This is a genomic window from Brachybacterium sp. YJGR34, assembly GCF_003347015.1.
GTDB lineage: Bacteria > Actinomycetota > Actinomycetes > Actinomycetales > Dermabacteraceae > Brachybacterium.
In genome coordinates, this window is record NZ_PNFB01000003.1 from 55921 (window position 1) to 110460 (window position 54540).

At 72.2% G+C, this 54540-nt stretch carries 53 protein-coding genes and 1 tRNA gene (2 of these 54 cut by a window edge); 27 read left to right on the forward strand and 27 right to left on the reverse strand.

The annotated features are described in order from the left end of the window. Positions 1 to 1375: the 5' portion of a murein biosynthesis integral membrane protein MurJ gene (murJ, locus tag CXH06_RS04110; RefSeq protein WP_114853888.1), read on the reverse strand. Its footprint begins 365 nt before the window's first position; the window shows 1375 of its 1740 coding nt (coding positions 1-1375); its start codon is at positions 1373 to 1375; its stop codon lies beyond the left edge, outside the window. Next, positions 1372 to 3747: a DUF6049 family protein gene (locus tag CXH06_RS04115; protein WP_157975599.1), complete on the reverse strand. Its 2376-nt coding sequence runs from the start codon at positions 3745 to 3747 to the stop codon at positions 1372 to 1374. The genes murJ and CXH06_RS04115 overlap by 4 nt, the downstream gene beginning before the upstream one ends. 183 nt (positions 3748 to 3930) lie before the next feature. On the opposite strand from CXH06_RS04115, the gene CXH06_RS04120 reads away from it, so the two are divergent. The 6 genes from CXH06_RS04120 to rplI all read left to right on the forward strand — a co-directional run bounded on the left by CXH06_RS04120 (position 3931) and on the right by rplI (position 10011). Continuing rightward, positions 3931 to 5346 carry a CCA tRNA nucleotidyltransferase gene (locus CXH06_RS04120; RefSeq protein WP_114854078.1) on the forward strand — a complete coding sequence of 472 codons (1416 nt, stop codon included), beginning with the start codon at positions 3931 to 3933 and terminating at the stop codon, positions 5344 to 5346. 185 nt (positions 5347 to 5531) lie between these two features. Continuing rightward, positions 5532 to 8123 (forward strand): transglycosylase domain-containing protein, encoded by a 2592-nt coding sequence (locus tag CXH06_RS04125; protein ID WP_114853890.1) that lies wholly within the window; start codon positions 5532 to 5534, stop codon positions 8121 to 8123. Positions 8124 to 8299: 176 nt separating this feature from the next. Further along, the gene (gene rpsF / locus CXH06_RS04130; RefSeq protein ID WP_114853891.1) at positions 8300 to 8593 is read left to right on the forward strand and encodes a 30S ribosomal protein S6; all 294 of its coding nucleotides are present in this window, start codon (positions 8300 to 8302) and stop codon (positions 8591 to 8593) included. Positions 8594 to 8649: 56 nt separating this feature from the next. After that, the gene (locus tag CXH06_RS04135; protein WP_114853892.1) at positions 8650 to 9201 is read left to right on the forward strand and encodes a single-stranded DNA-binding protein; all 552 of its coding nucleotides are present in this window, start codon (positions 8650 to 8652) and stop codon (positions 9199 to 9201) included. Positions 9202 to 9286: 85 nt separating this feature from the next. After that, positions 9287 to 9523 (forward strand): 30S ribosomal protein S18, encoded by a 237-nt coding sequence (gene rpsR / locus CXH06_RS04140; protein WP_114853893.1) that lies wholly within the window; start codon positions 9287 to 9289, stop codon positions 9521 to 9523. A 17-nt stretch (positions 9524 to 9540) separates the two neighbouring features. Further along, positions 9541 to 10011: a 50S ribosomal protein L9 gene (gene rplI, locus CXH06_RS04145; protein ID WP_114853894.1), complete on the forward strand. Its 471-nt coding sequence runs from the start codon at positions 9541 to 9543 to the stop codon at positions 10009 to 10011. A 59-nt stretch (positions 10012 to 10070) separates the two neighbouring features. Here the strand turns inward: rplI and CXH06_RS04150 are convergent, their stop codons facing one another. Both CXH06_RS04150 and CXH06_RS04155 read right to left on the reverse strand, forming a co-directional pair. After that, positions 10071 to 10394, reverse strand: a complete 324-nt coding sequence (locus tag CXH06_RS04150) for a hypothetical protein (RefSeq protein ID WP_232820192.1) — start codon at positions 10392 to 10394, stop codon at positions 10071 to 10073. Positions 10395 to 10441: 47 nt separating this feature from the next. Beyond that, positions 10442 to 11320, reverse strand: a complete 879-nt coding sequence (locus CXH06_RS04155) for a phytanoyl-CoA dioxygenase family protein (protein ID WP_114853895.1) — start codon at positions 11318 to 11320, stop codon at positions 10442 to 10444. A gap of 137 nt (positions 11321 to 11457) precedes the next feature. Between CXH06_RS04155 and CXH06_RS04160 the strand changes: the two genes are divergently transcribed. Next, the gene (locus tag CXH06_RS04160) at positions 11458 to 12258 is read left to right on the forward strand and encodes an AraC family transcriptional regulator (RefSeq protein ID WP_114853896.1); all 801 of its coding nucleotides are present in this window, start codon (positions 11458 to 11460) and stop codon (positions 12256 to 12258) included. Positions 12259 to 12283: 25 nt separating this feature from the next. Here the strand turns inward: CXH06_RS04160 and CXH06_RS04165 are convergent, their stop codons facing one another. Then, the gene (locus tag CXH06_RS04165) at positions 12284 to 13660 is read right to left on the reverse strand and encodes a PLP-dependent aminotransferase family protein (RefSeq protein WP_232820193.1); all 1377 of its coding nucleotides are present in this window, start codon (positions 13658 to 13660) and stop codon (positions 12284 to 12286) included. Positions 13661 to 13735: 75 nt separating this feature from the next. Here CXH06_RS04165 and CXH06_RS04170 point away from each other — a divergent pair, with 75 nt between their 5' ends. The 4 genes from CXH06_RS04170 to CXH06_RS04185 all read left to right on the forward strand — a co-directional run bounded on the left by CXH06_RS04170 (position 13736) and on the right by CXH06_RS04185 (position 16980). Further along, entirely contained in the window at positions 13736 to 14437 is a 702-nt protein-coding gene (locus tag CXH06_RS04170) for a YitT family protein (protein WP_114853898.1), read from the forward strand. A gap of 75 nt (positions 14438 to 14512) precedes the next feature. Next, positions 14513 to 15871 (forward strand): amino acid permease, encoded by a 1359-nt coding sequence (locus CXH06_RS04175; protein ID WP_114853899.1) that lies wholly within the window; start codon positions 14513 to 14515, stop codon positions 15869 to 15871. A gap of 118 nt (positions 15872 to 15989) precedes the next feature. After that, positions 15990 to 16073: transfer RNA gene (locus CXH06_RS04180), tRNA-Leu, on the forward strand. A 79-nt stretch (positions 16074 to 16152) separates the two neighbouring features. Beyond that, a complete protein-coding gene (locus CXH06_RS04185; RefSeq protein ID WP_114853900.1) occupies positions 16153 to 16980 on the forward strand; it encodes an alpha/beta hydrolase in 828 nt (275 codons plus the stop codon). Here CXH06_RS04185 and CXH06_RS04190 read toward each other — a convergent pair. The 5 genes from CXH06_RS04190 to CXH06_RS04210 all read right to left on the reverse strand — a co-directional run bounded on the left by CXH06_RS04190 (position 16973) and on the right by CXH06_RS04210 (position 22166). Continuing rightward, on the reverse strand, positions 16973 to 17521 hold the full coding sequence (locus CXH06_RS04190) for an NYN domain-containing protein (protein WP_114853901.1): 549 nt from the start codon (positions 17519 to 17521) through the stop codon (positions 16973 to 16975). The genes CXH06_RS04185 and CXH06_RS04190 overlap by 8 nt on opposite strands. Before the next feature lie 103 nt (positions 17522 to 17624). Continuing rightward, on the reverse strand, positions 17625 to 18851 hold the full coding sequence (fdhA, locus tag CXH06_RS04195; RefSeq protein ID WP_114853902.1) for a formaldehyde dehydrogenase, glutathione-independent: 1227 nt from the start codon (positions 18849 to 18851) through the stop codon (positions 17625 to 17627). A gap of 191 nt (positions 18852 to 19042) precedes the next feature. Then, entirely contained in the window at positions 19043 to 20104 is a 1062-nt protein-coding gene (locus CXH06_RS04200) for a Gfo/Idh/MocA family protein (protein ID WP_114853903.1), read from the reverse strand. 29 nt (positions 20105 to 20133) lie between these two features. After that, a complete protein-coding gene (locus CXH06_RS04205) occupies positions 20134 to 21033 on the reverse strand; it encodes a sugar phosphate isomerase/epimerase (RefSeq protein ID WP_114853904.1) in 900 nt (299 codons plus the stop codon). Beyond that, positions 21030 to 22166: an ROK family protein gene (locus CXH06_RS04210; protein ID WP_114853905.1), complete on the reverse strand. Its 1137-nt coding sequence runs from the start codon at positions 22164 to 22166 to the stop codon at positions 21030 to 21032. The genes CXH06_RS04205 and CXH06_RS04210 overlap by 4 nt, the downstream gene beginning before the upstream one ends. Positions 22167 to 22299: 133 nt before the next feature. Between CXH06_RS04210 and CXH06_RS04215 the strand changes: the two genes are divergently transcribed. Together CXH06_RS04215 and CXH06_RS04220 are read left to right on the forward strand one after the other, a co-directional pair. Next, positions 22300 to 23697 carry a YdiU family protein gene (locus tag CXH06_RS04215; protein WP_114853906.1) on the forward strand — a complete coding sequence of 466 codons (1398 nt, stop codon included), beginning with the start codon at positions 22300 to 22302 and terminating at the stop codon, positions 23695 to 23697. A 116-nt stretch (positions 23698 to 23813) separates the two neighbouring features. Beyond that, positions 23814 to 25127, forward strand: coding sequence for a mechanosensitive ion channel (locus CXH06_RS04220; RefSeq protein ID WP_114853907.1), 1314 nt, complete (start codon positions 23814 to 23816; stop codon positions 25125 to 25127). A 54-nt stretch (positions 25128 to 25181) separates the two neighbouring features. On the opposite strand, the gene CXH06_RS04225 is transcribed toward CXH06_RS04220, so the two are convergent. After that, positions 25182 to 26822, reverse strand: coding sequence for a DUF4091 domain-containing protein (locus CXH06_RS04225; protein WP_114853908.1), 1641 nt, complete (start codon positions 26820 to 26822; stop codon positions 25182 to 25184). 352 nt (positions 26823 to 27174) lie between these two features. On the opposite strand from CXH06_RS04225, the gene CXH06_RS04230 reads away from it, so the two are divergent. The 5 genes from CXH06_RS04230 (at position 27175) to CXH06_RS04250 (ending at position 32009) form a co-directional block, all read left to right on the forward strand. Continuing rightward, positions 27175 to 27843, forward strand: a complete 669-nt coding sequence (locus CXH06_RS04230) for an alpha/beta hydrolase (RefSeq protein ID WP_114853909.1) — start codon at positions 27175 to 27177, stop codon at positions 27841 to 27843. Positions 27844 to 28049: 206 nt separating this feature from the next. Next, positions 28050 to 29447, forward strand: a complete 1398-nt coding sequence (locus tag CXH06_RS04235) for a hemolysin family protein (protein WP_114853910.1) — start codon at positions 28050 to 28052, stop codon at positions 29445 to 29447. Next, the gene (locus tag CXH06_RS04240) at positions 29444 to 30484 is read left to right on the forward strand and encodes a hemolysin family protein (protein WP_114853911.1); all 1041 of its coding nucleotides are present in this window, start codon (positions 29444 to 29446) and stop codon (positions 30482 to 30484) included. The genes CXH06_RS04235 and CXH06_RS04240 overlap by 4 nt, the downstream gene beginning before the upstream one ends. Further along, a complete protein-coding gene (locus CXH06_RS04245) occupies positions 30481 to 31128 on the forward strand; it encodes a bifunctional 2-polyprenyl-6-hydroxyphenol methylase/3-demethylubiquinol 3-O-methyltransferase UbiG (RefSeq protein WP_114853912.1) in 648 nt (215 codons plus the stop codon). Before CXH06_RS04240 ends, CXH06_RS04245 begins: the two co-directional genes overlap by 4 nt. 53 nt (positions 31129 to 31181) lie before the next feature. Continuing rightward, positions 31182 to 32009: an SDR family oxidoreductase gene (locus CXH06_RS04250; RefSeq protein WP_114853913.1), complete on the forward strand. Its 828-nt coding sequence runs from the start codon at positions 31182 to 31184 to the stop codon at positions 32007 to 32009. Between the two features lie 24 nt (positions 32010 to 32033). Here CXH06_RS04250 and CXH06_RS04255 read toward each other — a convergent pair whose 3' ends face one another. From CXH06_RS04255 to CXH06_RS04265, 3 genes are all read right to left on the reverse strand, one after another. Next, positions 32034 to 32492: a hypothetical protein gene (locus tag CXH06_RS04255; RefSeq protein WP_114853914.1), complete on the reverse strand. Its 459-nt coding sequence runs from the start codon at positions 32490 to 32492 to the stop codon at positions 32034 to 32036. A 43-nt stretch (positions 32493 to 32535) separates the two neighbouring features. Then, a complete protein-coding gene (locus CXH06_RS04260; protein WP_114853915.1) occupies positions 32536 to 33945 on the reverse strand; it encodes a LarC family nickel insertion protein in 1410 nt (469 codons plus the stop codon). 61 nt (positions 33946 to 34006) lie between these two features. After that, positions 34007 to 34345 carry a hypothetical protein gene (locus CXH06_RS04265; protein WP_114853916.1) on the reverse strand — a complete coding sequence of 113 codons (339 nt, stop codon included), beginning with the start codon at positions 34343 to 34345 and terminating at the stop codon, positions 34007 to 34009. Positions 34346 to 34447: 102 nt separating this feature from the next. Between CXH06_RS04265 and pabB the strand changes: the two genes are divergently transcribed. The 3 genes from pabB to CXH06_RS04280 all read left to right on the forward strand — a co-directional run bounded on the left by pabB (position 34448) and on the right by CXH06_RS04280 (position 38681). Continuing rightward, positions 34448 to 36193 carry an aminodeoxychorismate synthase component I gene (gene pabB / locus CXH06_RS04270; protein WP_114853917.1) on the forward strand — a complete coding sequence of 582 codons (1746 nt, stop codon included), beginning with the start codon at positions 34448 to 34450 and terminating at the stop codon, positions 36191 to 36193. Positions 36194 to 36280: 87 nt separating this feature from the next. Beyond that, on the forward strand, positions 36281 to 36481 hold the full coding sequence (locus tag CXH06_RS04275) for a hypothetical protein (protein ID WP_114853918.1): 201 nt from the start codon (positions 36281 to 36283) through the stop codon (positions 36479 to 36481). A 175-nt stretch (positions 36482 to 36656) separates the two neighbouring features. Beyond that, positions 36657 to 38681 (forward strand): MDR family MFS transporter, encoded by a 2025-nt coding sequence (locus CXH06_RS04280; protein WP_114853919.1) that lies wholly within the window; start codon positions 36657 to 36659, stop codon positions 38679 to 38681. Between the two features lie 12 nt (positions 38682 to 38693). On the opposite strand, the gene CXH06_RS04285 is transcribed toward CXH06_RS04280, so the two are convergent. Continuing rightward, positions 38694 to 39356, reverse strand: a complete 663-nt coding sequence (locus CXH06_RS04285) for a carbonic anhydrase (RefSeq protein WP_114853920.1) — start codon at positions 39354 to 39356, stop codon at positions 38694 to 38696. 148 nt (positions 39357 to 39504) lie between these two features. Here CXH06_RS04285 and CXH06_RS04290 point away from each other — a divergent pair, with 148 nt between their 5' ends. Continuing rightward, on the forward strand, positions 39505 to 40731 hold the full coding sequence (locus CXH06_RS04290; protein WP_114853921.1) for an MFS transporter: 1227 nt from the start codon (positions 39505 to 39507) through the stop codon (positions 40729 to 40731). Positions 40732 to 40747: 16 nt separating this feature from the next. After that, entirely contained in the window at positions 40748 to 41620 is an 873-nt protein-coding gene (locus CXH06_RS04295; RefSeq protein WP_114853922.1) for a bifunctional NUDIX hydrolase family protein/GNAT family N-acetyltransferase, read from the forward strand. Between the two features lie 3 nt (positions 41621 to 41623). Here the strand turns inward: CXH06_RS04295 and CXH06_RS04300 are convergent, their stop codons facing one another. Both CXH06_RS04300 and CXH06_RS04305 read right to left on the reverse strand, forming a co-directional pair. Next, entirely contained in the window at positions 41624 to 42547 is a 924-nt protein-coding gene (locus CXH06_RS04300; RefSeq protein WP_232820195.1) for an aminoglycoside phosphotransferase family protein, read from the reverse strand. Beyond that, positions 42540 to 42962 (reverse strand): VOC family protein, encoded by a 423-nt coding sequence (locus CXH06_RS04305; RefSeq protein WP_114853924.1) that lies wholly within the window; start codon positions 42960 to 42962, stop codon positions 42540 to 42542. Before CXH06_RS04305 ends, CXH06_RS04300 begins: the two co-directional genes overlap by 8 nt. A 107-nt stretch (positions 42963 to 43069) precedes the next feature. Here CXH06_RS04305 and CXH06_RS04310 point away from each other — a divergent pair, with 107 nt between their 5' ends. Then, the gene (locus tag CXH06_RS04310) at positions 43070 to 44275 is read left to right on the forward strand and encodes a GrpB family protein (RefSeq protein WP_114853925.1); all 1206 of its coding nucleotides are present in this window, start codon (positions 43070 to 43072) and stop codon (positions 44273 to 44275) included. 45 nt (positions 44276 to 44320) lie between these two features. On the opposite strand, the gene CXH06_RS04315 is transcribed toward CXH06_RS04310, so the two are convergent. Genes CXH06_RS04315 through CXH06_RS04325 form a run of 3 tightly spaced genes read right to left on the reverse strand, consistent with a single transcriptional unit; the run spans position 44321 to position 46928 of the window. Further along, positions 44321 to 45115 (reverse strand): ABC transporter permease, encoded by a 795-nt coding sequence (locus tag CXH06_RS04315; RefSeq protein ID WP_114853926.1) that lies wholly within the window; start codon positions 45113 to 45115, stop codon positions 44321 to 44323. After that, positions 45112 to 45909 carry an ABC-2 family transporter protein gene (locus CXH06_RS04320; RefSeq protein ID WP_114853927.1) on the reverse strand — a complete coding sequence of 266 codons (798 nt, stop codon included), beginning with the start codon at positions 45907 to 45909 and terminating at the stop codon, positions 45112 to 45114. Before CXH06_RS04320 ends, CXH06_RS04315 begins: the two co-directional genes overlap by 4 nt. Further along, positions 45906 to 46928 (reverse strand): ATP-binding cassette domain-containing protein, encoded by a 1023-nt coding sequence (locus CXH06_RS04325; protein ID WP_114853928.1) that lies wholly within the window; start codon positions 46926 to 46928, stop codon positions 45906 to 45908. The genes CXH06_RS04320 and CXH06_RS04325 overlap by 4 nt, the downstream gene beginning before the upstream one ends. Positions 46929 to 47259: 331 nt before the next feature. On the opposite strand from CXH06_RS04325, the gene CXH06_RS04330 reads away from it, so the two are divergent. Then, positions 47260 to 47670, forward strand: coding sequence for a hypothetical protein (locus CXH06_RS04330; protein ID WP_157975600.1), 411 nt, complete (start codon positions 47260 to 47262; stop codon positions 47668 to 47670). Between the two features lie 66 nt (positions 47671 to 47736). Here CXH06_RS04330 and CXH06_RS04335 read toward each other — a convergent pair whose 3' ends face one another. The 7 genes from CXH06_RS04335 to CXH06_RS04365 form a co-directional block, all read right to left on the reverse strand. Then, entirely contained in the window at positions 47737 to 48312 is a 576-nt protein-coding gene (locus CXH06_RS04335; RefSeq protein WP_114853930.1) for a dihydrofolate reductase family protein, read from the reverse strand. Positions 48313 to 48426: 114 nt separating this feature from the next. After that, positions 48427 to 49077, reverse strand: coding sequence for an HAD family hydrolase (locus CXH06_RS04340; RefSeq protein WP_114853931.1), 651 nt, complete (start codon positions 49075 to 49077; stop codon positions 48427 to 48429). Positions 49078 to 49084: 7 nt separating this feature from the next. After that, complete coding sequence (locus tag CXH06_RS04345; RefSeq protein WP_114853932.1) at positions 49085 to 50098, reverse strand: BadF/BadG/BcrA/BcrD ATPase family protein; 1014 nt, start codon at positions 50096 to 50098, stop codon at positions 49085 to 49087. A 15-nt stretch (positions 50099 to 50113) separates the two neighbouring features. Then, positions 50114 to 50635, reverse strand: coding sequence for a GNAT family N-acetyltransferase (locus tag CXH06_RS04350; protein WP_198684003.1), 522 nt, complete (start codon positions 50633 to 50635; stop codon positions 50114 to 50116). Positions 50636 to 50638: 3 nt separating this feature from the next. Continuing rightward, complete coding sequence (locus tag CXH06_RS04355) at positions 50639 to 51280, reverse strand: response regulator transcription factor (protein WP_114853933.1); 642 nt, start codon at positions 51278 to 51280, stop codon at positions 50639 to 50641. A gap of 65 nt (positions 51281 to 51345) precedes the next feature. Continuing rightward, entirely contained in the window at positions 51346 to 52308 is a 963-nt protein-coding gene (locus CXH06_RS04360; RefSeq protein ID WP_114853934.1) for an aldo/keto reductase, read from the reverse strand. Positions 52309 to 52417: 109 nt separating this feature from the next. Next, positions 52418 to 53248, reverse strand: coding sequence for a phosphotransferase family protein (locus tag CXH06_RS04365; protein ID WP_114854081.1), 831 nt, complete (start codon positions 53246 to 53248; stop codon positions 52418 to 52420). Between the two features lie 85 nt (positions 53249 to 53333). On the opposite strand from CXH06_RS04365, the gene CXH06_RS04370 reads away from it, so the two are divergent. Next, the gene (locus CXH06_RS04370) at positions 53334 to 54044 is read left to right on the forward strand and encodes a DUF402 domain-containing protein (RefSeq protein WP_114853935.1); all 711 of its coding nucleotides are present in this window, start codon (positions 53334 to 53336) and stop codon (positions 54042 to 54044) included. An 82-nt stretch (positions 54045 to 54126) separates the two neighbouring features. Beyond that, positions 54127 to 54540, forward strand: partial view of a sugar phosphate isomerase/epimerase gene (locus tag CXH06_RS04375; RefSeq protein WP_114853936.1) — the 5' portion only. The gene runs 411 nt beyond the window's last position; 414 of the gene's 825 nt are visible here — the first part of the coding sequence; the start codon lies at positions 54127 to 54129; the stop codon falls past the right edge of the window.

Consider the following 54540-nt stretch of genomic DNA (forward strand, 5'->3'; position numbering starts at 1 on the left):
CCGCTGCCGCCATGGTCGCCCACATCGGGTCCACCAGCAGCAGGATCAGCGGGACCGCGGCGAGGCTGATCACGGCGATCGGGATCTGGGAGAGGAAGGGGGTGCGGGCGTCCTCGTAGGCGTAGAACACACGCTTGATCAGGTACAGCGCGGCGAAGGGCACCAGCCCCAGCATGTAGGCGACCAGGACGGTGCCGTTGGCGCGGGCCGCCGTCTCGCCGGTGCCGCCGCCGATCACCCACATGATCGGTCCGGCCAGGGCGATGAACACCGCGGTGCACAGCATCATCGGGACCGCGAGCATGCGGTTGGTCTCGGCGTAGCGCGCCAGTGCCCCGGCGTGGTCGCCGTCGACCGCGCGTCGTGAGATCGCCGGGAACACCGCGGTGACCACGGCGACGGCGATGATCCCCTGGGGGATCATGAAGGCCATGTAGGCCCAGTCCATGGTCAGTAGGGCGGGATAGCGGGCGGCGAGCTCGGGCTGGTCGCGCAGCTGCTCGGTCATCCGCACCGCGCCGCCGGCGGCCCAGCGCGAGGCCCAGATCCCCAGCTGGCCCAGTCCCAGCATCCCCAGCGACCACAGCCCGATCCGGCTCAGCTTGCCCAGCCCCAGTCCGCGGAAGCCCCACCGCGGGCGCAGCTGCAGGTCGAGCTTCTTGACGTACCAGAACAGGAACACGACCTGCGCGGCGGAGCCGCCCACGTTGATCGCCGCCATCGCCACCACCATGGGCATCGTCCATGCGGCGGGATCCCCGGTGCTCCCCCACATGCCCAGGAACAGCAGCGCCCCGATGATGCCCACCAGGTTGTTGAGCACCGGCGCCCACTGGTACGGGCCGAAGGAGTCGTGGGCGTTGAGCAGCTGTCCGCACATGACGTAGAGCGCGGAGAAGAAGATCTGGGGCATCATCCAGTACCCCAGCTGCACCGCGAGGGCGTAGGTCTGCGGGGGCAGGACGCCGCTGGTGAGGGTCAGCAGCAGCGGGACGGCGATCATGCAGATCACGGTGACGCCGAGCGACAGCGTCGCGACCAGGGTCATCAGGCGCGAGATGTAGTCGCTGCCGCGGTCGGGGCGTTTGACGGCGCGCACGATCGCGGGAACCAGGATCGCGTTCAGGGTGCCGCCGCCCACCAGCAGCCAGATCGTGTTGGGCAGGGTGTTGGCCGCGCTGAAGGCGCTCGCGGCAGAGGTCATCGACCCGGCGAGGATCATCCCGAACAGGAAGTTCCGCACGAAGCCGAGCAGGCGCGAGATCATCGCCCCCGCGGCCATGACGACGCTGGCCTGCATGAGCTTCGAACGGCTCGAGGGCGTCCCCTGGCGACGATGGCGGGGGATGTGCCGGACGCGGAGCGAGGTGCTCATCGGCCCACCTCCTCGTCCTGGTCGTCCTGGTCGTCCTGGTCGTCCTGGTCGTCCTGGTCGTCCTGGTCGTGCCGGGCCCGGGCGGCCCAGATCCCGGCCGTCTCGTCGATGTCGGGGGTCGAGCGTCCGCTGAGGGAGAGCTCGACGGGGTCCTCGGGGCTGTGGACGGCGGGTGCCCGCGAGGAGGATCCGGTGCGGCGCGCCCGGGCCACGCCCACGATCACGAGCACGCCCATCGCGATGACCAGGACGAGCGTGGTCCAGTTCTCCCAGGACGGATTGACCGTCAGGGGCACGTGGACCGGTTCGGTGAGGGCACGGCCGTCGTCGGTGGTCAGCACCGTGGTGAGGGTGACTGATCCGTTGGCGACGGCCTCGACGTCGACCATGGCATCGACCTGGGAGCGCGCGGGGACCACCACCTCCGGGCTCTCCCCGATCCGCACCAGCGGCTTGTCGGAGGTGACCTCGGGGCGGACCGTGATCGGGGTGTCCAGATCGTTCGTGATGGTGATCGGAACGCCCGCGGTGTCCGAGATGACGTTGTAGCCGGAGGCGGGGACCACCTGGATGCGGCCCTGCAGGGTGTCGGTCATCTCCGCGGCGTCCTGCGCGTGCTGGGCGGGGACCTCGGGGTGGCCGCGCCACCGCTCGGAGGTGCCGGCGAGGACCTCCCGCCGCGGGGCGTCGAGCGCGGCGTCATCCTCCATCGCGGCCCCCAGGGCATCGAGGCGCTCCCAGGTGCGCTCGAGGTCCGTCAGCACGTGGGGGGCGAGCGGTGCGGGCCCGGTCGCCTCCGGCAGGTGCTGCCAGCCGCCCTCGGAGGTCGGGGCGCTGGGCAGCACCTCCTCGGCGCTCACGGTGCCCAGGGCGTACAGCTCGTCGTCCTCGTTCTGCGGGTCGGTGCTCCAGGTCTGACGATCGGTGGCCTCGAGCAGGTCGCCGGTGCGGCCGGTCTCCACCCAGGGCGCGTCGGCGAGGGCGTCCAGGGCCGCTCCGGCGGCCTCGGCGTCGAGCGGGACATCGGGCGAGGGGGCGATGAGGAGGTGGCGCGGCGCGGTCGTGTACTCCGAGGCGATCGTCGCGGTCTCGGCGAGCAGGCGCTGCTGGGTCTGCTCGGTGTCGGAATCAGCGGTGAGCAGGGAGAACTCCTCGGAGAGGGTGGGGTCGGGGGCGAGCAGCGGCAGCAGGGTCCCCTCGGTCCGCCCGGACGCATACAGGCCCACCGAGCTCGGGGTGACGGAGGATGAGGGGTCCTCCCGCAGGGAGCTCGAGGGCACGATCGCGGCGGTGGCACCGGTCTCGAGCACCGACTCCAGCGCCTCGGCGTCGGCGGCCGATCCCTCGATCGCCAGCGCCGAGGCCCGCGGCTCGATCCCGGTGTCCTCCCGGACCTGGTCCGAGGCGTCGCGGGCCGCGTGCTCGAGGGTGGTGGTGCCGGCCTCCTGCAGGCTGCGCATGTCCGCCCCCGCGTAGGGCATCGCGAGCACGGTGCGGTCGCCGGCCGCTTCCTGCAGGGCGGCGGCGAGCGAGGAGGATCCGGGCCCGGGCGCGTACTCCAGGATCGGACCGGAGGCGTCCTCGTCCTCGGGCGTCTGCTCCTCGGTCCCCTCGGGGGGCGGGAGCGGCTGCTGCGGCGGATCCAGCAGGGAGGGGTCCAGCCACCAGTCGACGTCCTCGCGCACGGCGAGCTGCTGGACGTCGGACATCGGTCCGGAGGCGACGGACTCCTCGAAGGCCGCGGGATCGGAGATCGTGGCGGCGGCGTCCTCGGCCGCGACCGGGAGCAGGACGGACTGCGTGATGGAGGCCTCGACGTCGTCGGGCCGCCACACCACGAAGGAGCGCAGCGAGCCCAGGGGCTCGTCGTCCGCGACCGCGGTGACCGACAGGCGGCGGGTGCCCCAGAAGTAGGGCTCCTCGGCGTAGCCGAGCTCCTCGGCGGTGGCCTCGACGCTCAGCGTGACCGAGGCGCCCGGCGCCAGCTGCGCGCGCTCCGCGGAGCGGGCGAGGGCGGCCCCGGAGGTGTCCGGAGCGGTCTCGGACTGCCAGCTCTCGAGCATGCTGCGATCCGTCACCCGCGCCACGCGCGTGCGCATCTCCAGGGAGAGGTCATCCAGCGGCTCGGAGGAGGTGTTGGTCACCTCGATGCGTGCCTCGACCGTCCCGCCCGGGGCCAGTGACGTGGGCGTCAGGGAGACCAGATCCATGCTGATGCCGGCGTCCTCCGCCGCGGGCGGCGGGGCCGCGGGCGCGGCCTGCGCCGCGGGGATCACCGTCGCCGGGCCGCTCACCAGCACCGATGTGGCCACGATCAGTGCCGTCAGCAGCGCCGCGAGCACCGGGCGCACGGACGGCGGGGACAGCGACATGGTGACACTGTAAGCGGCGGCTACCGTAGAGAGGCTGGGGTGAGCGCGTTCTCCCCCGTCGCGTCGCGCCTCCCGGCCGCCGCCCGCCCCGACCAGAAGGACCACCTCGTGACCGATCCCGCCGATGCGACCGATCCCGTCGCCGCCGCGCGCCTCGAGACCGCCCGCACGCGCGCGGCCTCCATGTTCCGTGCGCTGCCCGAGGAGATCCACGAGCTCGGACGCCGCTTCGAGGCCGCCGGGCACGAGCTCGCCCTGGTGGGCGGGCCGGTGCGCGACGCCGTGCTGGGCCGCTCGAGCGCGGACCTGGACTTCACCACCTCGGCGCGCCCCGCGCAGACCGAGGAGATCCTGCACGGATGGACCCGCGACGGGGCGATCTGGGACATGGGCCGCGACTTCGGGACCCTCGGCGGGGTGCGCGACGGGGTCCGCGTCGAGATCACCACCTACCGCACCGAGACCTACGATCCGGCGAGCCGCAAGCCCGAGGTCGCCTTCGGCGACACGCTCGAGGGCGACCTGTCCCGGCGCGACTTCACGGTCAACGCGATGGCGGTGCGGCTGCCCTCGCTCGAGCTGGTCGACCCCTTCGACGGCCTCGGCGACCTGGCCCGCACCCTGCTGCGCACGCCCGTCGCCCCGGAGCAGTCCTTCGCCGACGACCCCCTGCGCATGATGCGCGCGGTCCGCTTCGTCGCCCAGCTCGGCTTCCGGATCGAGGACGCCACGGCCGACGCGATCGAGGAGCTCGCCGAGCGCATCGCCATCGTCTCCGCGGAGCGGGTGCGTGAGGAGCTGGTCAAGCTCCTGCTGGGCGCCCATCCACGCGGCGGCCTCGAGCTGATGACCGAGCTGGGCCTGGCCGCCCACGTGCTGCCGGAGCTGCCCGCCCTGCAGCTCGAGATCGACGAGCACCACCACCACAAGGACGTCTACGAGCACTCCCTGACCGTGCTCGACCAGGCCATCGACCTCGAGAGCGCCCCCGGCTCCGGCGGGCCCTGCGAGCGGCCCGACCTGGTGCTGCGCCTGTCCGCGCTGCTGCACGACATCGGCAAGCCCGCCACCCGCCGGTTCGAGCCCGGCGGGGAGGTCACCTTCCGGTTCCACGAGACCGTCGGCGCGAAGATGACGTCGAAGCGGATGAAGGCCCTGACCTTCGACAAGGACACCACGAAGAAGGTGGCGCGCCTGGTCGAGCTGCACCTGCGCTTCCACGGCTATGTCGACTCCCCGTGGACGGACTCCGCGGTGCGGCGCTACGTCACCGACGCCGGTGACCTGCTCCAGCACCTGCACCGGCTGACCCGCGCCGACGTCACCACCCGCAACCGGCGCAAGGCGCGCACCCTCGCCCGGGCCTACGACGAGCTCGAGGCCCGCATCGACCATCTCGCCGAGCAGGAGGAGATCGGGAGGATCCGCCCCGATCTGGACGGCAACCGGATCATGGAGATCCTGGACCTCCCCCCGGGCCGCGAGGTGGGTGAGGCCTACAAGCACCTCCTGGAGCTGCGGATGGAGCACGGCCCCCTCGGTGAGGAGCGCGCGACCGAGGAGCTGCGTCGGTGGTGGGCGGACCGGGAGGGTCGCTGAGGGTCGGCTGTGATCGCCCTGTGCAGGCAGGGGCGACCGGTGTGAGCGAGGAGACACGGGACGTGCACACCCTGTGTGTTTCTCCGCTGGGGCGTGACGAGGCGGCCAGGAGCGTGCTCATACTGAGGAGCTGAGCACCTTCGCGTGCTCCACCCGACCACGTCCCCGAAGGACCAGGAGCAGCCATGAGCGATTCACGACGCTCGTCCCGCAGCTCGTCGGCCCGATCGAACCGATCGTCGAAGCCGACCAGCGGTGGTGCCCGTCGCGCCGCAGGAGTGCGCCGCGCACCCTCCCGCGCGTCCTCCGGGGCCGCCCCCGCCCCCAAGGGGAGCAGCCGCACCGGCCGCACCGGTGCCGCCGCCGGCTCCGGGTCCGCCCCGACCTCGCGGACCTCGGTCGGCGCCCGTCACGCCGGCACCGGCGCCGCGGCCGGCCGCCGCACGAAGGTCGCCGCGACGAACTTCCTCAACTACCCGCGCGCAGGGAAGAAGAGCCCCTGGCGCTTCCTGCCCTCGCTGCGCATGATCGTCGGTGCCATGGCGCTGGCGGTGCTCGCGGTGGCCGGGCTCGGGATCTGGGTGTACAGCACCACCGAGGTGCCCGAGCCCTCCGACTTCGCCCTCGCCCAGACCAGCCGCGTCTACTTCGCCGACGGTGAGACCGAGATGGGGACCTTCAGCGAGGTCAACCGCACCGAGCTCCCGGCCGACGAGATCCCGCAGAACATCAAGGACGCCGTGGTCGCCAGCGAGGACGCGAGCTTCTACGAGAACCGCGGCGTCTCCCCGCGCGGCATCGCCCGCGCCTTCGTCAACAACCTGCAGGGCGGTGCCCGGCAGGGCGGCTCGACCATCACCCAGCAGTACGTCGAGCGGTACTACACCGGCACGAACACGTCCTATCTGGGCAAGGCCCAGGAGGCCGTGATGGCGCTGAAGATCGACCAGGAGCTGAGCAAGGACGAGATCCTCTCCCGCTACCTGAACACCATCTACTTCGGACGCGGCGCCTACGGCGTGCAGGAGGCCTCGCAGGCCTACTTCGACAAGGACGCCGCGGACCTCACCGATGCGGAGGCCGCACTGCTGGTGGCGGTGATCCCCGCACCGTCGTCCTACGACCCCGCCGAGAATCCCGAGAAGGCGACCCAGCTGTGGGACCGCGTGATCACCCGCGAGGTCGCCGAGGGGATGATGACGGAGGAGGAGGCCGAGGCCCTCGAGTTCCCCGAGACCGTCGAGCCGAGCTCCGAGAACAGCCTCGGCGGCACCAACGGCTATCTGTTGGACGCGGTGCGCTCCGAGCTCGTCGCCCAGGGGTTCACCGAGGACGAGATCAACACCGGCGGCTTCACGATCGTCTCGACGATCGACCCCTCCGTCCAGGACAACTCCGTGCAGGCGGTCGAGAACCTCCCCGAGGACCGCCCCGAGCAGAACCACGTGGGCACGATGACCCTGGATCCCTCCACGGGGGCGGTGCTGGGGATGTACGGCGGCGAGGACTTCGTCTCCCAGTCCCGCAACGACGCCACCCAGTCCCGGATGCAGGCCGGATCGATCTTCAAGACCTTCACCCTGATCGCGGCGCTGGAGGACGGCTACCCGCTGGACTCCCGCTGGGACGGCAACTCCCCGAAGGAGTTCCCGGGCTGGGAGGTGAAGAACTTCGGCGATGTCGACTACGGTCAGGTCACTCTCGCGAAGGCCACCGAGAGCTCGATCAACACCGCCTACGCGGAGGCGAACCTCGAGGTCGGCCCCGAGCGGACCCGGGAGACCGCCGTGAACCTCGGTCTGCCGGAGGAGACGCCGGGGCTCACGGACGACGCCTCGAACGTGCTCGGCTCCGCCTCGCCGACCGTCGCCGAGATGGCCGAGGTCTACGCGACGATCGCCAACGGCGGTGTGCACCACGACGCCTACATCGTGGAGTCGGTGACCCGTCCCGACGGCTCGTCCCGCTTCCAGCACGAGGACACCGGCCAGCGGGTGATGGACGAGGACGTGGCCACCAATGCCACGGTGGCGCTGCAGGGCCCGCCGACCACCGGCTCCGCCCGTGACCTGCAGAACGTCATGGACGGCCGCCCGGTGGCCGGCAAGACCGGCACCTCGGAGAGCTTCCGCTCGGCGTGGTTCGTGGGCTTCACCCCGCAGCTGGTCACGTCGGTGGGCATGTTCCAGCCCTCCGAGGACGGCACCAGCGAGGAGCCCCTCACGCCCTTCGGCGGCGCCGAGAACATCACCGGCGGCACCTTCCCGACGGCGGTCTGGGGGGACATCATGTCGACCTCGCTGGCCGGCGAGGAGTACCTGGACTTCCCCGAGGAGGCCCAGCTCGACAACGAGACCCGGGAGCGCAGCGTGCCGGAGCCGCAGCCCACGCAGGCGCCCGCCCCGACCCAGGACCCGACCCAGGAGCCGACGGAGGAGCCCACCGAGGAGCCCACTGAGGAGCCGAGCGAGGAACCCACGGAGGAGCCCACCCAGGAGCCGACGGAGGAGCCGAGCGAGGAGCCGACAGAGGAGGAACCGGCCGAGGAGCAGCCGGCCGAGGAGTCCGAGGACCAGCCCGCCGAGCGGACCCAGGAGGAGGAGTCGCCCGCCGCCGAGGAGGGCGGCGACGACCCGGCGGCCGGGAACATCCGCCCCACCGAGCAGCCCACGGCGCAGGATGAGGACGGCGTGGAGACCGCCGGCCCGGGCAGCGGCAACGGCAATGCCGGCGGCAACGGTGGCGGCGGCGGGAACGGCAACGGCGGGGACGGCTGAGCGGCGGTGCTGTGATCCCCCGCGCACGTCCGCGGGGGCTCTGGCCCTCACCCCGGCCGGCGGGTAGTCTTGGCCGGTCCGTGACGTGCGTCGCCGATGCCCGCAGCGGATGGCATGAACCCTCCTGCCACGGAGAGACCGTGGCCGCAGAGACCACAGGAGGTGGGTACCAGAACATGCGCAAGTACGAAATGGTCGTGATCCTCGACCCGTCCGTCGATGAGCGGACCGTCACCGGAACCTTCGAGAAGCTCGTCCAGGTCATCCCGACCGAGGGCGGCACCGTCGACGAGGTCGACGTCTGGGGCAAGCGGAAGTTCGCCTACGAGATCGACAAGAAGTCCGAGGGCATCTACATCGTCCTGCAGTTCACCGCGACGTCGGCGACCGCTCAGGAGCTCGATCGCCAGCTCGGACTCAACGAGTCCGTCCTGCGCACGAAGCTCATGCGCCTCGACGCCGCCAAGTGATCAGCGCTCGCTGACCCCCGCACCACCCCACCCCACCCCGGAGCAGAGGAGCACCCATGGCGAATGACACCGTCATCACGGTGATCGGCAACCTCACCGCCGATCCGGAGCTGCGGTTCACGCAGTCCGGGATCGCGGTCGCGTCGTTCACCATCGCGTCCACCCCCCGCACCTTCGACCGTCAGTCGAACGAGTGGAAGGACGGAGAGGCTCTGTTCCTCCGCTGCTCCATCTGGCGCGACGCCGCGGAGAACGTGGCCGAGTCGCTCGAGAAGGGCACCCGCGTGGTCGCCCAGGGGCGCCTCAAGCAGCGCTCCTTCACCGACCGGGAGGGCAACAACCGCACCAGCATCGAGCTCGACGTCGACGAGATCGGGCCCTCCCTCCGCTACGCCACCGCCAAGCCGAACAAGGTGCAGCGCGGCGGCGGAGGCGGCGGTCGCGGCTTCGGCGGCGGCGCCCCGCAGGGCGCTCCCCAGGGTGGCTTCGGCCCCCAGGGCGGTCAGGCTCCCCAGGGCGGCTACGGCAACGCGCCCCAGGGCGCTCCCGCCGCCGACCCGTGGGCCGGCGGGGGCAACCAGGGCGGGTACGACGATCCTCCCTTCTGATCGCCGCGGCGATCGATGATCCACCACTGATCCATTCCATCCCGGGTCTCCGCCCGGGCTCCCCTCAGAAAGAAGGAGCACCACGATGGCCAAGCCTGTTCTTCGCAAGCCGAAGAAGAAGCAGAACCCGCTGAAGGCCGCCGGTCTCGAGACCGTCGATTACAAGGACGCCGCGCTGCTGCGCAAGTTCATCTCCGACCGCGGCAAGATCCGCGCCCGTCGGGTCACCGGCGTCTCCGTCCAGGAGCAGCGCAAGATCGCGAAGGCCGTGAAGAACGCCCGCGAGATCGCGATCCTGCCCTACTCGACGTCCGGCCGCTGAACGAGGAAGGCACTGATATGACCAGCAAGCTCATCCTCACCAACGAGGTCACCGGCCTCGGCGCCGCCGGCGATGTCGTCGACGTCCGTGACGGCTACGCCCGCAACTACCTGCTGCCCCGCGGTCTCGCGACCCCGTGGACCAAGGGTGGTCAGCGTCAGCTCGACCAGATCCGTGCCGCGCGCGGCAAGCGCGCGATCGCCAACCTGGACGACGCGAAGGCCCTGAAGGCCTCGCTCGAGTCCAAGCCGCTCGTCATCGCCGAGCGTGCGGGCCAGAACGGCCGCCTCTTCGGCGCGGTCGCCTCCAAGGAGGTCGCCGAGGCCGTCTCCGCGCAGTTCGACAAGAGCATCGACCGCCGCACCGTCGAGTTCCCGGCCCCGATCCGGGCCCTCGGCGAGCACAAGGCGACCGTGCGTCTGCACGAGGACGTCTTCGCGAACCTCGCGATCCAGGTCGTCGCCGCCAAGGGCGCCGTCAAGGCCTGATCGACGTACTGCGAGCACCCCCGCACCAACTCGGTGCGGGGGTGCTGTGCGTCCGGGGTCTAGCCGCGGGCCTCGACGAGCCGCTCGAAGAGGAACTCGTAGGGCAGGTAGGAGACGTCGTACTCGTGTCCCCGCTGGTGCGGCAGCAGCTGCGACATCTGGAGCAGCCGCCATCCGTCCTGGAGCGCGTCCAGGCCGGTGGGGTAGGGCGGCTCGTCGCTGTCGCCCATGGTGGGGCGGGAGCGGCCGGTGCCGTCGTAGCGGCTCCAGCCGATCACGGCGGAGTCGAGCGCGGAGGTGCCCAGGTACAGGATCAGCACCTGCTGGCGCAGATGGGGATCGATCGGCGTCTGGGCGAAGGATTCGTCCACGGAGAGGGTCATGAGGGTCCTGTTCTGCGGGTCGGAGGGAGTGGGTCGGGTGGGCCGGCTCAGAGGCCCCAGCCGGCGGCCGTGGCGTTCGAGCCGAGGCGGACGTCCGTGGCGCCGGGGGCGACGAGCTGCGGGCGCAGCTGCTCGCGGGTGAGGTAGTTGTCGATGTCGAAGAGCTGGTCCCCGGTGAGGGTGCGCCAGAGCTTCGCCCGGTTCACCAGCTCGAGACGGGCCTCGGGGGCCCGCGACCAGCCGAAGGACGTGGTGAGCTCCCGCAGCACGCCCGGGTCGTCGATGTCGTCGGTGTTCCACAGGCGCAGCTGGCGGACCGTGGGGTTGAAGCGGATCTTGAACATGTAGCGCGCGACGTCGGAGTCGTTGCGCCGTCCGCCGTGCCAGATGCCGTGGTGGAGGAGGACGATGGTGCCGGCCGGGCAGGTGAGCCGGGTCTGCCCGGCGAGGTTCTGGTAGCGCCCGATGCCCGATTCATTGGTTCGGCGCAGGTGCGTGCCCGGGACGCTCAGGGTCCCGCCCTGCTCGAGGGTGACCTCGCGCGGGTAGTACATGAGCTGGGCGTCGAAGGCGTCGGTGCGGGTGTCGAAGATGGCGTCGGCGTGCATGTTCTGGGCCTCGCCGCCGCGCGGCGGGCGGACGTGCACCGCATGGTGGTCGATCACCGGATCGGGCCCCACGAGGCTCTGCACCGCCCCGGCCACGACGGGGAGGTCCAGCAGCTCCCTGACGAAGGTGCCGCGGGGGAAGGCCGTGTCCAGGGGCGTGCTGTAGGGGTGCCCGGGGATGCCGGCGTCGAGGACGTCGATGGCCCGCTCGTTCATCTCCTCGGGGACCACCCCCTCGAGGGCGATCGCCCCGTGGGAGACGAAATGGGCCATTTCCACCGAGGTGAGCAGGTGCTCGCGATCGACCGTCGCTGTCATGACGGGTCCTTTCCAGGGGTTCACGGGTGATCTCAGCAGGTCAGCACCGACGGTGGCACCTGCTGCGGATCGAGCCTAGGCGGGCAGGGGTGGCGTCCGGATGGTGCTGATGCGGCGCATGGTGGTTCAATTCCCTCATGTCCACCGTGAGCGCCTCGCCGGCGCCGCTCGATCTGACCAGCCCGCCCCAGGTCCAGAACGTCGGTCGCAGCACGCATGGCGTGCGCTCGGGCGAGGACGTGTTCCGGCTGCCCGAGCTGTGGTCGCTCCACCTCTACGCCTACGAGGCCGAGCTGGAGGTCGACGGGGTGCTGCACGTGGTCACGCCCGGCACGGTCTCCCTGGTCCCGCCCGCCTGCCTGATCCGCTATCGCTACCGGGGTCCGTCCACCCATCTGTACGCCCACCTGCGCGGCGATCCGGTGCCGCCAGGGAGCTCCGCACCGGGCGGCCGGCTCGAGGTGCTGATGCGGCCGGGTGCGGAGCTGCCGGCGATCACGGACCTCATGACCTCAGCTCTCGCGGCCGCCGCCACGCGGCCCGCGCGCACCCGCGCCGATCTCTGGACGGCGCTGCTCCGGCTCGACGACCGGCCGTGCAGCAGCGATGCCCGGCCGGCCCGGGACCACGTCGCCGCGGCGATGTCCTACATCGAGTCGCGCTTGCCGGAGCCGGTGACGATCCCCGAGGTCGCCGCCCACGTGGGCATCTCCGCCAACCACCTGGCGCGCGTGGTCGGCGCCGAGCTGGGTGAGACCCCGGTGGCCTACATCCGGCGGCGACGGATCGACCATGCGCGCCGTCTGCTCACCGGCAGCACCATGTCGATCCCCGCCATCGCCGCGAGCGTCGGCTTCAGCGACCTGCAGGCGTTCAACAAGGCCTGCCGCGCCGTCACCGGATCCTCCCCGCGGGTGCTCCGCAGCAGCGGCGGATGAGCACCGCGCGTGCGGGCGAACGCGATCAGCGGTCGAGCTCGGCGAGCACCTCCATCGCGCGGCGCAGCTCGTCCTCCCGCCCCGAGAACGGCAGGCGCACGGCGTGCGACCAGCCCGCCCCGGTGGGGGAGAACAGCGCCCCGGGGCTCAGCGCGATCCCGCTCCGCGCGGCACGCGCCACCAGGTCCCGGGCCTCGAGGCGCGTGCCCTCGGCCCAGAGCGAGAGGCCGCCCGCGGGCGGGCGCCAGCGCCAGTGGGGGAGCTTCTCGGCGAGCTGTGAGGTCACCGCGGTGTAGGAGCGCTCGATGTGCTCGCGGCAGTGGGGGACCCCGTCGGCACCGTCGGCACGGCCGGCCGCCAGGAGCCGGGCGGCGAGCTGCTGCTCGAACAGCGGCGCCCCCAGGTCCACGCCGAGGCGCAGGTGCGCCAGAGCATCGGCGTCCTCCTCGGACGTGCGCACCCACCCGATCCGCAGCCCCGCCCACAGCGACTTCGAGAGCGATCCGACCAGCAGCGTGCGCGCGCCTCCACCGGCGACCGGCGGCGGCATCGCCGCCCCCCGCCAGTTCATCCCCACCAGGGTCTCGTCGATGATCAGCGGCGTGCCGGTCCGGGCGGCGGCCCGCAGCAGGTGGAGGCGGGCCTCCCCGCCCACCAGGGCGCCGGTGGGGTTGTGGAAGTCCGGGGTGAGGATCGCGGCGGCGAGCGCACCGGAGCCCACCGCGTCCGCGATCGCGCCGGCGTGATCGGGGAGCACGTCGATCGGCACCACGCGCCGCCGGCCGGTGGTGATCACGCGCGCGGAGTTCGGGTATCCGGGGTTCTCGGTGCCCACGCGGTCCCCCGTCCCCGTCGTGGCGAGCAGCGCGAGGTGGAGGGCGCTGACAGCCCCCGTGGTGACCACCACCTGCCGGGGTGATGTGGGCAGCCCGCGGCGGGCGTAGTGGGCGCAGATCTGCTCGACGAGCGCGGCGATGCCGTCGGCCGGGGCGCTGCCCCAGGCCGGATCCTCCGTGAGGTGCGCGGCGACCTCTGCCGCCTCGGCGGCGAGGCGCGGATGCGGCGGCAGCACCGTCGCGCGCAGATCCACCGCGCCCGGTGCCAGAGGTGCGGCGCGGGCGGTGAGCGCCTCCACCGGACCCGCGGCCGACGGCCCTCGGACGGTGCGGCCGGATCCGCGGCGTGCGGCGAGGATGCCTCGGTCCCGGGCGGCGTCGAGGCCGCGCACCACCGTCCCGCGGGAGAGGCCGAGTCCCTGGGCGAGCTCGCGCTCGGAGGGGATCCGCGCCCCGGGGGCCAGTCGACCCTCGGCGGCGAGGCTCGCCAGGCGCGCCGCCAGCCAGTCGGCGCGCCCGCGCGCGGGCGGCGGGCCGAGGAGGGCGAGCAGGGTGCTGGAGGACACGAGCGGACGCGGCATGGTGCCAGTGAACCAGAGGTGGCCCTGTCCGAATGGTCCACCTGCTGCCAGGATCGTGCCATGCCCGCTCCGCTCGAGAACCTCTCCCTGCGCGACCAGCTGCGCGCCGACCGCCTCCCCCTGCGCCTGATCACCCTCGCCCTCGGACTGACCGGCTTCGGCGTCGGCATCGGGCTGATCCTCCGCGCCGCCCTGGGCGCCGCGCCCTGGGACGTGCTGAGCGTGGCGCTGTCGGACCGGACCGGGCTGAGCGTCGGCACGCTCACCGTCCTCACCTCCGTCGTGGTGCTCCTGGCCTGGATCCCGCTGCGCCAGCAGCCCGGCATCGGGACGATCGCCAACGCCCTGTGGGTGGGCGTCGCGCTGGACATCACCCTGTTCCTCGTCCCGCCGGCGGACAGCCTGCCCCTCGCGCTGGTTCTGCTGGTGGGCGGGCTGGCGCTGAACGCCGTCTCCGACGCGGTCTACCTCGGCGCCCAGCTGGGGCCCGGTCCCCGCGACGGCCTCATGACGGGCATCCATCACCGCTGGGGGCTGCGGATCGGGCCGGTCCGCGCCGTCATCGAGCTCGGGGTGCTCGGGATCGGCTGGCTGCTGGGAGGGCCGGTGGGTATCGGCACCGTCCTCTACGCCCTCGGGATCGGACCCATCGTCCATCTGGTCCTGCCCCACGTCACGATCCCGGTGCGGCGGCGCGGCGCGGGGCGGACCGTGACACGTCCGGGCCGTGCCGTGCACCAGGAACGGGTCGCGGAGCACTAGGCTCGTGCGGTGACTTCTCCACCCCCTGCGGATCAGCACGACGGACACCTCGCCCGGTCCCTCGGCCACGGCCAGATGGCGATGATCGCCATGGGATCGGCGCTGGGCACCGGTCTCTTCCTCGGCTCCGGCGAGGCGATCGGCATCGCCGGCCCGGCCGTCATCGTGTCCTTCGCGCTCGGTGCGATGATCGCCGCGACCATCGCCCTGGCGATGGGCGAGATGGCCTCCCGTCATCCTGTCCGCGGCGGCTTCGGCACCCTCGCCGCCCGCTACCTCTCCCCGTACTGGGGGTACCTCAGCCGCTGGCTGTACTGGATCGTCACCGTCTGCGTGACCGGTGCCGAGCTCGTGGCCTGCGCCGCCTATCTGGCCTACTGGTTCCCGGCGGTGCCCCTGTGGGCGGGCATCCTGCTGTTCGCCGTGGTCATCGCCGCGATCAACGTCACCAGCGTCCGGTCCTTCGGCGTGATCGAGTTCTTCCTGTCCTCGATCAAGGTCATCGCGGTGTTCGTGTTCATCCTGGTCGGTGCCCTGCTGGTGATCTTCGGGCTGCCCGGCCAGCCGGCGGCCGGCTTCGGGGAGATGGTGGCCGACGGCGGCTTCGCGCCGATGGGCTGGGCCGCCGTCTGGGTGGCGCTGTCGGTGGTGATGTTCTCCTTCGGCGGCATCGAGCTGCTCTCGATCACCGCGGCCGAGGCCAAGGATCCGGCTCGCTCGATCCGCACCGCCGCCCGGACCACCATCGTGCGTCTGTCCTTCTTCTACGTCCTGTCCATCGGCGTGGTGCTGTGCCTGGTCCCCTGGCGGGAGGCGGCGAGCACCGGCGAGGACGTGGCCACCTCCCCGTTCGTCATGGTCTTCGACCGGGTGGGCATCCCCGGCGCCGCCCACATCACCAATCTGCTGGTCCTCATCGCGGCGCTGTCGGCCGCGAACGCCAACCTCTACGCGGGCAGCCGCATCCTGCACTCCCTGGCCTCCGACGGTCTCGCCCCGCGCATCGCGGCCTACACCACCGCCCGCAAGGTGCCCGTGGCCGGCATCGCCCTGAGCTCGGTGGGTCTGCTGGGCGCCGCGATCCTCGCCTTCAGCGGCGTGGGCGGTGTGTTCGGCTACATGATGAGCCTGGTGGTGTTCTCCGTGATCCTGGTCTGGGTGCTGATCCTCGTCACCTATATCGCGTTCCGCCGCCGCGGCGACACCGGGGCGACCTTCCGCATGCCCGGCGGGTCGGTGACCGCGGGCGTGGGACTGATCGGCCTGCTCTCGGTCCTCGCCACCGTGACGGTGAGCTCGAGCATGCAGATCGCGGCGATGGTGGGCGTGCCCGCCGTGCTGCTGGCGACCCTGCTGTACGTCGTGGTGCTGCGCCACCGCATCGATCCCCGCCACATCGAGGAGGCCTTCGAGGAGGCCGAGGAGATGCGCTGAGCATCTCCGGACGTGGCGTTCGTTACTCCGGCGCGCCCCGACTTGGGGACGGGGTTCATCAGGGGTAACCTGGTGGAACCTTCGGCCTCGGCGCCTCGAGACCCGGTGCCGGAGATACGCGCAAGTGGCGGAATTGGTAGACGCGCACGGTTCAGGTCCGTGTGCCGGAAACGGCGTGGGGGTTCAAGTCCCCCCTTGCGCACCGCAGGTCAGGCCCCGGTTCACTCAGTGAGCCGGGGCCTCGTGCGTGCACGGGGTGCCCCAGCGGGCATGATGTCCCCATGAGCAACGATGCACAGGCCACGGACTTCACCCTCGACGGCCACGGCGGCACCCTGGTGGGCCGCGCCTGGTCGATCCCGGCACCGCGCTGGGTGGCGGTGATCGCGCACGGCTACGGCGAGCACGTCGACCGTTATGAGTGGGTCGCGAGCCGACTGAACGCCGGAGGCGCCGCGGTCTACGCCGCGGACCACCTCGGCCATGGCCGCAGCGACGGCCAGCGGGTGCTGATCAGCGACTTCGAACCCGTCGTGGATGACCTGCACCTCGTGGTGCAGCACGCCGCGGCGGGGCACCCCGGGCTTCCCGTGGTGCTCATCGGACACTCCATGGGCGGGATGATCGCCGCGCGCTACACCCAGCGGCACGCCGACGCCCTCGCCGCGACGGTGCTCTCGGGGCCCGTGCTGGGCTCCTGGGTCACCGTCGAGGAGCTGCTGGCGCTGGAGGAGATCCCGCCCACGCCGATCGACCCCGACACCCTCTCGCGCGACCCGGCCGTCGGCACCACCTATGCCGAGGATCCGCTGGTGTGGCACGGCGACTTCGCACGGCCCACGCTCGAGGGGCTGCAGCAGGCGATGCGCACGATCGAGGCCGGCGGCAGCGTGGGGGACCATCCCCTGCTCTACCTGCACGGCGAGGCCGACCAGCTGGTCCCGCTGCCGGCGAGCTGGGAGGGCCTGCAGACCTTGCGCGGGGCCGCGACCTCCACGAAGACCTATCCGGGAGCCCGGCACGAGATCTTCCACGAGATCAACCGCGAGGAGGTGCTGGAGGACGTCCTCACCTTCGTCGAGCGGGTGCTGGGCGACGGGATCAGATGAACTCGAGGGGGTCGAACTCGTCGATCTCGATGATGCGCACGCGGGGCAGACGGCTGGTGAACGCGGCGACGTCGTACTCGAGGTCGTGGAACTCGATGCCCGGGATGTCCTGCAGGTCCGTGGCCATGAACTCGCGGAAGCCCACCAGGCCGGTGCGCCGCTCCGGGGTCGAGGCCAGGGCCTCCATCTGCGGGGCGAAGTCCTTGTCGTGGCTGACCAGCAGGACGTCCGCCGGACGGCTCTGGAGCGCCTCGGCGGTGCGCTGGATCGCGATGTCCACGACCTTGCCCTCGCCGCGCAGCGGCACCACCTTGTACCCGATGGCGATGAGGGCCTGCACGAAGCCCGAGGGCAGGCTGTCCTCGACGGCGAGGAAGAACAGCCCCTTCACGGACTGCTGCCACGTCGCCTCGGCGTGATGGATGAGCTTGTTCCAGCGCGGGCGCTCCTCCGGCTGGGGGCGCCGGCCGAGCACCGAGACGCCGAGGGTGGCGTCGATGTTCTCGCCGTCCACCAGGAGGTACGTGGTGCGTTCGGTCATGGGTCGACCCTACGCGCTCCGGCCCGGGCGGGATACCACCGGCACCGCCCGCCCCGGGCACGCAGAGAGTGCGCACCCGGAACGGGCGGCGAGGGCGTCGGCCTCAGACCGGCTGGACCCTGCCGGTCACTCCGTGCGGATCGATGACGTACTTCGTCGCCACGCCGGAATCGAACTTCGCATAGCCGGCCGGGGCGTCGTCCAGCGAGATCGCCTTCGCATTCACGGCCTCGGCGATCTGCACCGTGTCGCTGAGGATCGCGTTCATCAGCTGGCGGTGGTACGTCATGACCGGGCACTGGCCCGTGGTGAAGGACAGCGCCTTCGCCCACCCCAGGCCGAGGCGCAGCGACAGCGACCCCTCCTGGGCGGCCTCGTCCACGCCGCCCGGATCGCCGGTCACGTACAGCCCGGGGATCCCGAGCGAGCCCCCGGCGCGGGTGACGTCCATGAGCGAGTTCAGCACCGTCGCCGGTGCCTCCTCCGCGTCCTTGCCGTGCCCGCGGGCCTCGAAGCCCACGGCGTCCACGCCGGCGTCGACCTCCTCGCGGCCCAGGATCCGGGCGATGCCCTCGCGCGGATCCTCCGCCGAGACGTCGATCGTCTCGCAGCCGAACGAGGCGGCGTTGGCGAGACGATCCGCGTTCATGTCCGCCATGATCACCACGGAGGCCCCGAGCAGCTGGGCGCCGACGGCCGCCGCCGTGCCCACCGGGCCCGCTCCCGCGATGTACACCGAGGAGCCGGGGCCCACGCCGGCGGAGACCGCGCCGTGGAAGCCGGTGGGGAAGATGTCCGAGAGCATGGTCAGGTCCAGGATCTTCTCCATGGCCTGGTCCTTGTCCGGGAACGTCAGGAGGTTCCAGTCCGCGTACGGCACCAGCACGTACTCGGCCTGGCCGCCCACCCAGCCGCCCATGTCGACATAGCCGTAGGCGCTGCCGGGGCGGTCGGGGTTCACGTTCAGACAGATCTCGGTGCGGCGGTTCTTGCACATCTCGCAGCGACCGCAGGAGATGTTGAAGGGCACCGAGACCAGATCACCCTTCTTGATGAACTCGACACCGGGCCCGGTCTCGACCACCTCGCCGGTGATCTCGTGCCCGAGCACCAGGTCCACCGGCGCCGTGGTGCGGCCGCGCACCATGTGCTGATCGGACCCGCAGATGTTCGTGGTCACGACCTTGAGGATCGCCGCATGCGGGAGCTGTCGGCCGACGTTCGCGGGGTTCACCCCGGGGCCGTCCTTGAGCTCGTAGGTGGGGTAGTCGATGTCGATGACCTCGACCTCTCCCGGACCCTTGTAGGCGATCGCGCGATTGCTGGACATCAATGAGCCTCCTCGAACGGGGGGCGGCCCCGGTGCTCCGTTGCACCCGTCGTCGAGCCGCACCAGCCCCAGCCTGAGTGGTCCAGCTCACAGAGTCAACGGTGGAAGAGGCCTGATCAGAGTCAGCTCGGTGCGACGACGGCCCCGGCACCCTCCTCCGCCGAGGATGCCGGGGCCGTCGTCGCGATCGCTCAGCCCAGGGCGACCTCCTGGCCGGTCGCGGCGGACTCGTAGATCGCCTCGAGGATGCGGACGATCTCCACGCCGTGCCAGGCCGGGGCGATGGACTCGGCCCGGCCCAGTCCGGCGTCGACGAAGTTCTGGATCTCGAGGCCGAAGCCCACGCCGAACTCGAAGGTCCGCGAGCCGATCTGCGGCTCGATGTTCACCACCGAGTCGTGCATCTCGGTCGCGATGTGCAGCGCCGGCTCGAGCTCCGCGCCGCCCTTCTCCCCGTACACCGACACGTCGATCGAGTCCTTGGTGGCGTGCAGCGAGTACGAGCAGTCCAGCAGCAGCGAGGCGCCGTTCTCGAAGCGGATCACGGCGTTGGCGAGGTCCTCGACGCTGTTCTTGTCCGGGTCGTAGTCGGCGACCTTGTAGCGCGGCATCGTCGTGACGTTGGCACGGTTGCCGAGCCGGTCGTAGGTGTTGCCGCTGACGGAGACCACCTTCGGGGATCCCATCAGGTACCAGCACAGGTCCAGCACGTGGATGCCGATGTCCAGGAGGGGGCCGCCGCCGGCGATCTCCTTGTCCGCGAACCAGCCGCCGGGGTTGCCCACGCGGCGCAGGCAGCTGGCCTTGGCGTAGTAGATCTCGCCCAGCTCGCCCGCGTCGATGAAGGACTTCAGGACCTGGCAGTTGGGGGAGTGGCGGCGCACGAAGCCGACCTGCACCACGCGGTCGTTGGCCTCGGCGATCCGCTGGATCTCGAGCGCCTCGGAGAGGGTGCGGGCGATGGGCTTCTCGACCAGCACGTGCTTGCCGGCCTCGATCGCGGCGATCGCCCAGGCGGCGTGGGAGTTGTTCCAGGTGCAGATCGAGACGCCGTCGATGTCCTCGGAGGCGAGCAGCTCGTGCGGATCCGCGTAGGCGCGCTCGGCGCCGTACTGCTCGGCGACGGACTGCGCGCGCTCGAGGTTCATGTCCGCCACCGCCACGAGCGTGACGTCCGGGTTCTCGGCGTAGGCGGTCAGGTGGGACTGGGCGATGCTTCCGGCGCCGATGACGCCGACTCGGAAAGTCGTCATGGAGAGGTCTTCCTTCGATGGGGTGGTGGTCAGGCGGTCTCGAGCAGGTGCTTGGCGTTGGCGAGGCCGCGCTCGCAGCCCAGCAGGCTGTCCTCCCAGCCCTCGAACTCGATCGCCGCGTAGCCGCGGAAGTCGGAGTCCTTCAGGGCGCGGGCCACGGAGCGCAGGTCGATGTCCCCGGTGCCGACGACGGCGCCGCGCAGGTGCTTCCCGCCGCGGCTGCGGAACCAGCCGGTGCCCGGCGAGGCATCGGCCGGTCGGATGTAGAAGTCCTTGAAGTGCACGACCATCGCGTAGGGGAGGTTCTGGGGGACGGACACCTCCGGCGCCTCGTCCACGCACACGAAGTTGCCGACGTCCAGCGTGGTGAGGAAGTTCGGCTCGTCCACGGCGTGGAGGATGCGCCGGATGCGATCGGCGGACTGCACGAAGAAGCCGTGGTTCTCGAGGCTGGTGGTGATGCCCTTGCCCGCGGCGTAGCGGGCGATCTCCCGGCAGGCCCGCACGATCCGCGGCAGCGCCGCCTCGAACAGCGGCGTGTCATCGCCCGAGTGGCCGGGATGGGCGGCGACGTCGTGCCGCATCCGGGTGATGCCGAGGCGCTCGGCGAGGTCCACGTACTGCCGCACGCGCGCGATCTGCTCCTCGAGCGCGGCCTCGTCGCCGGTGGTGAAATCGGCCCCGACGGCCAGATTGGTCAGCGGCACCCCGGCGGCCTCCGCGGCGGCCCGGACCTCCTCGACGTACTCGGCCGAGGAGTTGATGGTGGGGATCGGGGAGTCCGCGGCGTCGGAGAGGACCGCGAGCTCGAGGTGCTCCCCCTCGCTGCGCGCGACCCAGTCGATGACGTCGATCAGGGTCATCTCCCCGGTGGAGAGCTTGGGATGGAAGCTGTAGGAGCTGAAGCCGAAGCGGATGTCGGTGGTCATGGGATGTCCTTCGCGGGGTGGGGGTCGGCGGCGGTCAGGAGACGGGCCCAGGGGGCGGGGACGGAGGGCACGCCGAGGAGCTCCGCGGAGCCCTCGGAGCAGGCGAGCCCGAGGGCGCCGACGAGGGCGCCGTCGGTGGTCAGGCGCGCGCCGACGACCTCGGGTGAGTGCTCGGTCATCAGCAGCCGGTGCAGCGCCCGGCGCAGCGGGTCCAGCAGCGTGTCCCCGGCGCGGGAGAGGCCCCCGCCGACGACCACCAGCTCCGGGTCGAGGGTGAGCAGCACCGTGGCCAGGCGCGGGGCGATCTCGGCGCAGAACTCCTCGATCTCGCGCCGCGCGTCCGGGTCGCCGGCGGCCGCGCGCTCGAGCAGGGGCCGGGCGTCCTCGCCCGTGGACCAGGTCAGGCGGCCGCGCTCGGAGCTCGCCGTCCACCGCATGCCGCGCTGGCTGCCCAGCTCACCCGCGAGCCGGTGGGCGCCCTGCCAGATGGCACCCTCGACGATCACCGCGATCGAGACCCGCCGGCCCAGCTGGACGAGGACGATGCTGTCGGCCGTCGGGCCGAGGTGGTGCTCGGCCAGCGCCGCCAGCTTGATGTCGTTCTCGACGGCGACGGTGCAGCCCAGGCGCTCGCCGAGGCCGCCCACCAGGTCCAGACCCACGAGGGACGGGGCAGCGAGGCTCTGGGTGATGCGCCCGTCGGCCCCGAGGATGCCCGGGACGGCCACGCCCAGCGTCCGCGGGGCATGGCCGGTCTCACGCACGGCACGGGCGAGGTCCTCCCGCGGGTCCTCCGCCGCCAGCGCGACCGCGGAGCGCGCCAGCGGCGTGCCGGCCGCGTCGGTGACCAGGCAGCGCACCGAGCGGGCGCCGATGTCGAGCGCCGCGACGCTCCCGACGCCCGGCGCGAAGGCGAAGCGGCGCGCCGGGCGGCCGGCGCTGCCGGAGGTCGCGGCCGCGGCGGGGAGGACGGTGCCGGCCGCGAGGAGGTCCTGGAGGACGGCGTCGACGGTGGGGCGGGAGAGCCCGGTGTCGGCGGTGATCTCCCCGACGGTGAGGGCGTCCTCGGCCTCGCGCAGGGCCAGCACGCACTGGCGGGCGTTGGCCCGACGGATCGGCGACGACGTGATCATCGGTCTCCTCGTCATCGCGGGCACCGGTCCGGCATGATTTCGCAACCGGGTTTATGAATGGACGCGACCAGTCTTGCCGTCCCGGGCGGCGGCGTCAAGACCGGTAGCGTGGTCGAGGAGGGAGGTGAGGCCGATGAGCGGTCCCGCACTGCATCAGTCCTACGCCGAGGCCCTGCCCGACCTCTCGGTGCCCTGGCGGGCCGAGGCGCCCCCGGACCCGGCGGTGGCCTGGCTGAACGAGGATCTCGCCCGCGAGCTCGGTCACGACCCCGCGTGGCTGCGCGGCGCGGAGGGCATGGCGCTGCTGACCGGGCAGATCGAGGGGACCACCGCGCAGGCGTACGCCGGCCATCAGTTCGGCAGCGCGAACCCGCAGCTCGGCGACGGACGGGCCGTGCTGCTGGGCGACCTCGTGGACACCCGGGGGCGGCGCCGCGACCTGCACCTCAAGGGGGCCGGTCGCACCCCCTTCGCGCGCGGCGGCGACGGCAGGGCGCCCCTGGGGCCGATGCTGCGCGAGGCCGTGATCGGTGAATGGCTGCACGCCTGCGGCGTGCCGACCACCCGGGCGCTCGCGGTCCTGACCACCGGCGAGCCGATCGCACCGCGGCAGGGCACCGCCCCGGAGCCGGGCGCGCTGCTGGTGCGGGTCGCCGCCAGCCACCTGCGGGTGGGGACGGTCCAGTACGCGGCCTGGCACCTCGGGCCCGAGGTGACCGGTGAGCTCGTCGAGCACGCGATCACCCGGCATCACCCGTCGGCCGACGGACCCCTGGGGCTGCTCGAGGCCGTCGCCCGCTCCCAGGCCGAGCTCGTCGCGCAGTGGATGCTCCTCGGCTTCGTGCACGGGGTGATGAACACCGACAACATGGCGCTCAGCGGGGAGGGCATCGACTACGGACCCTGTGCCGTCCTCGACGAGCACCGCCGCGGTGCCGTCTTCAGCTCGATCGATCGCGGCGGGCGCTACGCCTACGGGAACCAGCCCGGCATCGCGCTGTGGAACCTCTCCCGCTTCGCCGAGGCCCTGCTGCCCGTGGTCGACGCGCGCACCCCGGACGATGCCGTCTCGCAGGCCACCGCCGTGCTCGAGGGGTACGAGGGCTGGTACCGCGACGCCTACGCCCTCCGCCTCGGGCGGGCACTGGGCGTCGACGCCGCGCCGGAGGAGGTGCTCGCGCTCGGCGAGGAGGTGTTCGCCCTGCTCGAGCGGCTGCGCAGGGACCACACGCGGTCGCTCCGGTCGCTCGGGGCGGGGGACGCCGCGGTGCTCGCCGAGGATCCCGCGCTCGCGGCGCGGTGGCGGGCCTCCGGCGGCGGCGCAGGGGGCCGCGAGATCGTCACCCCCGTGTACGTGCCGCGGAACATCGCGCTCGAGGAGTCGTTGCGGGCCGCGCACCGCGGAGATCTCGCGCCGGTGCACGAGATGCTGGACGCGGTCCGCTCCCCGTTCACGGTCCGCGAGGGCCTCGAGCACCTCGAGGGACCGGGCGAGGGCACTGAAGGTTTCACCACCTTCTGCGGGACCTGATCTCCCCCGAGACCATGCTCTGACCTGCACGCCTGGACGTGACGGAGATCATAGTGGATGCTCGGGCTCCACCCTGAGTGGGAACTGGACCCTGATCCCGATCACCGGAGGACGTCATGGACTTCCTGTCGAGCGTGAACTGGGCGGAGTTGGGACTGAAAGTCCTCGCCGCCATCGCCATCCTCGTGGTCACCGCCGTGGTGGCCGCCCTGGTCAAGAACGGCGTGGCCCGTCTGACCCGTAAGATCCCCGCCCTCCAGCGTCCCGGTGTGGACGGGACCGGCCTCGGCAACTCGATCGGGAGCATCGCCTCCATGATCGTGTGGCTGCTGGGGCTGATCATCGTGCTGGGCATCTTCCAGCTCTCCCAGGTGCTCTCGCCCGTCGTGGTGATGCTCGAGCGCGCCCTGAGCTATGTCCCGAACATCATCGGCGCCGTCTTCGTCTTCATCATCGGTCTGACGATCGCGAAGATCGTGAAGGCGCTGATCCAGACCGCGCTGAACGCGGTGGACTTCGGTGCGCTCCTGGGCACCGCCCAGACCCGCCTGAACAAGGTCACCGGCGGCGTCGCCGGATCGGCCGCCTCGCCGCAGCACGCGGGTCAGGCGCCGCAGGGTGCCCCGGGCTCCTCCTCGGCCGCTCCCGCGTCCTCGCCCACGGCCGCCTCGAAGGTGCCCGAGATCATCGCGCAGGTCGCCTTCGCGCTGATCATGATCGTGGTGTCGATCGCGGCGCTGCAGATCCTCGGCATCGCCTCCATCTCCGAGCCGGCCTCGGCGATGCTGGCCGCGGTGTTCCTCGCGATCCCGAACATCATCGCCGCCGTGGTGCTGGTGGGGATCGGCGTGCTCATCGCCCGCTTCGTCTCCGGCCTCCTCCGCCCGATCCTCGAGGGCGCGGAGGTCGATGCGTGGCTGACCCGGCAGGAGATCCTCCCGCAGGGCTCCACCATCACGCCGACCGTGCTGCGCGTGGTCGAGATCGCCGTGGTGCTGTTCTTCGCCGTGATGGGTGCTCAGGTACTCGGGTTCTCCCAGATCACCGCGCTCCTCAGCGAGATCCTCGAGCTCGGCGGCAGCGTGCTGTTCGGCGGTGCGATCATCGCCGCCGGCTTCTTCATCGCGATGATCGTCGGCAAGCTGCTCTCCGGCACCGCCGCGACCATCGTGCGCTGGTCGATCATCGTCCTGTTCACCGCCATGGGCCTGCAGTCCATGGGCGTGGCCGACTCGATCATCGAGATGGCCTTCGGCGCCCTCGTGATCGGCGGCGCCGCCGCGGCGGTGCTGGCCTTCGGGCTCGGCGGCCGGGAAGCGGCCGCCCGTCAGCTCGCCAAGCTCGAGCAGAAGCAGGAGCAGGCCCCTGCTCCGGCGCCGTCGGCCGACGGCGGATCCGTGGTGCCCCCGCGTCCGGACACGCTGGGCTGAGCATCACGCACTGCGAGGCCGCCGGGGATCCGTCCCCGGCGGTCTCGTCCGTGCTCAGCCCAGCGCCGCGAGGATCCGCTCGTCGACCGCACGGCGGGCGCGCAGATGCTCGCCGACGTCGTAGGAGAAGGACGAGTACGTCAGCGTCCCGCCCTCGTCCACGAGCGCCTTCGCGCTCGGCACGTCCGTGAGCTCCCCCAGCCAGGTCAGCGCCCGATGGTCGGCCATGGCCTGCGCGAACACGCGGTGGCGGATCGAGGGCCAGGGGGTGCCGTCGGGCCCCGGGTAGACGGCGAAGGCGTCACCGCCGTAGAAGGCGCCGCCGGCGCAGGTGTCCTCGAAGGGGTCCAGCGGCGCCAGGGAGAACTGCGTCCACCAGAAGTTGTAGCCCCAGTGCAGGAAGCCGGGGGCGTCGAAGGCGAACAGCTGCCGGCCCAGCACCCGGTTCCGCACCGAGGGCAGGGCGATGTAGCGGTTGGCGACCTCCCGGTTCTGGGAGACGCAGTAGTACACCCAGGGCCTCCTCCCGGCATCCAGGAAGGGGCCAACGTGGTCGCTGGCGACGATCGGGGTGGGCACCAGCCCCTGCTCGGCGAACTCCAGCGAGCTGAGCGCATCGACGATCTGCGCTCCCTCGAGCAGGTCCGCGACCTGCTCGCGCGCCGCCTGGTAGTCCTCGATGTGGTCCTCCCCCGGCTCGTCGCTGAGGTGCCACAGCACCTGGCCGTCCCAGTGCGCGTCCAGGTGCGCCCGCAGCGCAGGGATCAGTGCCTCCAGCAGACGGCGATAGGTGGGGGAGGTCGCGGGGACGTGCCATCCGAAGCGGTCCTCGGGGCCGTCCGGGGTGTCGACGCGGATCGCCGGCGTCGCACGGGCGCCCCACTGGGTGAACAGGTGGGCGATCTCGAGGGAGACGATCCCCAGCTCGCGGCACATCCGCAGCCAGCGGTCCAGGCGCGTGAAGTCGAAGGAGTACGCGCCGTCGACCTCGCGGATCCCCACCAGCTGGACCGTGGGCCGGCGGTGGTCCACCGCGGTGTCCAGCGGGGGCGTCCAGGTGGGGGTGAGCACCGAGTTCACGTCCATCTCGCGGGCGGAGGCGAGGCAGGCCCGGATCAGCTCCCAGTGCCGTTCGGAGAACACCTCGACGTCGTAGTACGTGGAGAGGCTTTCCGCGTGGAGCCAGTGGGTGTTGGTGATCTCCAGCGGCGGCAGGCGGTGGGGATGGACCTGCAGGCGGACCGTGTGCTCGGCCAGCGGCCGGTCGTCCTCGCCCACGAGGGCGAGCGTCAGCGCGTGGTCGCCGGCGTCTGCCTCGTCCATGGGGAGCACGTCGACCCACAGCGCCTCCCAGCGGCCGGGGGAGACGGTCGTCGAGTCCCCGGCGAGCGGCTCGAGAAGGTCCGGGTACGCGCCGGGAGCGGTGACCAGGTAGTGCGCGTCCGGGTCCGGGGGAGCCGGGGTGGAGACCGGCACCCGGCGCACCGCATGGACGCGGGCGCGGGCGGCGAGGGCGCCGCGCAGCTGCACGCGCAGCGGGACGGGGGCGGAGGCGTCGTCGATCCTCACCGCGAGCTGCACGGAGAGCCTCTCGCCGAGGAATCCGGAGGCGTGGGCGCCCCCGATGAGCTCGGCCGGGCGCGGGGGACGGTCGCCGAGCACCTTCTCCAGGGAATCGGTCAGGACGGACTGCACGGGGATCTCCTCGCGGGCGACGACGGTGTCGGGCGGTGGGCCCGGTCCATCCTGGCACGTCGGCGCCGCGATGAGCCCGCGCCGAAAAAGCGTTGCCCCGCGGGGCGGGGGGGTCTACGGTGGTCGGACACTGGAAAGGAGGTGATCCGAGAAGTGATTTCTTATCGGACATGTGAGGTGGCTCGCCGCTGAGGCGACCATCGACCTGACCCGCTCCGGCGGGCCTTCAGATCGACGGACGCGCAGCGAATACCACCGAGCTGCCGGGACCCCCAGGGGTCGGATCTCGTCCCTCCGACCAGCGCCTCGTGCGCGACCTGGGGGTCTTCCCCTGCCCGGATACCCTGCGGGCATGACGCAGAGCCCCCTGACCCTGATCTCCCCGGACCTCGATCCCGGCGCCGTGGTGCGCGAGGAGGCGGAGCCCGGCGCGGGGATCGTCCTGCTCCTGCACGGCCTGGGCAGCCATGAGGGTGACCTCGCGGGTCTGATCCCGCTGCTGCCGGCCCGTTTCACCTATGTCTCCGTGCGGGGCATCCACCGGTACGGGGCGGGTTTCGCCTGGCTCGAGCATCCGCTCGATCCCGAGCGCCCCGCGGCGCTGGAGGCCTCGGCCCAGGCGGTCGAGCGCTGGATCGCCGCGCAGGAGGCCCCGGTCGTGGGCGCCATCGGCTTCTCCCAGGGCGGGATGCTCGCCCTGCAGCTGCTGCGTCGCAGCCCTCGCGCGCTGGACTTCGTCGTGAACCTCTCCGGTGCGCCCTTCCCGGCGCCGATGCCCGGCGATGCCGCGCTCGCCGAGGCCTCCCCGCCGGTGCTGTGGGGCCACGGCGGCCTGGATCCTCTGTTCGACGAGGACCGCGAGGAGCAGGTGCGCCGCTACCTGCGCGAGCACACGCAGCTGAGCGAGGTGCTCCGCCCCGCCCTGGGTCATGCGGTGGACGAGGTCGAGGTGGAGGCGATCGTGCGGTTCCTCGCGGAGCTGCCGGGCACGGATGCTCCCGCCGGCGGCGCACCGGCCTGAACTCCGGCGCGGGAGCGCGCGTGACATGCCGTCCACAGCTCTCCCGCCCTCGGGGGTCTGGTTGTAGCATTCCCTCATTCCCCGGCCGACGGTCGGCCGGGCGATGAGGAGCACCAGGAGACCATGAGCGCCGCCAGCGACGCCCCCAGTGACAGTCGAAGGCCTTCGGGCCTGAGCAGACGCACGTCCCACGGGGGGATCCGTCCATGGACCTGATCGGTCCCCTCATATCCCTGGCGGTCGGCCTGGTGCTGATCGCCGCCTGCGGTGGCTTCGTGGCCGCCGAGTTCTCCCTGATCACCGCCAACCGCAACGACGTCGAAGCCGCCGTCGAGGCCGGCGACAAGCGCGCCGTGGGCGTGCTGCGGGGCATGAAGACCCTCTCCACGCAGCTCTCCGGCGCCCAGCTGGGCATCACCGTCACCAACCTGGGCATCGGCTTCCTCGCCGAGCCCGCGATCGCCGCGCTGGTGAGCCCCCCGCTGGTCGACCTCGGACTGACCGCCGTCGCCGCCCGCTCGGTCTCCGTGATCATCGCCCTCGTGCTCGCCACGGGGATGACCATGATCTTCGGCGAGCTGGTCCCCAAGAACCTCGCGATCGCCGAGCCGCTGAAGACCGCGAAGTTCGTCGTCGGCTTCCAACGGGCCTTCACCACCGTCTTCAAGCTGCCGATCCGCCTGTTCAACGGCAATGCGAACGCCGTGGTGCGGATGCTCGGGGTCGAGCCGCAGGAGGAGCTGAGCTCCGCCCGCAGCGCGGAGGAGCTCTCCGTCCTGGTCAAGCACTCCGCGGAGGAGGGTGCACTGGCGGAGGAGACCGCCTCGCTGGTCCAGCGCACCCTCGCCTTCGGCGACCGTCGCGCGCACGACGCGATGGTGCCCCGCGGGCGGATGGACTCCCTCGAGGTCGACCAGTCCGTCGCCGAGCTGCTGGAGCTGGCCCGCACCACCGGCCACTCCCGCTTCCCCGTGCTGGACGACGAGAACGAGATCGCGGGCGTCGCGCACATCCGCCACGGCCTCGCGATCCCCTTCGCACAGCGCGCGCGCACCCGGGTCGACGCCGTGATGGGGCCGGCCACCTTCGTGCCGGACACCGTCCCGCTGGACGACCTCATGGACACCCTCCGCGCCGGCGGCCTGCAGATGGCCGTGGTGGTCGACGAGTTCGGCGACCACGCCGGGCTGATCACCCTCGAGGACCTGGTCGAGGAGATCGTCGGCGAGGTCCGCGACGAGCACGACGAGGAGATGGACGACACCCCCGAGCCCGACGGCTCCTGGGACCTCGACGCCCGGATGCGGCCCGACGAGGCCGCCGAGCGGCTCGGCGTCAGCGTGCCCGAGCACGAGGACTACGACACCCTGGGCGGCTTGGTCACCCTCGAGCTGGGACGCCTGGCCGAGGTCGGCGACGAGGTGGTGGTCGACACCGACCCCGCCCCCGGGGAGGAGCCCGCGCGACTGCGGATCCGCGTCACCGAGGTCGACGGCCTGCGCATCGAGACGGTGCACGCGAACGTCGAGCAGGTCGACCCGGACCATGAGGACGACGAGCCGAGCGACGCGCTCCGGCGCGAGGAGAGCGGGGTGCGGCGATGAGCACCGGCCTCGGACTGACCCTCACCCTCGTGCTGCTGGCGCTGAACGCCTTCTTCGTCGGCTCCGAGTTCGCGCTGATCTCCGCGCGCCGCTCGGTGATCGAGCCCAAGGCCCTCGAGGGCCACTGGGCCGCGAAGGTCACCATCGGCGCGATGGAGCAGATCTCCCTCATGATGGCCGGTGCCCAGATGGGCATCACCGTCGCCTCCCTCGCCCTCGGCGCGATCAGCGAGCCGGCGATCGCCCACCTCATCGAAGGGCCGCTGGAGATGCTCGGAGTGCCGGGCGCCTTCACCCATCCGATCGCCTTCGTCATCGCGCTGGCGCTGGTCACCTACCTGCACGTGGTCTTCGGCGAGATGGTGCCCAAGAACATCGCACTGGCCGGACCGGAGCGGATGGCGCTCATCCTCGCCCCGCCGATGGTCGCCGTGGTCACCGTGCTGCGTCCCCTGCTGTGGGTGCTCAACGGCTGCGGCAACCAGGTGCTGCGCATCCTCGGGGTCACCCCGAAGGACGAGGTCACCAGCGCCTTCAGCCGTAATGAGGTGGCGGCCATGGTCAGCGAGTCCCGTCAGGGCGGTCTGCTCGAGGACAACGACGAGGCGCTGCTGCTGGGCGCGCTGCGCTTCGATGCGCGCAGCGTCGCGAACCTCGTGATCCCGCTGGATCAGGTCTCGACCCTCGCCGAGGGGGCCACCGCCGCCCAGGCGGAGGCAGCCGCCGTCGAGGGCTACTCCCGCTTCCCCGTGCAGGCGGCGGACGGGACGCTGACCGGCTACGTCCACATCAAGGACCTGCTGGACGCCGTCCAGGAGCGCCGCGACGCCCCGATCCCCGCCGCCCGGGTCCGGACCCTGCCCGCGATCGGCGCCGAGGAGCCGTTGCGCCAGGCGCTCGCTTCGATGCAGGACTCCGGCGCCCACCTGGGCGCGGCCACCGATGCGGACGGCCGCGTGATCGGCATCGTGACCCTCGAGGACATGCTGGAGGAGCTCGTGGGACAGATCCGCGACGACTCGAGGATCGCCGCATGAGCGCGGGATCCGGGACCGGCGGGCCCGGGGAGAACCTCTGGCTGTCGGCCGTCCGGGAGAACCCCGAGCACGCCCGCGGGTACGCCGAGCGCTGGCGACGGCTCGAGGCCTCCGGTCAGGACCTCCACGGCGAGGCGCGGCTGATCGACGCGATGGCCGCCCGCGGGTCCCGGATCCTCGACGCCGGCTGCGGCACCGGACGCGTGGGCGGCTATCTGGCCCGTGCCGGGCACCAGGTGGTGGGCGTGGACCTCGACGAGCATCTGATCGAGGTGGCGCGCGAGGACCATCCCGCGGTGCGCTGGGAGACGGTGAACCTCACCGCCCTGGACCTGCGGGAGGAGGACGGTGCCCAGATGCTGTTCGACCTGCAGGTCAGCGCCGGCAACGTGCTCGCCTTCCTCGCGACCGACGAGCGCCGGCCCGCGCTCGCACGCCTCGCGGAGCACCTCGCGCCCGAGGGCCGGCTGGTGGTGGGCTTCGGACTGGATCGCGGCTATGCCGCCGAGGACTTCGGGGCCGACGCCGCCGCGGCGGGACTGCATCTCGAGCAGCGCTTCAGCAGCTGGGACCTGCGCCCCGCCGCCGACGACTTCCTGGTGGGAGTGCTGGGGCGGGCATCTCGTCACAGCTCGCGGGCATAGGGTCGCGGCGCCGCGGAAGCAGAGCGCCCCGCCCAGTTCGCACAGGAGGAAGAATGTCGGAAGTCCTGGTCGTCATCGGTGTCGGTGGGATGGGGGAGGCGATCGCCCGTCGGCTCGGAGCCGGGCGGACGGTGGTGCTGGCCGACTTCGACGTCCCCGCGCTCGACCGCGTGGCCGAGGCGCTCCGCGGCGACGGGTTCGCCGTCCACACCGAGCAGGTCGACGTCTCCTCCCGGGAGTCCGTGCAGGCGCTCGCCCGGGCGGCGGCGGCACGCGGGCCGGTCACCCAGGTCGCGCACACCGCCGGGCTCTCTCCCGTGCAGGCACCCCTCGAGGCCGTGATCGCCGTGGACCTGGTGGGCGTCGCGCTGGTGCTCGACGAGTTCGCCGAGGTGATCGCTCCGGGCGGGGCGGGAGTGGTGATCGCCAGCATGGCCGGCACGCAGGCCTCCGACTCCCTCCCCGCGGAGGTCGAGCACGACCTGGCCACCACGCCCACCGATGAGCTCCGCGCGCTGCCCGCCATCGCCGGCCTCGACCATGCCGGCCACGCCTATGCGATCGCGAAGCGCGCCGCGCAGCTGCGGGTCCGGACCGCGAGCCTGGCATGGGGCCGGCGCAGTGCGCGCATCACGTCCCTCAGCCCCGGCGTCATCTCCACCCCGATGGGGCAGGCGGAGCTTGCCGGGGACAGCGGCGCCTCGATGCGCGCGGCCGTCGAGGCCTCCGGGACCGGACGCCTCGGCACCTCGGCGGACATCGCGGCCGCCGCCGCGTTCCTCCTCGGACCCGAGGCCACCTTCATCACGGGCACCGATCTGCTCGTCGACGGCGGCGTGATCGCCGCGGTGCGAGCGGGAGCGGCCACGCTCGGCGGGTGATCCGCCGCGGCGGATCCCGGAGCGTCAGCCGCCGATGCGACCGCCGCCGGTCTGCTGATCGGTGTCCCGCATCAGCCTCGCCTGCTCGGCGGCGGTGAGCTCCTCATCGCGCACCAGCGGCAGCTCCCCGGTGCGGGTGAGGTGCCCGCCGTGGCTCTCGGAGCCGGGCACCGAGGTGACCGTGGTCAGCAGGAACACGGAGTCGTCGAGGGCGTGTACGGCGTGGCGCTGGTGGGTGAGGGCCTCGATCTGACCGGTCTCGACCACCACCGCCTCCTCACCCGTGATCCGCACGCTGCCGCGGATCATCTGGATCGAGGCGGCAGGCGGGGAGTTGTGCTCGGCCAGCTGCTCGCCCTTCTTCAGGGCGATCACGGTCTGGCGCAGCGGGCCGTCGTTGATGAGCAGCTCCGCGTGGCGGCCGTGCTCCGCCGTGCGGGCCAGATCGATGGCCTTGGTGATCGCGTCGGACAGGGCAGCCATGGGAACCTCCAGGTGAGCGTCGCCGGTCCCTGCCCAGTATCCGTCAGTTCCCCGGATCCGTCAGGCCGTTCGCGAGTCCGCGCGCCCGATCCAGCATCTCCCGCTCGCCGACGCCCAGGGCGCGCGCCGCCGCGGCCACGTCCCGGAACTCCGGTTCGCGGCGCGCCACGGACCCGTCAGCCCCCCGCGCGACCTTCACCGCGATGCGCTGCCCCTGCACCTCGATCGCCGTGAACTCGCGGGAGCGGATCTCCCGCTCCACGCGGTGCCGCCGCACTCCGAGGGTCCCGGTGCGGTCCATGAGCAGCGCCGCGACGCGGGCCTCGTCCCCCTCCCGGACCAGGGCGTGGACGGTCACGGCGGGGCGGCCGTGCTTCATGACGATCGGGGTCAGCCAGGCATCCAGGGCGCCGTCCTCCAGCAGCTCCTCGAGCACGCCGGGCCAGAGCCGGGGGTCGAGGTCGTCGACGTTGGCCTCGAGCTGGAGGGCGGCGGCGGGGGTGTCGTGGACGTCGGCGGCCCGGGGGCGGCCGACGAGCACGCGGACCACATTGGGCCGGCCCGGCGTGTCCTTGGTGCCGGCGCCCACGCCGAGGGCCTCCGTGACCAGCTCCGGCTGCGGACCGGCGGTCCCGGCGAGGGCGCGCAGCAGGGCGACGCCGGTGGGGGTGGCGAGCTCGCCGATCCCGGGGGCGACGCCCGCGGGCACCTGGCGGCCGCCGTGCTCGTGGGGGCCTCCCTGGGCATGGGCGGGGAGCGGCGTGTGGGCGGGGGAATGGTCGTGCGCGTGGCTGTGGCTGTGGCCGTGCCCCTGCGTGTGGTCGTGCCCGTGCCCGTGGGCCTGCCCGTGCGCGTGCCCGCGGGCGGGGAGGATCTCGCCGGCGACGGTGGGCCAGCCCAGCGTCAGGCGCGCGACGGCCGGGACCGGCACGGGGATGTCCCCGTGGGCGGCGCGGATGCGCCCGCTGCCGACCGCGAGCACGCTGCCCACCGCCTCGGTGATGCCCAGCTGGCGCCAGGCCTCGCAGGCGCCGATGACATCGGCCAGGGAGTCCAGCGCGCCGACCTCGTGGAAGTGGACCTCGTCGGCCGGGACTCCGTGGGTGGCGCCTTCGGCATCGGCGAGACGGCCGAAGGTCGCCAGGGCGAGGTCGAGGGTGCGGCCGGGGACGTCACCACGGCCGCGGGCCTCCTCGAGCATCGCCCGGATCGAGGCCCAGGTGCGGTGCGGCGGATCCTCGACCAGCACCTCGACGTCGATCTTGGTGGCGCGCTGGCCGCCGCGGTCCACCGCCGAGCGCACGAAGCGCACCGAGTCCGGGACCAGGGCGTCGAGCACCCGCTGGACGCCGTCGAGATCGGCGCCGGCATCGACCAGCGCGGCCAGCAGCATGTCCCCGGCGATCCCGGCGGTCGCATCGAGATAGGCCAGGCGGGCGGGGGTGGATTCCATGGGCACGATGCTAGTCGGGCCGGAGACGAGGCTTCGTCACCAGACCGGGTCCCCTGCTCCCTCAGAAGAAGTGGCCGAACAGCCCGCTCAGTGCGGCGATCACGACCGGGATGCCCAGGTAGAGCGCGCCGATCCAGAATCCCACCCGGCCGGGACTCCGGTGCGGCGCCCGCACCCCGAGCACGATCGCGAGGAGTACGAGCGCCAGGCAGGTCGTCTCCGTGAAGCTCGCGAGGGAGGTGCTGTGCGCCTCGATCGCACCGAGGACGCCGCCGCGGGTCTGGATCGAGGGGATGAGGATGCCGACGACGGCGCAGGGAAGGGCGATCCAGGAGGGGATGCGCGTGGTGCGGGAGGGGCGCTCCCGAGGGCGGGGCTCGGCCGCTGACTGGGCGGTCATGGGGCCTCCTCGTCCACGATCGGGGTGAAGTCCACGGTAACCGGGTCGTTCACAGGTGTCCATGGAGCGACGGCGCCCGGAGCGATCGGGCATGATGCCCCGGTGACCTCCCCGCCCCTCGCCCGTTTCGACGACCTGACCGCCGGCACCGCCGTGCAGTTCAGCCGCGTCGACCGGGTGATCCGGGCGGACCACCTCGAGGACGTGGTGCCCGCGCTGGCGGAGGTCGAGCAGGCGGTCGCGGACGGCTCCTGGGCGGCGGGGATGATCGCCTACGAGGCCGCCGCGGGACTGAACCCGGACGCCCGGACGCACCCGCCCGTGCCCGGCCTGCCGCTGGTGTGGTTCGCGCTCGCCGCGGCGCCCGATGCCGAGGTGCCGCCGCCGACCACGGGGGACGGATTCACCTGCGGGCCCTGGGAGGTGGAGGCGGATCGCGCCCGTCATGCACAGCAGGTCGCCGCGGTGCGCTCCGCGATCGCCGAGGGCGACACCTACCAGTGCAACCTCACCACGCGCCTGCGCGCTCCCTTCACGGGCGACGCCTACGGGCTCTACGGCGAGCTCGCCCAGCGCCAGCGGGGCGCCCACCACGCCTATCTCGACCTGGGACGCTTCGCCGTGGCGAGCGCGAGCCCCGAGGCCTTCCTCGCCCGGGACGGCGACGAGATCACCACCGCGCCCATGAAGGGCACGGCCCCGCGGGGCGAGAGCCCTGCGCAGGATCGGGCCGCCCGCGCGGCGCTGCTGGCCAGCTCCAAGGACCGCGCCGAGAACATCATGATCGTGGACCTGCTGCGCAACGATCTCTCCCACGTCTGCGAGCCCGGGACCGTGCAGGTCACGGACCTGCTGCGCTGCGAGCAGTATCCGACGCTGTGGCAGCTGACCTCGAGGATCCGCGGACGCGCAGCCCCGGGGACCGGCCTGGTGGAGATGCTGCGGGCTCTGTTCCCCTGCGGCTCCATCACCGGCGCCCCGAAGCTGTCCACCATGGACCTCATCGCCCGCCTCGAGGACTCCCCGCGCGGCGTGTACTGCGGCGCGATCGGCTACCTCGAGCCCGGCCCCGCCCCGCGCGCCCGCTTCAGCGTCGCGATCCGCACCGCGGTGGTGGACCGCGCGGAGGGCGCCGCCGAGTACGGCGCCGGCGGCGGCGTCACCTGGGACTCCACCGCCGCCGGCGAGTACGACGAGCTGCTGGTCAAGGCCCGCGTGCTGCCCGTCGGCTCCCGGGAGGCCTTCGCCCTGCTGGAGACCGTCGCCGTCCGCGGCGGCGCGCCCCAGCACCTCGAGCAGCACCTCGAGCGGATGCTCGGCTCCGCTGCGCACTTCGGGATCCCCGTGCGGCGCGAACAGCTCGAGCAGGAGGTCGCCGCGGTCCTGCCTCGCCTCACCGGACCCTCGCTGCTGCGCCTGCGACTGCGGCGCGACGGGACCGTCACCGCCGAGCCGCGGGACCTGCTGCCCACCCCCGAGCCCGCCCGCCTCGCACTCGATGACCGGCGCACAACGCTGCCCCTCGGCCTCACCGCGCACAAGACCACCGTGCGCGACCACCTCGCCGCCGCGCGGGCCCGCCACCCCGGGGCGGATGACACGGTGATCATCGGCGAGCACGGACGCGTCGTCGAGACCACCATCGCGACCCTGGCCGTGCGGCGGGACGGCCGCTGGGTCACGCCGCCGCTGGCCGATGGGGCCCTGCCCGGCGTGGGCCGCCGTCTCGCCCTCGAGCGCGGCGACCTGGTCGAGCAGGAGGTCGAGATCGACCAGCTCCGCCGAGCGGAGCAGATCGCGGTGATCAGCTCCGCCCGCGGCTGGCGGACCGCCGTGCTGCTGCCCTGAGCAGGGCTGTGTGCGATCTGTGCACATCCTGCGCGGAACCAGGGCGCCGCATGGCGGTGTGACCCGCGTCGCCCTAAGGTGGGTGGCATGAGGAGTTCAGGAACCCACCAGGACCGGTCCGCGAGCCGGGTCCGTGACCTCGCCCTGCTGACCGGCGGGGCGCTGCTGCTCCTGGTCGTCGGCATCGGCGGCGTCACCGAGGTGCTGACGGGCACCGGCGCCGTGCTGGCGGCCGATCTGGTGATGCCGTGCGCGGTGGAGGGCGTGCCGGTCAGCTGTCCCGGATAGGTCGAGCACCGCGGCGTCCATTCTCTCGGTGCCCGGACCTGGGTAGAGTTCATCGGAGTCCACCACACGTCTCTTCCCGAGCTTGATCCCTCACAGCAGCGGTCGAGCACCTGGGACCCGACTCCGCCCGATGACCGGCGGCAGCCGCGTTCGATGGACCGCGGAACGGACGACCATGCCCGACGCAGCGGTGGGAACGGCCCTGTCCAGCCAGCTGTCCCGTCGCCGGATCAATCTGATCTTCGGCACGGTGATGCTGGCGATGCTGATCTCCTCCCTGGATCAGACGATCGTCTCCACGGCGCTGCCGACGATCGTGGCCGACGTCGGCGGCGCGGACCATCTCTCCTGGGTGGTCTCCGCCTACCTGCTCACCCAGACCGTGACCGTGATCCTGGCCGGGAAGTTCGGTGACCTCTTCGGACGCAAGCTGATCCTGCAGCTCAGCGCGGGCGTCTTCGTCGGCGCCTCGGCGGCCTGCGGTCTGTCCGAGGACATGCTGTGGCTGATCGTCTGGCGCGCCGTCCAGGGCATCGGCGCCGGGGGCATCACCGTCACCGCGACCGCGCTGATCGCCGACGTCGTCCCCCTGCGCGATCGCGGCAGGTACCAGGGTGCTCTGGGCGCCGTCTTCGGCGTCTCCACGGTGATCGGCCCGCTGCTGGGCGGGCTGTTCACCGATCATCTGTCCTGGCGGTGGGCGTTCTACATCAACCTGCCGCTCGGCATCCTGGTGATCGCGGTCGCCGCCGCGACCATCCCGAGGATCAGCAGGACCGAGCGTCCCCCGATCGACTACCTGGGCATCGTGTTCATCGCGCTCGGCGCCTCGGCGCTGACGCTCGCCGTGAGCTGGGGCGGGACGCAGTACCCGTGGGCGTCGCCGACGATCATCGGGCTGTTCGTGGGCGCGGCGGTCGCTCTGACGATCTTCCTCGTGGTCGAATCCCGCGCCCCCGCCCCCATCCTCCCGCTGCGGCTCTTCCGCTTCCAGGTCTTCAGCATCTGCGTGGTGCTGTCCTTCGTGGTGGGCTTCGCGATGCTCGGCTCGATGACCTTCCTGCCCACGTACATGCAGTACGTCAAGGGCATCTCCGCGACCGGCTCCGGTCTGCACACGCTGCCGATGGTGGCAGGCATGCTGACCACCTCGATCCTGGCCGGAACGATCGTGGGCAGAACCGGCCGGTACCGGATCTTCCCAGTGCTCGGCTCCCTGACCATGGCGTTCGGGCTGTTCCTGCTGTCGCGGATGGACGCGGGGACCTCGACCCTGATGATGTCGGCGTCGCTGCTGGTGCTGGGACTCGGCATCGGCCTGTCGATGCAGGTGCTGACGCTGATCGTGCAGAACACCAGCGATTACTCGGACCTGGGGGTCGCCACCTCCGGCGTGACCTTCTTCCGGACGCTCGGCGGATCGTTCGGGACCTCGCTGATGGGAACGGTGTACGCGAGCTCGCTGCGGGACGAGCTGCCGCAGGCGGTGACCCAGGCCGGTCTCGATCCGCGCCAGATCGATCCCAACAGCGTCTCCCCGAGCGTCCTGGATCAGCTCACCGATGCGCAGCGGGCGCCGATCGTGGACGCCTACGCCGATGCACTGCAGACCGTCTTCCTCGCAGTGGTGCCGGTGGCGCTGCTGGCCTTCGTGCTGTCCCTGTTCCTCAAGGAGGTGCCGCTGCGCGACTCCCACCGGGCGGCCGCGACCGATGTGGGCGACGGGTTCGCGATGGCCGGTCACGAGGACGACCAGCGCGCCCTGCAACGGGCGGTCGCCCACCACCTGCGGGTTCAGCCCCCGGAGACCTTCGCGGAGATCCGCCGGGCCTCACGGACGGCGATGGACGGGGCCTCAGCCTGGTGCGTCCGGCAGGTCAGCATCCGCCAGAGGATCGGCGCGGACACGGGCCTGGCCGCGATCGCCGCGCGGGTCCGGATCCCCTCCGCGGTGCTGGCCCCTGCCTTCGCCCAGGCGGTGGGCGCGGGGTACCTCCGCGGGGACGCCTCCGGCTATCAGCTCACTTCCGCCGGCCAGGCCGAGCTGGACCTGGTGGAGACCGCCTTCCGGGAGTGGATCGGCTCCGAGCTGTCCGACTGGGGCGAAGGCGACGAGGAGCTGGATCAGGCGCTCGATCAGCTCGCCCGGCGTCTGGTCGAGGACGAGGAGCTCCCCGTCCCGGAGTCGGCGGCGCGCTGACGCGCCGTGCACTCAGCGGGTGACGTCCACCTGCCCCACCCAGGAGATCGGGGAGACCCGGCCCTCCTCGAGCTGGTACTGGCAGCCGACGATCCCCAGCTCGCCGCGGGCGACGGCGTCGCTGATGACGCGGGAGCGCCGCATGAGCGCGTTGATCGTCGCATCGAGGTGTCGCCGTCCGACGGCGTCGACGTCGATGTGCTCGGCATCGACGTAGGGGCTGACCTGCTGGGTCGCGAACCACTCCTGCTGGACCGCCGGCTGGATCTGGCGCAGCTCCGCCTTGATCGCCGGGGTGACCTCCCCGGGGGTGGCGGTGGTCTGGTCGATCGCGGCCTTCACCGCGCCGCAGGAGCCGTGGGCGAGCACAACGATCACGGCGACGCCCAGTTCGGCGACGGCGTACTCCATGGTCGCGGTGGTGTTGTCGTTGGCGATCTGCCCGATGTTGCGCACCACGAAGAGGTCGCCCAGACCGCAGTCGAAGAGGATCTCCGCCGCGACCCGGGAGTCCGAGCAGCCCAGGAAGGCCGCATTCGGGGCCTGGCTGCCGCGGAGCTCGCTGCGGCGGGCGGCGTTCTGCTGGGGGTGCAGCAGCTGCCCGGCCATGAAACGCTCATTGCCCTGCGCGAGGTCGTCCCAGGCCTGCTGGACGGTGACACGGGGAGAGGGCATGGTGAGCTCCTTGAGGTCGTTCTGCGGGATGCCGGCTCAGAATACTCCTGCGCGACGACGGGCCCGGCGCTCGCGTACCGTGGGACGACCGAGTGCCGCCGGCCGTGCGCCGCCCCTCGGATTGCCCCGCACTCCCCGAGGAGACCTCGTGCCCGTCACCCTGCGCCGGCGCCGCTGGGCGTTGTACGCCCTGTTCCTGCTGCCCGGTCTGAGCATGTCCGCCTGGGTGACCCGCACCCCGGCCGTGCGCGACCTGCTGGACGCCTCGATCGCCCAGATGGGGCTGGTGCTCTTCGGGCTGTCGATCGGCTCGATGGCCGGGATCCTCAGCTCCGGACCGCTCGTCATGCGCTGGGGCACCCGGCCCGTCGTGCTGGCCGGCTCCCTGCTGATCGTGCTGGCCATGCCCACCATCGCCATCGGCGCCGCCCTGGGGATGCCCATGCTGACCGCCGCCGGCCTCGCCCTGTTCGGCGGCGGCATGGGCGGCGGCGAGGTGGCGATGAACGTCGAGGGCGCCGATGTCGAGGCGCAGGGAGGCCGGCCCTTCCTCCCCGCCCTGCACGGCTGTTTCAGCCTCGGCACCGTGATCGGCGCGGGACTGGGGATCCTCGCCAATGCCACGGGCTTCTCCGTGGTCGCCCACCTGGTGCTGACCGGGGTGATCGGCGCGGGCCTGCTGGCCTGGGCGATGCCGGCCATCGCGGCGGGGACCGGACGGATCTCCGCGACGGAGCGCGCCCGGCAGGCGTCCACTCCGCGGCCCGCGATCTGGAAGGACACCCGGCTGGTGCTCATCGGCGGCATCGTCCTGGCCATGGCGCTCGCCGAGGGCACCGCGAACGACTGGCTGCCGCTGGTGATGGTCGACGGGCACGGCTTCGGCGCCACGATGGGATCGGCGGTGTTCGCGATCTTCGCCGCCTCGATGACCGTGGGCCGCTTCGCGGGCGGGCCGATCGTGGCCCGCGTGGGCCGCTCCCGGGTGCTCCTGGCCAGTGCTCTCTTCGCTGCGACCGGCCTGGCGCTGATCGCCTACGTCGACCACCAGGGCGTGGCCGTGGGCGCCGTGGTGCTGTGGGGCCTGGGCGCCTCGCTCGGCTTCCCGCTCGCCCTCTCCGCCGCCGGCGACTCCGGGGAGAACCCCGCCGCCCGCGTGGCGCTCGCCTCCACCATCGGGTACCTCGCCTTCCTCGTGGGCCCGCCCACCCTGGGACTGCTCGGGGAGCAGATCGGGCTGCGTGGCGCGCTCGTGGTGCCGTTGGCCGTGGTCCTGCTGGCCGCCCTGCTCGCCCCCGCGACGGCGTCCCGGCCGCCGGCCCCGGAGCGGGCCGGGGAGGACGAGGACGACGAGGAGCTCGCGCCGAGCCGCTGAGCGGTAGCGTGGGGCGATGCGCCTGAGAGCCGTCGCCGTCGTGGTCGAGGACGATCACTTGCTCGTCATCCGTCGCCAGAAGAACGGCCGCGAGTACACGGTGCTGCCGGGCGGTGGCGTGGAGGAGGGCGAGAGCGTGCCCGAGGCCTGGCTGCGTGAGCTCGCCGAGGAGACCGGGCTGGCGGGCGTGCTCGCTGAGATGCTGCCGGTGCCGGTCGAGTCCGACGCCCCGGCGCTGTACGCGCGGGTCCGCACGTCCTTCGCGACGCCCGTGCTGGGTGGGCCCGAGCTCGATCGCGGCGATGCGGTGAACCTCTACGAGCCCGCGTGGGTGCCGCTGTCGCAGGTGGAGTGCATCGGACTGGTGCCGGAGGGGGCGCTGACGGCGGTGCGCCGCGTCATGAGCACGTCCCTCGTCCCGTCGCCGACGGCGGCCGACGGGCTCGTGTCGGGACAGGAGCACGGGGTGACGCTTCGCGCGGCGGGCCCCGAGGACGCCGCGGCGCTGTGGCCCCTCGCCTCCGCGCTCGCCACCTCGTACGAGCCGACGCGGGAGGGCTTCGGTGCGGCGCTGGACCGGATTCTCGAGGACCCCGATGCGCGCGTGATCGTCGCGGCCGATGGGGATCACCTCCTCGGGTACGTCCATGTGCTCGTCCACCCGGCCTTCCACGCCGACGGCGCGATCGGCTGGGTCGAGGAGCTGATGGTGGACGGGAGCCGACGGGGCGAGGGGATCGGGCACGCCCTCATGGACGCCGCCGAACAGTGGGCGCGCCGTCATGGGGACGTCGCCTACCTCGCCGTCGCGACCCGGCGGGCCGAGGCCTTCTACACGGCGATCGAGTACGAGCGCTCGGCGACCTACCTCAAGAAGGCCTTCCGCTGAGGGTCAGGCGAACAGCTCCAGCAGGCGGTGACAGCGCGGAGGATCCTCGGTGAGTCCGCGCTCGAGCCCCCACAGCAGGTAGGACATCGAGCGCACCAGCACCCAGTCCCGCGCCCTCGATCGGGGCACGCCGGCCGCGGCCACGAACGCCTCGACGGCGCGGTGCACGTCGCGATCCTCGGGCATCTCGTCCAGTCGGGACCACAGGGCCCGGCCGATGTCGTACTCGATGTCGCCGCACAGCAGCACGGGATCGACCACCGTCCAGCGGTGGCGCTCCCCGGTGAGGACCTGCTCGTAGTGCAGGTCGCCGTCGACCGAGGAGCTCCCGGGGTCGCAGTCCGCGCGACGGCGGGCGGCGGCCGTCGCGGCGGTCAGGAGCACCTCGGGAACCGGCTCGTGCAGCGCCTGCCATCGCCGCTCGAAGTGCGCCGCCTCCTCGGCGGCGATCTCGCTCGTGCTGAGCACGTCCTCCGGAGCGGGCACGGCCAGCTCCCGCGCGAGGCGCCCGAGGGTGGCGGCGGCCTCCGGGAGGGGCGTCGTGGCCAGCGAGCGAGAAGGGTCGAGCCGTTCGAGCAGCATCGACCCTTCCGCTGGATCCGCCGCGAGCAGCTTCACGACGCCGCGGCCGTCCCAGTGGGCGAGGGCGGCGACCTCACCGGCGATGTCGTCCCCGGGCGGCGAGAGCCGGAGCACGGCCGGACGCGAGCCCTGGAGCACGGGGACGACCAGGGCGTTCGACCCGTGCCGGCATGGCCCGTCGACCACCAGCCCCCATCGTGCGCAGTGCGCGGAGACCAGGCCGGGAAGGCGGTCCAGCCACTCCCTGCCCGCGACGTCGTGCCACCAGCGCGGCATGGCGCGGAATGACGGAGGCACCGTGATCGCGGCGCCGTCCCGGCCGTGCCGCGTGGCGGGCTCAGGCACCGGAGATGTTGACCTGCCAGACGATCCCGAAGCGGTCCGTGATGGAGCCGTACACGTCGCCCCACATCTGCTTCTCCAGCGGCATGACGATGGTTCCGCCCTCGGAGAGCTTCTCGAAGGCGCTGCGCAGCACGGACTCGTCATCGCCCATCAGCGAGAGGGTCACGTTGTTCCCCTGTACGTGGCCTTCGGGGGACATGCCCTCGATGACATCGGCGGTGTAGAGGCGGATGAGGTCGGTGACCTCGAGGGAGCCGTGCATGACCTTGTCCGCCTCGGGATGATCGGCGGGCACGGCGCCGGCCTCCCCGAAGGTCACGAACTGGGGAGCGGTCCCGAGGGCCTGGCCGTAGAACTCGAAGGCCTCGCGCGAGGTCCCGGGGAAGTTGAGGTAGGGGTGCAGGGCGGCGGGCATGATGTCCTCCTCGACGGCGGCGCCCGCTCGGTGCGAGCGCTCACGACGAGCGTAGGGGCACGGACCGACACGGGGAAGACCGGGTGCGGCACAGGTAGCGTGGAGCCATGATGGACCGTGCTCACAACGTGGTCGAGCTGATCCCCTACAACGACGAGTGGCCCGCGCGGTTCGCGGCCATCGCCGCCCAGCTGAGCGCGGCCATCCCGGATGCGGTCATCGAGCACGTCGGCTCCACCAGCGTCCCGGGGCTCTCCTCGAAGGACACCATCGACATCGCTGTGGGTGTCGAGGACATGTCGGCGGTTCTCGAGCCGCGGGTCCTCGAGCAGCTGCGGGACCTCGGCTTCATCTATGCCCCGGCGTCTTTCGCCGACGACCCGGAGCACGCCTTCTTCGCGCGGATCGTCGACGATCACCGGACGCATCACCTCCACGTCGTGCTGCGAGGATCGGCGACCTGGGACGAATACCTGCTGTTCCGCGATTTCCTTCATGCGGTGCCCGAGGCGAGGGAGCGCTACGAGGAAGCGAAGCAGGCGCTGGCTCGGCAGCACGCTCAACACCGCTCCGAATACGTGGACCGCAAGCTCGCGGTCGTCGACGGCCTTCTGGAGCAGGCGCGGGTGTGGTCCCACTCGAGAACGTCCGCCGCGGCCGCATCTGGCGCTCCCTCACCATGGCAGGACGCCTCCCTTGCCGCGTTGCGGAGGAACCTCCCGGAGGCGGAGGTCGAACCGTACGGTTCCGTGCTGGTACCAGCGTCCATGGATAGCTGGAGCGACCTCGATGTGTCTGTCCGGGCCGGCGAGACGTTCCATCTCGAGACGGCGCTCGGCTCGCGGATCTGGGCCTATCAGGCCGTGCAGGACGAGCGTCAGCAGGTGGTGCGCACCGTGCTCGAGGACGGTCGGCGCATCGACCTCGGGGTCACCGGCGCCGAGGTGCTGCTGCCGGAGCCGCCCGAGGACAATGCGGTCCGCTTCGACGCTGCTCTCGCGGCAGTGAGGTTCGGACGCGGAAGCGACCTGATCGGTCTCCATCTGGTGCTGGGGATCTTCCGCGAGTCGCTCGTCCACCGGATGCTCGCCGCGGACCGATCTGCCTCCACAACCCACCATCGCACGGCGACCGACGAGGATCGGCGAGCAGCCGATGGACTGTCCCTGCTGAGCTCGCCGCTCGCCCCTGCGACCGCTCGAGCGGTGTACGACCACTACGGCGCGGTGCGTGCCGAGGTCGATCCGACGTTCCTCCCCTCTCCCGGAGGCCTGGAGGCGGTGATCGCCCGAGGGAGGGCGTGCCGCGGCTGAGCGATCGGCGCCGGCGCGAGCACAGGGGCCCCGGCCTCCTCGACCTCAGCTGCTCGCGCTGTCGTAACGGCGCAGGGCGAGGCGCCAGTGGACGGCGGTCAGCCCGCCCCCGAGTCCCACCACTGCCGCCGTCCCGACCAGCGGGCCGGCCAGCTCACCGCCCAGGAGCACCTGCGCGGGCAGCGTCGCGATCAGCAGGGAGGGGACGAGGGTGGTGAAGCCGAGCAGCGGCAGGCGTCGGAACGCCGCCCGCGGGTACTGACCCGCCTCCCGGAGCGCACCGACTATCTGCTGGGCCGGTTCCGCGGAGCTCCACCAGAAGGACAGGAAGCTCGCATTGACCCAGAACAGCGCCCACGCCACCGTCCCCAGCCCCATCAGCAACAGGCACCCGGCGACCGCGCCGAGCGTGGGCGCGGCGTCGGCCGTCGCGAACGCACCCACCACGAGCGCCGCGCCCACGAGCAGGCGTGTCAGCTCCGCCGGACGGACCCAGCGCAGGGTGAGGGCGAGCAGGCCGGGGATCGGCCGGATCAGCAGCAGATCCAGCTCCCCGGTGCGCACGGCACTGTCCAGGCGCAGCAGGTTCGGGCCGATCACGGCATCCAGCAGCGCCGTGGCCAGCGTGAACAGTCCGACCACGAGCACGGCTGTGGCCTCGTCCCATCCGCCCTCGGCCGTCCGGGCCGTCTGGGCGATCACCAGCGCGGGCACCAGGGAGATCGCGACGTCGACCACGGCGCCCAGCGCGATGAGGAGGGTCTGAGTGCGGAACTGCAGGTCGCGGCTGATCGCCTGGCGCCAGCAGGCCAGCCACCATCGCAGGATGCGCCCGCTCATGCCCCGGCCGCCTCGTAGCGGCGCACGCCCAGCCTCCACACCAGCATCACCGCGGCGACCGCGGCGCCGGTCCAGCCGAGCATCGCGAGCCAGTCCGCACGCTCGGCGACGCCGGAGCCGGTGAGGATCTCCAACGGGAAGGAGAGCGTGAAGCGGAAGGGCTGGAATCGCAGGGCCTCCTGCACCGGCCCCGGCAGCAGCATCAGCGGGACCACCGCTCCGGAGAGCAGCCGCTGGACGAGGAGCACGAGGGACTGGACCCCCTCGACGTCCTCGAACCAGAACGCGAGGCAGCCGATCAGCACGTCCAGCGCGAAGGTGAGGATCCCGGCGCACACCAGCGCCGCCATCGCCGCCAGCCAGACCGCGGGGTCACGGGGGAGGGTCACCTGCGCGCGGAACACGACGCCGAGTCCCGCCACCATCGGCAGCAGGACCACGATCTTCACCGCCTTCTCCGCCACATTGTTGGCGACCAGGTGGGCGAGGGCCGGGCAGGGACGGACCAGCCAGATCGAGAGGCCGCCGGTGCGGATGTCCTCGGCGAGGAAGGCCGCGGTCCAGCTCGAGGTGACCATGGAGACCACTGCGACCAGCACGAACCAGGTGACGATGCGGTCCGGTGGCACCGGCGGGGTGGCGCCCTGCGCGATCGCACCGGTCCACACCACGAGCGAGACCACCGGCGGGACGACCCCGCCCAGCTGGAGCAGCACCACCCAGGCGCGGTGCGTGAGCGTGACGGTCAGCTCCCTGGCCACGAGCGCCGCTCCGGTCGCGAGCAGCATGCTCATCGCTCCTGCCTCCCGGCACCGGCCTGCTCGGTGTAGGCACGGTCCATCACCACGTCGAGATCGACCTCCTGCACGCTGAGATCCCGGAGCCCGCCGAGGGCGAGGACCGCGGCCACCGCGCCCTCGAGCTCCTCCTCCGTCGCCTCGAGGACCACGGTCTGCGAGCCATCGAGGCCGGCGCCGGCGGGCAGATCCTCGGTGCGCGGCGGATGATCGAGCACGGCACGGATCTGCCGACGGGGCGCCAGCCGTGCTCGGAGCCCGGCCAGATCCCCGTCGAAGGTCAAGTGCCCGCCGGAGATCAGCAGGATCCGTCGGCACAGGGCCTCGACGTCGTCCATGTCGTGGCTGGTCAGGACGATGGTGGTGCCCAGGACCCGATTGGTGCGGGCGAGCATCGAGCGCAGCGCCAGCTTCGCCGTGACGTCCAGGCCGATCGAGGGTTCGTCGGCGAACAGCAGCGGCGGCGAATGCAGCAGGGACAGCGCCAGCTCGCAGCGCATGCGCTCGCCGAGGCTGAGATGACGCACCGGGACGTCGAGCACCTCGTGGAGGTCGAGCACCTCGGTGAGCTCGCCGAGGCGCCGACGGTAGGTGGGCCCGTCCAGGGCGTACATCGCCCGGTGGACGAGCATCGAGTCGGCGGTGGGGACGTCCCACCACAGCATCGACTTCTGGCCGAACACCACGCCGATGGACTGCAGGAACTCGGCGCGTCGCCGTGCCGGCTCGTGGCCGAGCACCCGCACGGTGCCGCCGGTGGGGCGGACCAGGCCGCAGCACAGCTTGACCAGGGTGGTCTTGCCGGCGCCGTTGGGACCCAGCAGGCCCACGAACTCGCCCGGGGCGATTTCGAGATCGAGCGGGGCGAGCGCCTGATGGTGCTCGGTGCGCCGGCCGACGAAGGCGCGCAGCGCCCCGCGGATCCCGGGATCCTGATGATGGCGGCGATAGGACTTGGACAGGGAGGAGGCCCGGATGACGGGCTCGGTGGACGAGGGGGACTGTGCAGGGGACATGAAGCGCCTTGGATCTCTGAGCGCGCGGCGGTGCCGCGATGACCGGGAGAAATGCTGACTCTGCCGCCAGCCGGCGCATCATCCGGGCCCCCTGCACGTCTCCGTGGGCAGGGGGAGGTGGGACGGGCGGGCCTAGCGGCCCGCGTTAGGTGTCACGAGATGCACGAGGAGATCGTACGTCGCCGGCGGGGTGGCGTCCACGGGCTTGGGGGCCGCGCCCGCCCAGGGTCGCCCGTCAGCCCGTCGACGAGTCCACGGCACCTGCCAGGTCGACCAGAAGCATGGGGCTCGGTTGAGGCGGCAGTGCATACGGCCGTGGACAATGCGCATCATGAGCCCGACAACTGAAACCACGGCAGGATCGTGCGTCCTGGTGTTCCGAAGGATCCCCAGCACCGTTGCCGAGGTGACCGGAGACTATGAATCCTTGGCGGGTGCCGTGCACACCGAGGAGGAGGCGCAGGCGCTGGATAGGGACAGCCACGAGGTCTCCCTGACCTGGGAGGTTGTACCGTATATCGGCTCTGCTCCCGGATACGGCGCATCGAGGGTCTGGGTCGCCGTGGACACGGCGCTCGGAGAGGCCGTCGCCGCCATGAGCCCTTCGCCGCTGGCCGTCTTCGACGACCCGACCGGGGCCATGACATGGCGGCAGAACACCGTGGAACCGGTGATGATCTGGGAGGTAACCCTCGGCAGGATCGACCTCTCGTGTCCGCAGTGGCCACGCCTCGATGGATAGGAAACCACCTCTCAGGGAGAGAGGTGCAGCTGTACGCTTCGCGGTGATCGAGGCGGCGCTGGCCGTTCAGTGCACCACGTCGTAGACCAGCTTGACGACCCCGTTGGCGTAACCCTCGGTGCAGCGAAGGGAGAGGTTCTGCGCCTCCCGGTCGATGTGGTCGAACACGCTCTTGCCCGCGCCCAGCAGCAGCGGGAAGACCAGCAGGTGGTAGCGGTCGATGAGGCCCGCCCGGGCGAGATTCCGGGCCAGCTCGGCGCTGCCGTGGAGGAAGATCGCCCCGCCGTCGCCGTCCTTGAGCGCGGCGACCTCCTCGGTGGAGCGGAGGATGTCCAGATCGCCCCAGCCCTCGATCAGGGCGTCCTCCTCCAGGGTGGTGGAGACGATGTGCTTGGGCAGGTCCCGGTAGGCGGCGTGGTCCTCGGAGTCACGCCAGATCGGGGCGAAGACCTCGTAGCTGCGCCGGCCGAACATCAGGGCGGAGGTCTCCTCGAGCTCCTCGGCCTTGAGCGCGAAGGCCTCGGGGACGAACGGGGTTCGCATCACCCATCCGCCGCTGCGGTGTCCCTCCGCCTCGCTTCCGGGGGAGTCGACGATCCCGTCGACCGACATGAAACCCGTCCAGACCAGCTGCCTCGCCATCTGCGCTCCTTGCTTCCTGCGCCCGGAACCGCTCCGGACCGACCTGTGATGCGGGCTACAGCATGTCCCGAGTCTGCCGAGCTTTCAAGCGTTGACGCGAAGCGGCTTGCCTGGTCATACGCTTGCGTCCTCTCGGCTCGAGATCCGCTCGAGCACCTCGAGTGTGGTGCGCGCCCGGAGCGTCGGCGGCTCGTCCCCGGTCCAGGGCCGGTCGTGGCTCACCCACCCTGTGCGGCACCCGGCCTGCTGCCCGCCCAAGATGTCGGCCCGGACGTGGTCCCCGATCATCCAGGGCGCCCGGTCCCCGGCGAAGCCGTCCAGGGCGGCGGCGAAGATCCCGGCCGACGGCTTCTTAGCCGCTACCGCCTCGGAGATCACCACCCGATTCACGACCTCGGACAGCCCGCTCACCTGCAGCTTCCGAGTCTGCTGGGCGACGGTGCCATTGGTGACGACGACGAGGGTGTGGCCGTCGCGATGCAGCGCGCGCAGGTGCTCGAGCAGCACGTCGTAGCAGCGCACGGCATCGACGTGGTCGTGCAGCAGGGTGTGCACGAGCTCATCCCGGGAAGCGGTCATGGAGAGGCGTTCGATCAGGCCGTCGGCGAGAACGGCGCGATGCGTGTAGCCGTGACCGTCCGTGCTGAGCAGCCAGTCGAGGTCCTCGGCGGTGCCACCCTGGGCGGCGACGAAATCCGCGGCCCAGCGCTCGAAGGCGCCGTCGCGGTCCACCAGGGTGTTGTCCAGATCCAGGAGCAGCAGCATCGCGCGCCTATCGAGCGGTCCCGGCAGGGAAACTCTGCCGTCCCGCCACGCGGTCGATCGCGCGGTCGTCGGGCGCGACGCCGGCGGCCTCGAGCGCGAGGAGCGCGGCCCCGCCCAGCGGGTCCAGGCGCGGCGTGACCGGCTCGAAGCGTCTCGGCTCGCTGCACTCGAGGAGCTGCTCGAGCCGTCCACGGAAGCTCGGTGCGGAGGCGAGGGAGCCGGTGCAGGCCACGGGGATCGTCGTGCCGCCCACCACGGGGGCGAGCAGCCGGACACCGCGCGCCGTGCGTGCGACCAGGTCGTCCAGGGCGTCGCCGGCGAGCTCGGAGTCCTCGGCCAGGGCGGTGACCTGCGGTGCGAGGTCGCCGTAGAGACGCTTGGCATCGTTGCGGTCCGCCGCGGAGCGCGCGAGCACCGCCGCGCGGAGCGCGGGGATGTCGGCGGCGCCGAAGTGCTCGAGCGTCGCGGGCAGCAGTGGGTCCGTCGGCGCCGCGTCGCCCACGAGGATCCGCTGGACCACGTCGTGCACGAGGTGCCGCGCGGCGCCGGCGTAATGCCCGAGCTGGCCGCTCTCGGTCTCGGTGCCCTGCTCGTCGATCCCGAGGATCATCGACCCGGTGCCCGCGACCACGACGATGCCCGCTCGCCCGGAGAGAGCGCCACGGTGGGCGATGACCGCGTCGTTGACGACGACCTTCGTGCAGCTCAGCTCCTCGAGGTCGACCATGCCGGTGATGTATCCCCGATCGCCGCCGTCCTGGTTCGAGCCGCTGCGCGGGAATCCCGCGATCCCGGCGGCCAGGCCCGTGGCCTTCGCCGGATCGAGGTCCCCTCGCTCCAGGGCGGCCGCGATCGCACCGCGGACGTTCTCCCGCGCGTCGTCGTTGTGATGCGGCGCTCCGCCACCTCCGACGGCGTCGGCGAGCCGCGTCCCGTCGAGGCCGAAGCAGCCCACGCGGGTGTGGGTGCCGCCGGCGTCGAGGCCGATCACGTACTGGTCCTGCGTCCTCGCCTGGATCATGGCGACGAACCTATGTCATGGAGCACCGGCTGGGGTCCGAAGCCGCTTGGCCATCCACCGCGCCGGGTCGGCGACGTGGTGCTCGATGAGGTGCTCGTCGATCCACGTGTAGCGGTCGACGTAGTCGATGCCGGTGTCTTCGTAGCCGCGGCGCAGGTAGAGCCGCTTCGGGCCGTCCTCGGTGACGCCGAGGCCCAGCATCTGGTGCCCGCGTTCCCGCGCCTTCTGCTCGAGCAGGTCGAGCATTGCGGTGCCGATGCCGCGGGACTGCAGCTCCTCGGGCCAGACCTGCAGGCCGTTGATCTCGGGGCAGCGGGGCACGGCCTCATCGAGGCAGCCGTCCCAGCGGATCTCCGCCGAGCCCACGAACGCGTCCGGGCCCTCCCGCAGAGTCGCGAGGAAGTAGGTGCTGGTGCCGGCGAGCTGCCGGGCGAAGCGCTGCTCGTGAGTGCGGGAGTTTCCCGTCGCCGCCCAGCACTCGAGGGGCTCGAGGTCACCGGCGGCGCAGGGGCGCAGGAGGATGTCGGGCGCGGGCACGGCTCATTCCTCGCTGGTCGCCGGCCCGCGGTGCGATCTGTCCTCGAGCTGCGCGCTCGTCGGGGAGGTCCGAGGGGCGGCCGCGACCGCGAGCAGGTCCAGGCGGGCGAGGTGGGCGTGGACGGTGAGGGCGAGCTCCGCGATCGGGCGCGGCGGCAGGTAGCCGGAGGCGCCCGCCGCAAGCATCCGGCTGACCGGGCCCCGGTAGTGGACGTCCAGCTCCTCGTCCTCGATCTCCGTGACCAGCACGCGCGCCGTGGGGAAGCGGTCGCGCAGCGCATCGAGCAGCTGGGGGCTGATCGGCGGGACCAGCAGCACGTCGGCCGATGGCGGGGCCTCGTGGAGATCGAGCACCAGGTAGTCCGTTCCCAGCCCCTCGGCCAGGTGCCCGCGCACGCGCTCGGAGAGCTCCATGGCCGTCGCCACCACGGTCACGCCCTCAGGGACCTGCCGCCGCTCGGGCGGCGGCGCCGGGCCGCCGATGATCGAGCCCTCGAGGATCGAGGAGCGGACCACGAGCGTGCCCAGCGGCTCTCCGGCGCGGGAGAGCGTGACCTCCTCGCCGTCGAGCGCCGCCTCCAGGGCGGCGGCGACGGCGGGCGGCAGGTCCTGCAGGTCCAGCGCGGCGCCATGCCGTCGGCTCATGGTGGCCTCCTTGCCCGGGGGTCCCTCCACTATGGGGTCCGGGCCGCCGCGCCGCTACCCCTGCATCACCAGGCGTAGGCCTCCGGGGCCGGCCCGCCGGGACCGGGGAAGATCTCGTCGAGCGCGCTGAGGTCCTCCTCGGTGAGGCCGATGTCCAGGGCCGCGATCGCGGAGTCCAGCTGCTCCATGGTGCGCGGGCCGATGATCGGGCCCAGCACACCCGGACGGTGCAGCAGCCACGCGAGCGCTGCCTGGCCGGGGGCCAGGTCGCGCTGAGCGCAGAAGTCCTCCCAGCGATCGAGCTGGTCGGAGATCTCCGACGGGTCGTGACGCCGATCGGCGGCGCCGCGGCGCACGCCCTTCTCCGAGCGCCCGCCCAGCTTGCCGCCTGCGAGCGGGGACCAGGCGATGACGCCCAGGCCGTAGTGCTCCGCGGAGGGCAGCACCTCGAGCTCGACGGTGCGCGAGAGCAGGTTGTACAGCGACTGCTCGGAGACCAGGCCCAGGCTGTGGCGGGCGCGGGCGGCCTCGTTCGCCTGCGCGATGTGCCAGCCGGCGAAGTTCGAGGAGCCCACGTAGCTGATCTTCCCCTGCGCGACCAGCACGTCCATCGCCTGCCAGATCTCGTCCCAGGGTGCGGTGCGGTCGATGTGGTGCATCTGGTAGAGGTCGATGTGGTCCGTCTGCAGGCGGCGCAGCGAGTCGTCGACCGCACGGCGGATGTGCAGCGCGGAGAGCCCGCGATCGTTGAGGCCCGGCCCCATCTGACCATTGACCTTGGTGGCGAGCACGACCTCGTCCCGGCGTCCCGTGCGCGCGAGCCAACGGCCCACGATCTCCTCGGTCCGGCCCCGATGCTCGGCACCGCCGTAGACGTCGGCGGTGTCGAAGAAGGTCACCCCCTCGTCGAGGGCGCGATCCATGATCGCGAAGGAATCCTCCTCCGAGGTGTGGGGGCCGAAGTTCATGGTACCGAGGACGAGTCGGGAGACGGTCGCTCCGGTGCGTCCGAGCTGGGCATACTGCATCGTGATGCGCTCCTCGTGGTCGCGGCGGCGTCGCGGAGAGGCGAGCGGGGTCCGCCGTGGAAAGCGTACGTCCCGCCTGACGCCCTGACCAGGGAGGGCCGCGGGCCGGTCAGGCCCGCACCGCCACGAGGTCCCGCACCTCCTGCAGCCAGAGACGGCCGAGCGCCGCCCCGTCCGGCAGGGAGTCCTCGCGGTCCCAGCGCCAGGTGGTCGCGATCGCCTGGGAGAGGATCCGGCAGTCGGTCAGCAGCGCGGCGTCGGCACCCGGGTAGTGCTGCGCGACCTGCGGCGGGGCATGGGCGAGATCGAACTCGACGGGCCCGGAGCACATCGTCTCGAAGTCGATGACCAGCACCCCGTCCTCGGTGTTCAGCAGGTTGCCGGGATGGGGCTCACCGTGCAGCACCTGCTGGCCCGGTCGGCGGGCGATCTCCGCGCCGAACCCGCCGAGCACCTCGCGCAGGAAGGAGCGGTCCGGGCCGGGCAGCCGCGGCGTGCGCGCGGAGTCCTCGACCAGGGCGAGAGCGGAATCGACCCGCGTGGTGAAGGACGGAACCTGCAGGTCCGCGCTGCGCATCGCCGCGTGCAGGTGGGCGAGGGCGCGGGCGTACTCCTGCGGCGGCAGCTCCCGGTCGGTGCGCGGCGCGTGGAAGGTCCACAGACCGATCTCGAACCCGCCGCGCTCGTGCACCTGCGGCGCCGTGCGCGGCTCCGGGGCGCCGACGGGGGCTCCCGCCGCAGCGAGGATCCGCGCCCGGTCCAGCTCGAGCTGCGAGGAGAAGCCCGCGGGGGCGACGCGGGCCACCGTGTCCGCCGGCAGCAGGCGCAGCGTGAGGCGATTGGAGTCGTGGAGGTCGACCGTCTCCTGCGCGGGAAGGCCCAGGGAGTGCGCGAGCTCGAGGGCGGCGGTGCGGGCGCGGACAGCCTCGTCGGGGTGCATGGAGCGAGCGTAGGGCCGACGGGCGGGGCGCACCATCGAGACGCCGGTCGCCGGCGCTGTCCGTGCTCGCAGCTACCCTGACGGGATGGACGCCGTCGTCAGAAAGCAGCTGGATGCCATTCCCGGTGGCCTCGATCCGGAGGCGCCGGCGCATTCGCCCGGGACGAGCGTCGCGCTGCGGAGCATCCGAGAGTTCCCGGACCGCTCGCCGGCAGTGAGCTTCGCGGTGGCAGGAACGGTGCTGCAGGACGACGAGGAGCTGGCCGTAGTGATGACCCGTCCGGGGTCCGATCGAGCGGCCCGGGCCGGTCGGCGGATCGGGCCGCGTGGCCGCAATGTGGTCGCGAAGGGCTGGGACGGCTCCTACTCCCTGGCCACTTGGGAAGGGGCGACGGTGGTCCGCGTGCATCCGCGCGGCCACTGTTGGTCCCTGTGGCGATGGCATGACGGCGAGGACTGGACCGGCGGCTGGTACGGCAATCTCGAAGCCCCCTGGAGGCGGACCTCGATCGGGTTCGACACGCAGGACTGGGCCCTGGACGTCGTCGCTCAGGGCACTCCGGGGCCGACGCCGCTGAGGGTTGGCCTGAAGGACGAGGACGAGCTCGCCTGGTACATCGAGCAGGGCGTGATCTCCCCGGAGCTCGCCGCCCACACCCGCGCCCTCGGCGACGAGCTCTGCGAGATCCTGCTCCGCGGGGAGGGACTGGTCGCTGCGGACTGGTCACGGTGGGCGCCCCCGTCCGACGGCGAGCCCACGACGTTGCCCAGTGAGTGGCGTGTGCTTCCCCTCTGAACCGTGCGCCATGATGGACAGGTGCCGGGCGGCGGAGCCGTCGGCCCCGGCACCGACGCCACCGACGATCACAGGAGCTCCCATGGCCCACGCGCTCGATCCCACCAAGGCCCTGCACACCTGGTCCCTGTTCCGCACCATGGGCCGCTTCGTGGCGCCGGGCTCGGCCCCCTCGGGCGTGCTCACGGAGAATGCCAGCACCGACGGGCTGGACCTGCTCGAGCTTCCCGGGCAGCTCGCCGCCCACGGCTTCGCGAGCGCCCAGCTGTGCCACTTCTACCTCCCGCGCACGGACTCCTCGTACCTCGCCGAGGTCCGCGACGCCTTCGACAGCGCCGGCGTGGACCTCGAGGTGCTCCTCGTCGACGACGGCGACGTCACCCACCCCGAGCACGGCGAGCAGCAGCAGCGCTGGCTCTCCGGCTGGATCGACGTCGCCCGGCAGCTCGGCGTCCCGCGGGTGCGCGTGCCCGCCGGGGATCAGGCGCCGACGGAG

What these genes read in the sequence shown, in the direction of transcription:
- CXH06_RS04115 (WP_157975599.1), bottom strand. Translation starts at nt 3,747, where the DNA reads ATGTCGCTGTCCCCGCCGTCCGTGCGCCCGGTGCTCGCGGCGCTGCTG.
- CXH06_RS04120 (WP_114854078.1), top strand. Translation starts at nt 3,931, where the DNA reads ATGTTCCGTGCGCTGCCCGAGGAGATCCACGAGCTCGGACGCCGCTTC.
- CXH06_RS04125 (WP_114853890.1), top strand. Translation starts at nt 5,532, where the DNA reads ATGAGCGATTCACGACGCTCGTCCCGCAGCTCGTCGGCCCGATCGAAC.
- rpsF (WP_114853891.1), top strand. Translation starts at nt 8,300, where the DNA reads ATGCGCAAGTACGAAATGGTCGTGATCCTCGACCCGTCCGTCGATGAG.
- CXH06_RS04135 (WP_114853892.1), top strand. Translation starts at nt 8,650, where the DNA reads ATGGCGAATGACACCGTCATCACGGTGATCGGCAACCTCACCGCCGAT.
- rpsR (WP_114853893.1), top strand. Translation starts at nt 9,287, where the DNA reads ATGGCCAAGCCTGTTCTTCGCAAGCCGAAGAAGAAGCAGAACCCGCTG.
- rplI (WP_114853894.1), top strand. Translation starts at nt 9,541, where the DNA reads ATGACCAGCAAGCTCATCCTCACCAACGAGGTCACCGGCCTCGGCGCC.
- CXH06_RS04150 (WP_232820192.1), bottom strand. Translation starts at nt 10,394, where the DNA reads ATGACCCTCTCCGTGGACGAATCCTTCGCCCAGACGCCGATCGATCCC.
- CXH06_RS04155 (WP_114853895.1), bottom strand. Translation starts at nt 11,320, where the DNA reads ATGACAGCGACGGTCGATCGCGAGCACCTGCTCACCTCGGTGGAAATG.
- CXH06_RS04160 (WP_114853896.1), top strand. Translation starts at nt 11,458, where the DNA reads ATGTCCACCGTGAGCGCCTCGCCGGCGCCGCTCGATCTGACCAGCCCG.
- CXH06_RS04170 (WP_114853898.1), top strand. Translation starts at nt 13,736, where the DNA reads ATGCCCGCTCCGCTCGAGAACCTCTCCCTGCGCGACCAGCTGCGCGCC.
- CXH06_RS04175 (WP_114853899.1), top strand. Translation starts at nt 14,513, where the DNA reads ATGGCGATGATCGCCATGGGATCGGCGCTGGGCACCGGTCTCTTCCTC.
- CXH06_RS04185 (WP_114853900.1), top strand. Translation starts at nt 16,153, where the DNA reads ATGAGCAACGATGCACAGGCCACGGACTTCACCCTCGACGGCCACGGC.
- CXH06_RS04190 (WP_114853901.1), bottom strand. Translation starts at nt 17,521, where the DNA reads ATGACCGAACGCACCACGTACCTCCTGGTGGACGGCGAGAACATCGAC.
- fdhA (WP_114853902.1), bottom strand. Translation starts at nt 18,851, where the DNA reads ATGTCCAGCAATCGCGCGATCGCCTACAAGGGTCCGGGAGAGGTCGAG.
- CXH06_RS04200 (WP_114853903.1), bottom strand. Translation starts at nt 20,104, where the DNA reads ATGACGACTTTCCGAGTCGGCGTCATCGGCGCCGGAAGCATCGCCCAG.
- CXH06_RS04205 (WP_114853904.1), bottom strand. Translation starts at nt 21,033, where the DNA reads ATGACCACCGACATCCGCTTCGGCTTCAGCTCCTACAGCTTCCATCCC.
- CXH06_RS04210 (WP_114853905.1), bottom strand. Translation starts at nt 22,166, where the DNA reads ATGATCACGTCGTCGCCGATCCGTCGGGCCAACGCCCGCCAGTGCGTG.
- CXH06_RS04215 (WP_114853906.1), top strand. Translation starts at nt 22,300, where the DNA reads ATGAGCGGTCCCGCACTGCATCAGTCCTACGCCGAGGCCCTGCCCGAC.
- CXH06_RS04220 (WP_114853907.1), top strand. Translation starts at nt 23,814, where the DNA reads ATGGACTTCCTGTCGAGCGTGAACTGGGCGGAGTTGGGACTGAAAGTC.
- CXH06_RS04230 (WP_114853909.1), top strand. Translation starts at nt 27,175, where the DNA reads ATGACGCAGAGCCCCCTGACCCTGATCTCCCCGGACCTCGATCCCGGC.
- CXH06_RS04235 (WP_114853910.1), top strand. Translation starts at nt 28,050, where the DNA reads ATGGACCTGATCGGTCCCCTCATATCCCTGGCGGTCGGCCTGGTGCTG.
- CXH06_RS04240 (WP_114853911.1), top strand. Translation starts at nt 29,444, where the DNA reads ATGAGCACCGGCCTCGGACTGACCCTCACCCTCGTGCTGCTGGCGCTG.
- CXH06_RS04245 (WP_114853912.1), top strand. Translation starts at nt 30,481, where the DNA reads ATGAGCGCGGGATCCGGGACCGGCGGGCCCGGGGAGAACCTCTGGCTG.
- CXH06_RS04250 (WP_114853913.1), top strand. Translation starts at nt 31,182, where the DNA reads ATGTCGGAAGTCCTGGTCGTCATCGGTGTCGGTGGGATGGGGGAGGCG.
- CXH06_RS04255 (WP_114853914.1), bottom strand. Translation starts at nt 32,492, where the DNA reads ATGGCTGCCCTGTCCGACGCGATCACCAAGGCCATCGATCTGGCCCGC.
- CXH06_RS04260 (WP_114853915.1), bottom strand. Translation starts at nt 33,945, where the DNA reads ATGGAATCCACCCCCGCCCGCCTGGCCTATCTCGATGCGACCGCCGGG.
- CXH06_RS04265 (WP_114853916.1), bottom strand. Translation starts at nt 34,345, where the DNA reads ATGACCGCCCAGTCAGCGGCCGAGCCCCGCCCTCGGGAGCGCCCCTCC.
- CXH06_RS04275 (WP_114853918.1), top strand. Translation starts at nt 36,281, where the DNA reads ATGAGGAGTTCAGGAACCCACCAGGACCGGTCCGCGAGCCGGGTCCGT.
- CXH06_RS04280 (WP_114853919.1), top strand. Translation starts at nt 36,657, where the DNA reads ATGCCCGACGCAGCGGTGGGAACGGCCCTGTCCAGCCAGCTGTCCCGT.
- CXH06_RS04285 (WP_114853920.1), bottom strand. Translation starts at nt 39,356, where the DNA reads ATGCCCTCTCCCCGTGTCACCGTCCAGCAGGCCTGGGACGACCTCGCG.
- CXH06_RS04295 (WP_114853922.1), top strand. Translation starts at nt 40,748, where the DNA reads ATGCGCCTGAGAGCCGTCGCCGTCGTGGTCGAGGACGATCACTTGCTC.
- CXH06_RS04305 (WP_114853924.1), bottom strand. Translation starts at nt 42,962, where the DNA reads ATGCCCGCCGCCCTGCACCCCTACCTCAACTTCCCCGGGACCTCGCGC.
- CXH06_RS04310 (WP_114853925.1), top strand. Translation starts at nt 43,070, where the DNA reads ATGATGGACCGTGCTCACAACGTGGTCGAGCTGATCCCCTACAACGAC.
- CXH06_RS04315 (WP_114853926.1), bottom strand. Translation starts at nt 45,115, where the DNA reads ATGAGCGGGCGCATCCTGCGATGGTGGCTGGCCTGCTGGCGCCAGGCG.
- CXH06_RS04320 (WP_114853927.1), bottom strand. Translation starts at nt 45,909, where the DNA reads ATGAGCATGCTGCTCGCGACCGGAGCGGCGCTCGTGGCCAGGGAGCTG.
- CXH06_RS04325 (WP_114853928.1), bottom strand. Translation starts at nt 46,928, where the DNA reads ATGTCCCCTGCACAGTCCCCCTCGTCCACCGAGCCCGTCATCCGGGCC.
- CXH06_RS04330 (WP_157975600.1), top strand. Translation starts at nt 47,260, where the DNA reads ATGAGCCCGACAACTGAAACCACGGCAGGATCGTGCGTCCTGGTGTTC.
- CXH06_RS04335 (WP_114853930.1), bottom strand. Translation starts at nt 48,312, where the DNA reads ATGGCGAGGCAGCTGGTCTGGACGGGTTTCATGTCGGTCGACGGGATC.
- CXH06_RS04340 (WP_114853931.1), bottom strand. Translation starts at nt 49,077, where the DNA reads ATGCTGCTGCTCCTGGATCTGGACAACACCCTGGTGGACCGCGACGGC.
- CXH06_RS04345 (WP_114853932.1), bottom strand. Translation starts at nt 50,098, where the DNA reads ATGATCCAGGCGAGGACGCAGGACCAGTACGTGATCGGCCTCGACGCC.
- CXH06_RS04355 (WP_114853933.1), bottom strand. Translation starts at nt 51,280, where the DNA reads ATGAGCCGACGGCATGGCGCCGCGCTGGACCTGCAGGACCTGCCGCCC.
- CXH06_RS04360 (WP_114853934.1), bottom strand. Translation starts at nt 52,308, where the DNA reads ATGCAGTATGCCCAGCTCGGACGCACCGGAGCGACCGTCTCCCGACTC.
- CXH06_RS04365 (WP_114854081.1), bottom strand. Translation starts at nt 53,248, where the DNA reads ATGCACCCCGACGAGGCTGTCCGCGCCCGCACCGCCGCCCTCGAGCTC.
- CXH06_RS04370 (WP_114853935.1), top strand. Translation starts at nt 53,334, where the DNA reads ATGGACGCCGTCGTCAGAAAGCAGCTGGATGCCATTCCCGGTGGCCTC.